A 53980-nucleotide genomic window follows, 5' to 3' on the forward strand; every position below is an offset into this window, starting at 1 on the left:
CATTAGTAACTCAGTAACTAATGCCAACCTCGTTCCTTACCGTAATACGGTACTGGCACAGATGCTGACTTACCTGCCAACATCGCCGGTAAAGAATCCGGACGGTTCTTATTTTGATAACCTTATCCAGACCAGCTACTATAACCCGGTTTCGATGCTCGAAAACGGTACAGAGAACCTGAAGAATAAAAACATCCTGGGAAATTTAACGGTTAATCTAAAATTGCCATTCGGCTTCTCTTACGATGTTTCAGCATCTTATCAGAACAGCCAAAACGTTTATGGTGCATTTTATAACAGCATTTATACTTCGAGGTATAACAACGTTCGGAATACCCCAGAGCCACCAGCAACACCAAGTTTTGTAAACTTAGTGGGTAAAGATGGTGTGGCGGTAAGAAATGCCTATCAGAACACCAATAAAATTTTAGAAACGTATTTAACCTGGAATAAAAAATTTGGCGACCACGATATTAATGCTGTAGTGGGTTATTCTTATCAGCAATCGCTAAATAACGATGGTTTTCAGGCAACTTCAACAAATTTCCCGATTAACCAGGTTAGTTATAACAATTTAAGTTTAGGAAACCCCTATGCAGTGCCTGATTTCAGGGTTGATTTTAATCCGGGGGTAACTTATCAGGAAATACTGATGATTTCTGATTTTGCAAGGGTTAATTACAACTATAAAAATAAATACCTCATCCAGGGATCGATCAGAAAAGATGGGTCGAATGTATTTGGAGCCAACGAAAAATGGGGCTATTTCCCGTCAGTAGGTGCAGCATGGAATATTGATCAGGAGAGTTTCTTTAAAAATACAGGCGTTCTTAAAACCCTTAAATTAAGGGGTAGTTACGGTATTGCAGGTAACTCGCTTGGATTTGCCCCACTTACCACTAAACTTATTTATGGGCAGGTAGGACAATTTTATTATAACGGTTCGCCAAGAGAAGGTGCTTATGGTGCCATCCAAAATGAAAACCCTGATTTGAGATGGGAGAAAACGGCTACAACCAATATTGGTTTGGATTTCGGGCTATTTAATGGCAGATTAAGCGGATCAGTAGACGTATACGATAAAAAAACAACTGATTTGATTTTGACATTTGGCGTTGATAATAACTTATTCCCGGCAGGTTCTTATACAGCAAATGTTGGTAGTTTGAGCAACAAAGGTATTGAAGTGGTTCTAAATGGTACGCCGGTTAGCACCCAAAACTTCAGCTGGAATACCACTTTTAACCTGGCACATAACCAAAATAAAATCATTACCCTATCGGACGATAGCAGATTCAATATAGAGGATCGCCTTACTGTTTCTCCAGATGGCGCCGGACAAAGTGGTGCAACATTGCAAATACTTAAACCGGGGCAGCCGATCGGAACATTTTTTACCTTTAAGTATGCAGGTAAAGATGCTAATGGTGTTTCACAGTATTATGATGCAGCCGGAAACATCAAAACACAGGGCTTGCTTAATAAAACCGATTATTACATTCTCGGAAATGCACAACCAAAAGCGATGTTAGGTTGGTCAAATAATTTAAGGTATAAGAACTTTGATCTAAGTGTATTCATGAGAGCGGTATTAGGTGTTAAAATTATGAACGTTACCCGTGCCGATTTATTCAGGCCGAGTACTGCCCAGTTCACCAATATCCCTGTAGAGGTTGAAAATGAATCGACAGCTGATTTCAACTCTTACAAATATTCGAGCAGATTCTTAGAGAACGGCAGTTACCTGCGTTTAGATAATGCCACACTAGGATATACGTTCAAAAAAGGACTTATTCCTGGTGTAAATTCTATTCGATTGTATACCACAGCAAATAACCTGTTTGTAATTACCGGTTATAAAGGAATAGACCCGGAAATTAACCAGGGTGGTACTGCTCCAGGGGTAGATACCAATAACTTTTACCCTAAAACCAGAACATTTTTATTCGGGTTAAACGTATCATTTAACTAAAATTAAAAAGATGAAAAATCTTATCAAATACATTGCAGGAACTGCGTTATCGCTAGGCGTATTAACTTCCTGCCATAAACTGGATTTAAAAGTGGAAACACAGCTAACTCCTGAAACATTTCCTCAAACAGATCAACACTATATACAGCTAACCGGTCAGGTATATGTACAGCTTCGTCAAAACTGGAGTACCGATTATTTCTTTATGCAGTCGTTAAGTACTGACGAATCCATTATGCCGGCAAGAGGCGGAAACTGGTACGATGGAGGGGTATTCGAAATGCACCATAAGCACTCGTGGAATAAAGACAACGGACATATCAGCAGTGGCTGGGGATGGCTTTCAGCAACCATCAGTAAAGCAAACCAAAGCTTGTTTTTACTGAAAGATGCTCCGGAATCTCCCGGAAAAACAGTGGCCGTAGCCGAAGTTAGGGCTACGAGGGCTTTAGCCTTTTTCATGATGATGGATTTATGGGGTAATATTCCGATTGTGACCACTTTTGGTCAAACTACACCGCCCGAAACCAAAACACGCCTGGAAGTTTTTAATTTTATTGAGGCAGAACTTAAAGAAGTATTGCCAAATTTAAGCAGTGCTGTAGGAACGGCCACATATGGCCGCCCAAATAAATATACTGCCTATGCTATCTTAGCCAAAATGTACTTAAATGCCGAAGTATATACCGGAACTCAACGCTACAACGATGCTGTGGCCATGTGCGATGCCATTATCGGTGCCTCAGGTTCTCCATACAGCTTGGAAAGCGATTACAGAAAAATGTTCTTCATTGACAACGGTCCTCAGATCAAAGAGTTTATTTTTGCCATCCCTTTCGATCCGGGCTTTAGCAATGGTACCATGATTTATTCGCGTTACTCATTACCGCGCTCTTTACAGAAAAAGTACAGCTTAAAATTTACACCAAGTGCACCAATGAGCACCTTGCCAGAGTATTATGCTAATTTTAATGATCCTAATGATAAAAGGAATGCACAGTGGATAAAAGGATTGCAGACGTATTACGATGGTTCGCCAGTAACCGTAGCGACTACCAAAAAAGGATATGATCAGTTTTACACCGGTTCTGATGGTTCAGCTGCACTCACTTATCAGGTAGATATTACTCCAAATGTTACGCTTAGAGATGCATCCAGACCTTTTGATGCAGGAAACGATGAAATAGCGTGGAATATGGGATACAGAAACAATAAGTTTTACTGCGACAGCACCTCATCAAGCAGAAACCAGAATAACGACGTACCGGTTTTCAGGTATTCGGATATTTTATTAATGAAAGCCGAAGCCATATTAAGGGGTGCAACGCCTACGCAAGGTCAAACGGCTTTATCATTGGTTAATCAGTTACGTGCCGTTCGTACCACTTCACCGGCATGGACTTCAGTTACCTTAGAAGATCTATATAAAGAACGCTGCAGGGAAATGGCCTGGGAGTGCTGGCACCGTAACGACATGATCCGTTTCGGCAAGTATGAGGGAACATGGGGCTTTAAAACAGATGCACAGACCTTCCACAGGTTAATGCCAATACCGGCATCGGCCATAATTTTAAATCCTAAACTGAAACAAAATCCCGGATACAATTAATATATATTTCTTAGAAGAGGTTGTATCATAATATAGAATTGTCATCCTGAGCTTGTTGAAGGATCTGCTCAAATACTGCAAGGCGTTTCGACAGGCTCAATGTGACAAACTTCTATAAAAAAAATTCATGATACTTCCTCTTCTTCGCATTGATGTTTAGATCATTTAAATATTTCAATCTTTCTCTATGATTAAAAAATTACTTTTATCTATTCTGCTGCTTCCTTCCGTTTTACATGCACAAACTTTAATAAAAAACTCACCTCAGGCTTCAGCAACAAAAAACCTGATTAAAGAAAGTAATGCTTTAAATTTCATCGCCATGGGGGATTGGGGCCGTAATGGCGCCGATCATCAAAGGCAAGTAGCCAGGCAGATGGGTATTACTGCATCCGATGTTAAGGCTAATTTTATCATTTCTACCGGCGATAACTTTTATCCCAGTGGCGTAATCAGCGCTCAAGATCCCTCTTTTAAATACTCTTTCGAAGATATCTATACCGATTTTTCGCTGCAATGGGACTGGTATGTGGTTCTGGGTAACCACGATTACAAATCTAACCCCGATGCACAGGTAGAATATTCCAAAATCAGCAGAAGATGGAAAATGCCTGCCCGTTACTATGCAAAAAAATTCCCCATCAATGGTGATCTCAATAACCAGGTGTTAATTGCTTTTATTGACACCAACCCGCTTATACCCGAATTTTACAGCAATGCCGAATATGGCCCGAATGTTAAAGGACAGGACACCACGGCGCAGAAACGCTGGCTGGTTAAAACACTGGCAGATGCCGATCCTGCAATTAAATGGAAAATTGTAGTAGGCCACCACCCTATTTATACTGGCGGCAGCCGGACTGAGGCCTATGATACCAAAGCTGTTCGCAATTCATTAAAATCAACTTTTGAAAAATACGGTGTAGATGTGTATCTTACCGGGCACGAACACAGTATGCAGTACATTAAACCTGCCGGAAAAACACATTATTTTATTTCCGGTTCAGCTTCTGAAAAAACACCTGTAAAACTTATCGCCGATGCCGAAATGGTGGCATCAGAATATGGTTTTATGTTATTCTCTGTTAACAACAACCAGTTACGCGTGCAAGCTATTAATGATCAGGGCGAGATTATTTATAATACGCTAATTAAAAAATAAGCGCCATGGATCAAGCCAGCAGCACAGTTACTCCAACAGCACAACCAGCAGCTAAACCTAAACGACTGCTTTCGCTCGATGCCTTGCGTGGTTTTGATATGTTTTGGATTGTGAGCGGCGAAGGTATTTTTCATGGTTTAGCCCATGGCATTAAAGAAGACCACGCCTTGGTGCAAAACACGTACGACTGGACCATTGCAACCAATCCCAGTCTTTCCTTATTTGAAAAGATATTGGTGGGCATCAGTAACCAATTGCACCATTCGCCCTGGAATGGCTTTACCTTTTATGACCTCATTTTCCCGCTTTTCATATTCATTTCAGGGGTATCTATGCCTTTCTCTTATCAGAAGTATTTTACAGATAGAGAGACCGGAAATGCACCAACAGGTAAGATTTATTATGCGCTGATTAAAAGAACCCTGATTTTAATTCTACTGGGTGCCGTGGTTAATGGCCTGCTGCAGTGGAAAGGTTATGAGCATATCCGTTTTGCCAGTGTACTGGGCCGTATTGGCCTGGCAACCTTTTTTGCCGCTTTAATTTACCTCAATAGCCCACTTAAAAAACAGGTCGTCTGGTTTGTATCTATCCTGGTTGGCTATTACCTATTAATGCGTTTTGTGCCCGTTCCGGGCTTTGGCAGTGGAGTTTTCACGCCAGAGGGCAATCTTTCTGCATATATAGACCGCTTGTTACTTCCCGGCAAGCTTCACCGTACAGTTTACGATCCGGAAGGTTTACTGAGCACTGTACCTGCCATTTGCTCCGCTATGCTGGGGATATTTACCGGTTCATTTATAAAGAATAAAGCAGTGTGTCCCGATCCCAAGAAGAAAGTGTTGTATTTAACGATGGCAGGCATCGTATTAATATTAACTGCGCTGGCAGGTAGCTTCCTTTTCCCCATCAACAAAATCATGTGGACGAGCACTTTCGTACTCTTTGCAGGCGGCTGGAGCATTATACTTTTTTCGCTTTTCTATTATTTTATTGATGTGTGTAATTATCAAAAATGGTGCATGCCCATGGTGTGGATAGGTACCAATTCGATATTAATCTACATTTTCGCTCACGGCCTGTTTAATTTCGAATCTACTTCCAACTTCCTCTTCGGCGGAATCATTAATACCATCCCTACTGCGTGGCAACAGGCTGGCGTATGGACGGGTGTACTCCTTATACAATTGTTTGGCTTAAAGTTCCTCTTTGATAAAAAGTGGTTCCTAAAAATTTAATATGAAAATAAAAATACCATTTGCGGTACTGTTTGTACTATCGTTCAATAACCTGTGGTCGCAGGCATACCTATCCTCTTCTGATCAACTCATTGCACGGATCTTACCTAAGCAACGCCAGGCATTTGTTACCAAAAGTATTGCCACTGTAAACGGTAAGGATGTATTTGAAATTGAAAGCAAAAACAATAAGATCGTACTTAGTGGCAGCAGTGGTGTTGCCCTGGCTTCGGCTTTTTATTATTATTTAACCGAATACGCCCACTGCCAGATTACCTGGAATGGCACCAATTTAAATTTACCCGCTACCTTACCTCAGGTAAAAACAAAAATAAGGAAAGAAACACCTTACGATTACCGCTACTATTTAAACTATTGTACTTTTAATTACAGCATGAGCTGGTGGGATTGGCCGCGCTGGGAAAAAGAGATAGACTGGATGGCACTTCACGGTATTAACATGCCCCTTGCCATTACCGGCGAAGAATATACCTGGTACCTTTTATACAAAGAAATGGGCTTTTCGGATGAAGAACTTAAAGGTTTTTTTACCGGACCTGCTTATTTCTCGTGGTTTTGGATGGGTAACATGGATGGCTGGGGTGGTCCGCTTCCGGTAAGCTGGATGAAAAGCCACTTCGAACTGCAAAAGAAAATTTTAGCCCGGCAAAGATCGCTTGGAATGAAACCGGTACTACCAGCCTTTACCGGACATGTACCCGCAGCATTTAAGAATAAATTTCCACAGGCGAAATTAAAAGCCACCAACTGGACCAATGGCTTTGCCGATACTTACATCCTTGATTCGGAAGATCCCATGTTTGCCCAGATCGGAAAGAAATTTCTGCAGAAACAAACCGAACTATTGGGTACCGATCATCTTTACTCGGCCGATACTTTTAACGAGAATGAGCCACCCTCTTCCGATCCAGAATTTTTAGGTAAACTGAGCGCGAGGGTTTATGATGGCATGGCACAGGCCGATCCTAAGGCCATCTGGGTGATGCAGGGATGGCTATTTTACAGTGACAGGAAATTTTGGAAAGAGCCACAAACAGAAGCCTTATTAAAGGCCGTACCGAACGACAAGATGATTTTACTCGACCTGGCAACTGAAATTGAGCCGGTTTGGAAACGCACACAAGGTTTTTATGGCAAGCCATGGATCTGGAACATGCTGCACAACTTTGGTGGCAATACCAACCTGTTTGGCCGGATGGATGTGGTGGCAACTGCACCAGCCGAAGCCCTTAACAATCCACAAAGTGGTAAAATGAAAGGTATAGGCCTCAGCATGGAAGGTATAGAACAAAATCCGGTACTTTACGAACTGATGATGGACAATGCCTGGCAAACTAAACCTATAGATCTGAAAACCTGGTTGCCTAAATTTGTACGTAACCGCTACGGAAAAAGTAATGTAAATGCCTTAAAAGGCTGGGAAATATTACGGAAAACCGTTTATAATGTGCCAGCCGATAAATACATCAGGGATGGTGCCGAATCGATTATTCAGGCACGCCCTACATTCGATTCGTTAACCCGCTGGGCCAAAACCACCTTAAATTACCGCGAAAAGGATTTGCTGCCGGGTTGGGATGAATTTGTAAAAGCCGCACCACTTTGCAAAAACAGCGATGGCTTTCAATACGATCTGGTTGATATTACCCGGCAGGTAATGGCCAATTATGCCCTGCCAATACAAAGAAACATTGTTGCAGCCTACCGCAAAAAAGACCTGGCTACATTTAAAAAAGAAAGCAGCAAATTTATACAGCTGATTGACGATATGGACCGGCTGTTGGCCAGCAGAAAAGATTTTATGCTCGGGCCTTGGGTTAGCGATGCCAGGCGATGGGGAGAAACCCCTGCCGAAAAAGCACTTTACGAAATGAATGCCAAAGACCTGATTACCCTTTGGGGCGATGCTAAAAGCCCATTGAACGAGTATGCCTGCAGGCAATGGAGCGGATTGTTAACTGATTTTTATAAACCAAGGTGGCAGCTCTTCTTTACCCGGGCCGAACAATCGTTAAAACAGCAAAGCGATTTTAATACCAGCCAATTTAACGAAGAAGTAAGCAACTGGGAGTGGAAATGGGTAAACCAGCGAAAAGACTATCCAACCAAAACCGTTGGGAACCCGGTAAATTTAGCACTGGAAATGTATCAGAAATACCGCAAAGCCATGGGGATAATACACCAGTAATTTCCCCGCCCTAAAAAGCTGATTAAAAGGCTCATATAATAGCTTTACCGATATGAAAATTGTGATCCTATTTACCATGCGAAGTCAGAATGCTGTTATGCGGCTAATATTTTTCATATCCGCTTTATTATTGCTTTTCATACTTAGCGGTAGGATGGCTTTTGCGCAGCAATCTCTTATCAGGTATGTGCAGCCATTTTCGGGCACTTCTGCAAGTACCACACTGGCCAGCCAGCATATAGAAGATAAAACAGAAAGGCTGGCCAATACCATACCTGCAGTTGCACCCCCTTTTAGCATGACCCAATGGACGCCCCAAACGCAGCTTTCAGAAAAAAAATGCCTTGCCCCTTATTACTACAATAACAAAAAATTTTATGGTTTCAGGGCCAGTCACTGGCTCAGCGGTTCGTGTACCCAAGATTACGGGAGCTTTACCATTATGCCAATTTCGGGTAGCCTTAAAACCCAAGCAGCCCAATATGCAGAAAATTACGTTCATCAAAATGAAGTTTCTACTCCATCCTACTACAAATTAAAATTACCTCAACATCAGCTCTTAACAGAAATTACAGCCAGCCTGAGGTGTGGCATCATGCGAATCACTGCGCTAAAAACAGATAGTGTTTATGTTTTAGTTAGTCCTAACAGCGATCAGAACAGGGGTTTTATTCAAATAGATCCGGTAAAAGGCGAAATTTCCGGCTACAACCCTGTTCATCGCATTTACCAGGGATGGGGAGAGCCTGCAGGCTTTAGTGGTTATTTTTTCATCCGTTTCAAAAAATCTTTTACATCGGCAGGGGTTTATAGCGAAGGACACATTTTCAATCAGCAAAACATCAGTAACAAAAAGGATATCGGTGCTTTTGCAGGCTTTAGACTGAAAAAGGGAGAACAGCTGGTGGTGTATTCCGGTACTTCGTTTACCAGTATCAATGCCGCAAAGGCTAACCTGGAAAGTGAAATTAAAAAAGATGATTTTAACACTGTTTTAGCACGTACCAATCAGGTATGGGAAAAATCCCTCTCGCAGATCCGTATTTCGGACACGAACGAAAAAGGGAAAAAAATCTTTTATACGGCCCTTTACCATGCCATGCAGCATCCAAGGTTATATAATGATGTGGATGGAAAATATCCGCGGTTTGGTGGGAAATATCAATACGAAACAATAAATAGGCGCCAATATTACGATGATTTTTCAATGTGGGATATTTACCGCGCACAATTGCCTTTAATCGAACTGTTACAGCCCAGATTAGCCAATAACCTGGTTAATTCGATGATATTAAAAGGTGAGCAAGGGGGCTGGATGCCTATCTTTCCATGCTGGAACAACTATACCGCAGCCATGATCGGTGATCATACAACGGCTTTTATCGCTTCTGCATATCATAAAGGTATACGCAATTATGATATTAACGAAGCTTACCGGCTAATGAGGAAAAATGCCTTTCAAATGCCCGATTCTGTCGATTACCTGAACGGAAAAGGCCGACGAGGAATTAACAGTTACCTGAAATATGGTTATATCCCCATGGATGATAGTATTCCTGATGCTTACCACAAAAAGGAACAGGTGAGCAGAACGCTCGAATATGCCTATGATGATTATGCGTTGGCAACAATTGCCAAAGATCTGGGCAAAGAAAACGATTACAGGGAATTATCAAACAGATCGCTTAATTACCGGCATATTTTTGATCCAAGTGTTGGAATGGTTAGGGGGCGATTTGCCAACGGCAACTGGTATGAGCCTTTCTATCCCGATCATCGCGAACCTTATATTACAGAAGGAACGCCGAGGCAGTATACTTTTTATGTTCCGCACGATATGCCCGGACTGATCAGCCTGATGGGTGGACCTAAAAACCTAGAAAACGAACTGGATTCGCTCTTTCATAAAAAAGAATACTGGCATGGAAATGAACCTGGCCACCAAATCCCATTTTTGTACAACTATACCCCTTCTTCATGGAAAACCCAGCTGCAGGTATCACGCATTATGACAGAAGAGTATGGCGAAGGCGCCGGTGGCCTGAGTGGCAATGATGATGCCGGGCAAATGTCGGCATGGTATGTGTTTGCGGCATTGGGCTTTTACCCTGTAGATCCTGTTTCAGGAAACTACCAGTTATCAAGTCCTTTATTTAAGCAGGCTATACTATCTTTCAATAATGGTAAAAAGTTAACCATAACAGCCATCAAAAAGAGTCAAAAATCGATTTACAGCTCAAAAATTATTTTAAATGGAAAGCCTTTCACAAAAAGAGAGATTACACATCAACTGTTGTTACAGGGTGGGAAATTAATTTTTTATCTCCAGGATCACCCGCCACGGCTTTAAATCCTGAAAATAATCGACATGTAAGGAGCATTTATTGATCGCACCGAACAGTCTTATAAAAAAGAAGGATATTTTGACCCAGCTAGTTCTTAAACAAAAGCAAAAACAGGAGTATTACACTTAGCAAAAGGATAAAAACAATCATTCTTTTTGGAAAAACAGTTTCATGTTCTTCATTACTGGTTTTATCCTGTGTTTTTAAAATTTGCCTTTCGACACCCATTGTTGAAATACTTTATAGGAGGTTTGACTGCCTCAGGGCCAAAAGGATTAAAAGAAAAAAAATATTTGTGCAATCTGCCTGATTTCCTCAACCATAAAACCACTACTCACCAGGTTACCGGTACTAAAAAATACGGTACTGGTGTGGTTTCGCAAAACGGTCATCCACAACACTTAACAAACAAACAACAACCTGCTAACCTTAAGTAAATATTGATGGGTTAACTTGTACTTAAGTTATGCTTATCCACAGCATAAAACAGGTAAAGAACAATGTTTCAATAAAACATTAAGCTATGAAACAGCAGGCCCGAACGATTCCAGGAAAACTGGTTGATTTTGATTATAACAGGTTTAAGTTACCCACTTTTGTTATGCAGTTTAAACCCTCTGTGTACCAAGACGGCGATTGCTTTTACGCGGTATTATCCTTTGAAGAGGAGCACGATGTTTCAGGCCTTGGTACCTCACCCGAAGATGCGTTAATAGACTGGAACGATAAAGTATGCGAAATGCTGGCCTTATCGGGTCCTTTACGTACTTCGTTAGGCGCCAAAAACAAATAAACGGCCTCAAAAAGCGGCAAACTGAACACTTTCCTAAATTTATTCTGATGAACCACAACATATCTACCGGCCTGGTATTTTACCCGGGCTATAACCAACCGAATTTTCTCGGCAATTGCCATTTTGAAATCAAAAGACCATGCGATTGTTCCATGATCCAGCTCCATCACTTTTATTTATTATTGAGAAAAGGGAATAAGGTTTCGCCGGTTGATCTGCACTTAAAGATTTTCAATGCAGCGTTTCTCGCTTTCTGCTATCATGGGAAAAAACTGGTTGGCATATCGGCTATAAAAAGGCCTAATGTTTCTTATTTGCATGATGTATATAAAAAGGCCGGTATTAACACCAACATGGATCAACCGTTTTTAGAGATCGGTTATTCATTTACCCGCGAATCACTTCGTAAAAAGGGAATCAGCAGTACATTAAAACGAATGTTACTCGAAAAAATCAGGTATCACCATGGTATTGTTTTTTCGACTACGGCGACTCCCAGCAGTCAGCGTTTTTTGTTGGCCAATGGCTTCCTGGCCAAAGGGAATCCTTATCAGGGCAACTTCGATCATCATATCGTTTATTTCGAACGTACTCAGTAATTCTAGGCCGGGTTTGGAAGTCTACCCTCCTTTTGTACGGAAATACATCAGGACCTGCTGAAATATCAGCCATGGTGATGAGGCTTCTTTCCTGCTTGCCATAACGATAATACAGGTTGCTGAAACTGAAAAAATTTCAGCCGTCGAACTGAAAAAATTTCATAAAAAATGAATTTTTTTCAGCGGAAACCGCTCACCGGCACGCCATAAAGGCCTTGGCATAATGCTTGATCCATGTAAGATGTAACCCTAAAAAGGTTAAAGTGTTAAATTAATTGATTTTATAGTCCATTTATGATTTAAAACATTAAAAGGAGAAAAAACTATGACATTGGTTAAATTCAATCCAGAAAAAAAGAACAGTTCATTATTGCCAGGCTTTAATGACATCTTTGAATCCGTATTAGGCGATACCTTTTTTACCGACCGTCGTTTAAGCAGCGTACCAGCAGTTAACATTTCCGAATCGAACGAAGAGTACCACATCGAACTGGCTGCACCTGGATTAAAGAAAGACGATTTTAAGGTATCTGTAGAGCGGGATATGCTAACCATTTCTACCGGGCAGCATACCGAAAACAATAGTGATGGTAAAACCTATAACAGAAGGGAATACAGCTACTCGGCATTTACCAGGGCCTTCACCCTTCCGGAGAGTGCCGACATTGAACGCATCCAGGCCGCTTATACAGATGGTATACTCCATCTTAACATCCCAAAAAAGGAAGAAGCCAAAGCGGTTTCCAGACAGATCGAAATACAATAATTCCCCAAGTGCCGCTCAATGCGGCACTTTTTATTATCGTATACTGAAATCCATTTAGAAAATTATAACAGTTTAGCTATGGAAACCCGTTTTACCATTAACATCAGCCTTGAGGGGCCAGGTGGAAAAATCACCTATGGCCAATTTTCTCTTGGCAAGAATAAAAAGGAAGCCAGTGAAATTTTTTCACTTTTAAAAGGCAGCGCAGAAAATGTTCCCGGATGTTCATTAAAAATAGATTTTATGGAAGAAATGATGGAACTGCCCATTCTTATTGGCACCTTAAATTGTAACCTGGATGAGCTAAAAGAAAATATTGCCATTATTTCAAAGGAAATATTCCGTATTGCCCATCTGGAAAACGGGAATATTAATGCTGAATAATAAAACAGGCTTTAGAAAAGGGAATCCTGTTCGATACCCTTTTACTAAATTACGCATTGGGTTAGCTTTTACGATTAGATCAGAGCCCTAATGGATTTAAATTTTACCCTCAAATTTTTTGATCGCGACAGTGCTTACTGGCGTAAAAAAGTTAACCAAGTTCCCATCAGGATCACGGAACAGCAGCGAACGATTTCCCCATGGCATCGTTTTCGGCTCTTGCACTAAAAAGTTGGTCAGGAAAGCAGATTGCTCCTGGTAAATGCGGTCTACATCATTTGTGATCCATTCAATTATTGTCGTGTGGTTTTCGGCAGCTCTGGCCACCTCTTGCCCTCCAAAAAACTGTAATGTTCTTGTACTTCCAATAGCCAATGTTGCATTTGCCATTTGAAGCTCCGCAAAGTCTTCTGTATAACGGATACCCTTGAGTTGAGTGATCTGCTCATAAAATTCCATTAATTTACTAACGTCATCGGTAATAATTCTGATTGAAACGAGATTCATAATTTGTCTTTTAATTTGTTTCAGCCAAATTTCAGGAAGCGCTGTGACAGCTATTTGTCAGGGGTATATTTTTTTTGTTTTTGCTCAAGATAAGAGGCAAGTATTATTTCATGCGGAGTAAATGTTTGTTCACTCATCGTCAACGACCGGATGCGATCGAGCCTGAACATTCTGAAATCGTTTCTTAAACGGCAAAAAGCAATCACCAACCAACTTTCTTCCAAACTGTAATAAAGTGCGAACGGCTCTATTTCCCTTTCTGTCAAATTTTCGTGATTACCACTTTCATACCTGATCTTTAAAATCTTATAACCCGTTAGTGCTGCCTGTATCTGTATCAGTGAATTACTTGATGGATTTGCATCAATGGCCGGGCTTATTGCGATACGCTTTGACAGGAGTGCCGCTTTTTCTTTTGTACCTGCACGTAGAACTGCCTTGATTTTATCAAGGGCTGCACGGTATTCTTCAATTAAAGAGGTATCTTTTGTTTTAGAAATGAGGTGCTCAATTGTGATCAAGGTATTTGCCTCACGTTCAGTAAACATGACTGGCGGCAGTTTATAACCATCCATCAGGCTGTATCCCTTTCCCTCTTCCGTATAAACAGGTACGCCGGCGAGCTCCAGGGTTTTTAAATCCCTGTAAATGGTGCGTACACTTACTGAAAATTTCACGGCCAGCTCACTTGCCGTTACCAATTTTTTTCCTTGTAAGCCTGTCAATATTGCTGTTAATCTCGATATTCGGGTAGCATCGTAAAATTTCATCTTTGAAGCCTATCATGCGAAATTAATAAAAGTGCTGCGAATTTATATTTACAGAAATTTACTTAACGGCAACCTGAGCCTTAATGAAGGATTTTGTCAGAATACTTTGGCCCATTTACTTGCTCCACCTTAGCTGTAAAGAATATTTTGTACCCATGAGTATAGGTGAGAGAAAGCTAATCAATTAACCTATACCAATTTAAAGCTGATCTCTCACCCAACACTAATGACACGATATAATTACCTAACAATCAGGTACATATTTTATAATTAAAAAAAATTAAATAACAAATTTAAGGGTAAAATGCCGTACATCTTGTCCTGAATTAGTTCGTTGTTTGAATTAAATATTAATTGTTCAATTAATTAAGCTAATATTATGCATGCTGATTATTTTCCCTGGAATAACGGCTTCAAAGCTTTATCTAAATTTTCGCTATAAAGGTTTCTACCTACAAATTTTCCATCGGGAGAAATTAAAAAGTTGGTGGGGATGGACATCACATCATAACTTTTTGCTGCAAAGCCTCCAAAACCTGCTTCATCTACCAAATGTGTCCACATCCCTATACCATCCTTTTCAATAGCATCGAGCCACGCCTTCCGGTCAGCTGCCTTATCCATTGAAACGCTCAATACGGTAAAACCCTTGTCTTTATAGCGTAGATATTGCGCTTTGACATTTGGATTTTCCTTTCTGCATGGTATACACCAGCTCGCCCAAAAGTCTAAAAAAACATATTTGCCCTTAAAGTCGGACAGACTTACTGCTTTACCGTTCACATCCTTCAGCGTAAAATTTATCATCGGCTGACCAACACCGGTGGTTTTAGCAACCTGCAATTCTTGTTTCAACGATTTAAGGGATGGATAAGCCTGATATTTTGCAGGCAGTGTAGCCAACAATTTTTCAATCAGTTCGGGTTGCATTTTTTTACGCGGTGTCCATACGGGTTCTGAGGCATACTGGTTTAGGGCAAGTACCGCCAACAAGTCCTGTGGCTTTTCTTTAATGGTTTTTAAGAATACCTCTTCGTCTCTGATCAAGTTGATCGAATCAGCATTTTTTTTCCAAATCTTCTCCTTTTCTTCAAGCGGAAGACTTGCAGGCACAGCGCGGTTCGAGTTGCTAAGTTTAGCAAGAAAAACATTAATTGCTGCAGAATAGTGCTGATAATCTGCATTTCCTTCTGTTCCTGAGCCTGTTACTGTAGTTTTCTTCAGATCTGTTGAACCGCTCATATTAACCTCACCTGGGTTTAAATAAAATGCATTGTAATTCATTGATCCACCCCGGCCCGGTTCATTTTTTTTAAGTTCTAATGCCATTACCAATACAAGTGGTTCTGCACTAGTCCGGCTGAAATTAAACTTTCCATTGGTTACTCTTGCACTGTCAAATTCCATTTTTCCCCCTCCCACTCGCTTAAAAGTTAAATTTAAGTTTCCATTTACCTTTTCATCAAATTCACCTTTCACCGTAATGATATTGGCAACTTTCTGCTGTGCATATAAATTTAATCCGCAATAAACCAGCATGAGCATAGTTGCAACTATTGTTCTTATCATCTTATTTCTATTCATTTTTTCTTTTAATTAACATTTATAATCTCTCACTAACTTTTTTAATCATCTCAACAATTTTTTGTGCAGGCATGACGATAACAGACGTGCGACTGTACCTTGCGATGTTAATCCCATAGAAGTTTCCATTCCGGTCGAACACCGGGCTACCGCATTGTTCTGGTCTAACCACCGCATCGTGAACGAATACGTTTGAAAAACCATCAAGCCGACCACTTTTTCCCCCATTAAACTGCTCAGCGACGTGTGATGAAACAGGACGCTGTATCGCAACAATATGGATTGTTTGCGGCATTTCTTCACGATCCAGTACGATTTCCAACGTATCGCCAACCGCCGATTGCTGCATTTGCGCATTGTAACTCTCCGCGCTGGAAATTGATGCTCTATTAATGCTCACAACCTGATCTCCCTGTTTAATTCCCGCATTCGCTGCCGGACCTCCAGGCACCAGCCGGGAAACAATGACTTTACCCTGTTGAAAGTTTGCGGCCATACCGATAAAACCAACTGAAAATTTCTTCGGCAGATCGATTAACCTACTACTTAGTACACTGATCTGCAGCTTTCCATCGATAGGCGAAATCAAAAACATGCCTAATTCTTCCTGTGCGATGGGAGTTGGGCTATTAAGCGTATTTACAGCAATGGGATGGCCAATGTTAACCGGTGAGGATAATAGCACAAGGTCGTTTGACATATCTCGCGCAACAACTGTGAGGGCTATTTTTTGGCCATTTTCGATCGTACTTACATTTTCTGCAACAATAGAGCTTTTGGATACCAACCAGGTTTTTCCTTTGTAATCGAATATGGTTGCACAGGCCGCTTGATTCATTGTACCGTTTACACTTTTCAAGATACACTGATGTTTGTTCAGTCCTTGCAAAAAGGAAAAAGCAGATGGCAGACGATCTAAAAAATCAAGGGCACTGATTGCTTTTTCCTTGGGATCTATCATTTTTTCTAATGAGCCATTTGGGACAACCGTGTAATTTTTGGCTATTTTTAAATCTTCCCAAAATTTACGGTAAGCATCAATGGGAACTTCATAATTTTTTGACTCTAGCGTATCACATCGGCTGTGCAAGCCCACGACACAACCAAAAAGGTCAAATAACGGTCCACCAGAATCGCCCGGTTCCATTTTACAGGAGGATTCTATAAATCCCCATTCGTTTAATACTGAATTAATTTTTCCAAAACGGACGGTAGGCAGCAACTGGTTTAAGGTTTCCGGATAAGCTATACTGATGCAGGGCTGGTTCACTTTCAAACTGTAAGACCAGCCTAATCCTGCAAATGGCCATGTTCCCTTTTCAGTAATTTTCATCATGCCCAAATCAGGCCGGCTTTGCATCTCCGGCAGGCCCATTTTGCCTAATGCTATTGCCAGTGTTTCTTTTCCATCGGGAAAGCGTACTTTGTAAGTCCTGCTGGGCTGAATGGCATGCGAGACGGTGAGAATGGTTCCGTCAGTATCTACCACCACTCCACTAAATTGTGAGCTGGTCTGAACTTTTTTCACCGTATCATAGCCCCAGATCCTCACACATGCCGGATAAACTTTTTGAATGGCCAGCCTGGTTTTTTGCTCTAATTTGGCCACATCATTCTTTTGCGCCTTAACAACTACCGGATAAATAACGGTTAAAAGCAAAATCGTTATGGTGAAGATCAAATGTCGTATAACTTTTTTCATGATTTGAAGTCTAATCAGTTTATTTAGATGTTGATATTTTTTGACTTGCATCTAATGCTTCCAAGACAAAACTTCTGACCTCGGCAGCTGTAATAGCGATGCTACTTGTCCTGCTGTATCTTGCCATATTAATGCCTACGAAATTTCCCTGCAGGTCGAATAAGGGTCCTCCACATTCTGCAGGCTTCAGTTTACCATCATGTACAAATGCATGTTTAAAACCATCACGTCTATCACTTTTACCATCTGTAAAGCGCTCGGCAGCATGAGTTGAAGTGCTGTTAGGTCGTCTTGTCAATTTGATTGCAATTTTATTTTCCGTGCCATCACGTTTCGTAATGAGATTAATGACGTCGTTTGGTTTAGTTTTTTGAATCTCCTTGATAAACTGCTCAGGACTTGAAACTGCTATACCATTGATACTCAAAACCTCATCGCCAATTTTCAGTCCAAAGTTGCTGGCAGGAGACTTTTCCTGAACCAATTTTACAACGTTGCGGCCATTTTCCATTTCTATGCGCGAACCTAAATACCCAGTACTGTAAAGACCTGGAAGATTGAACCTTAAAGTTCCTAAAACACTAATTTTCCCCTCATTCCGCGGATGAGGAGAAATCAAAACCTTTCCCAAATCTCCAAATGCCAATGTATCTTTTGAGCGTGTCGATAAATCAATGCCCACCTTTGTTACTTTATCCATTTCTAAAAGCAACAAATCTTTCTCCTGATCACGATAAATCACCTTCAAAGGCTGCGTTTTACCATCAACTATCATGGCAATTACGCTTCCGGGAAGTAAAGAATTTTTACTAACAATATAGGTGCTGTTCAAATTGTTTTTTAAATCTTTAAACTTAACTATGGTTCCAACCGCCCTACTGGTGTCCGGAACTGCAGCGAGTTGTACCGTAAGTTTTTTAAGCTTGAGTTCTGTATCCGCAAGATTTTTTTCTACACCAGAAATATCGCTAAAAGATACTCTGCGATGCGCCAACGGATCTACGGGAATCACCTCTTCTTGTGGCAGTTCCGTATAATCCTGCTGTTTCATAAATGCAGACCAATACTTCCTAAAAACATCTATAGGAACTTCATAGTTATTTTCAAGCTCAACTGTGATATTGCTATGCAGGCCAATCACGCGTCCATATAAATCGAAAACCGGACCTCCCGAGTCGCCAGGCTCCATTAAACATGTTGTTCTGATTGTTCTCCGTCTTGCATCCAAAGGATTGGCAACGTAACCAAACCTAATGACCGGCCTGGGTGGTGAAAAACTTCCTGGAAAAGCAATACTTAGGCAAGGTTCGTTAACTTTTAGCGACGATGACCAGCCCATTTCTGCGTATGGCCAACTTCCAGGTTTTGTTATTTTTAAAACTGCCGCATCGAACCGCTGAATTCTACCCATTCCGATCGCAATAGTTTCCTTGCCGTCAGGAAAAAGAATCTTATATATTTTTCCGGTTTTTCCAACGTGCGCAGCCGTTAATACAATTCCATCTTTACTTACAACCACCCCGCTAAAAAGCTGGCCGTTATTGCGTTTGGCCACCGTATCATAGTCGGCGATAAAAACACTTGCTGCATAGGATTTAGCAATGCATGCTTGTATTTTGCGCTGAAGCGCTTCGGGCTTAAGGTCCATTTGAGCATGCAATAAGGATGATGTGCCTGCCAATAACAGGCCCATCATAATCAGTTTAGTTCTCATTATCCTTAATTGCTTAACCTTTAGCCATATCGATCATTATCGACATCTCTTCCAAAAAAGCATCCTCCCCGGCACTGCCACCGCCAAGCGTGCTAAATCTTACATTTCCATTTTTGTCGATCACAAATTTCTGCGGAATACCGGGAACTTTATATCCCGCTGATGCCGGACTAATATTTGTTTTTGGATCTTTCATGTCCATCAGTACGTTAAATGTGTACTTCATGTCTTTCATGTATTGAGCGGCCAATTTAGGTGCATCAGGAGAGGTTTCCATCGTATGTATAAATAGAAAAACCACATCTTTATCGTCTTTATACTTGTTAACGGCTTTTTGCATCATTGGGAAAGAGGCCTTACAGGGCCCGCACCAGGTGGCCCAAAAATCTAAGATGACGATTTTCCCTTTATAGTCACTTAATTGGACAGTTTTTCCCATTAGATCTTTTGCCACAAAATTAAACGCCGGCTCAGATTTCATTTTTTTAGCCAGATCCGCTTTTATTTTTTCCTTTAGCTTCACATTTACAATCTGCATCAGTTCGTCATAACCGCTGTCATTTCCTTTAGCAGCAAGATAGGCCGCTTTGAACTTCGATTTCATTTCGGCCGTTGCCGCACCTTCACGCATGCGCTCTTCCATAAACGGATAGGCTTCTTTTAAACGGTTGAGTGCAACCAGGTAGTTTACATAAATGTTTTGGTAGGCTTTCTTTGACAGCTCTGATTTTTCGGGTAAGTTGATCAGTTCCTCGGCATAGTTAAATCCCTCTTTGTATTTCCCGCTTCCGTAAAGCAAGAGGCTGTAAATTCTAAGGTATTCATTATAATTTGCAGGTTTTGGTCCTCCTCTCCTCGCCACATCTGCCATTGTTTTTTTGATCAATTGCTCGCCAAGTGTGTACTCTTTTGCCTCGATCGCTTCGCGAGCCGCATAAGAAAAAGCATTCGTTTTATAGCTTGTGTCTTGGATCATATTTAAATACAGAAGTACCTTTGCCGGATTCTTCTTTCCCAAAAAAGTAACTGCAACATAATATCTGGAATAGTCTAAATGTAACTTTCCATTGGGCGGTGTGGGCCATCTTTTAATCAACTCGTTGTATTTCTTTTCACTTTCAACCGGATTTCGTTCATTATAGATCGCGTTGAACAATTGGTCAAAAGCCGCGGATCCATTGGGATACCTTTCCAAGATCAGCCTGGAGATTTCTTCGGCCTTTGCCCGGTTTCTTTTTGCGGTATAATAGCTGCCCAATAATGCCAGATCGGCTTCTTCTTTACTCGAATTGAGCATGGCCAACTTTTTATTGAGCACAAGTGAATCTTTTTCTTCCGTTAATGCGGCCAACTTGGGATTAACCGGACCTCTTTGGGCTACTGCTGCCATTACCGAAATACATAGCAACAATGCGATTATTATTTTTCTCATTTTCTTTAGGGTGTGAAGTGGTTTTTAGGCTGGAATACCTCTACCACGATTTACGGTATCTTAATCTTATGTGCGCTAAATTCAGTTTTAACTTGGTTTAAGAATCATGTCTTTGATTTTTCCAAAACCGGAAATAGTTCTTAATGGCGCAGCTGCTACTGCCCCGCTTAAAGGATTAACATCGAGCAGGTAAACCTTACCATTTTTTGCTGCCTCGTCCCAAGTTGCGACAAAGAGGATCTTATTATTTTTGCTTGTGGCAGTGGTATAGCCGCTTCCAACGGCCTTGAACAGTGATATTTTGGTAATGACTTCATTGCCCGGCGCGGTAAAACCTAAGCGGTTATCCTTTGCAACATTGTCATTATTGCTGAAGGTGAAACTGTAGATTTTTTTGTCTGTTGCATAGATTGCCATTGCACCGAGCGTTCCCGTCTCAAAAAATCTGGCGGAATTGATGTCGGGCATTGGGGTTAAATCGATCAAACACAGGCCAGGATCGGTTTCTGCACCGAAGTTTAGCCCGTAAAGCCAGGTTTTACTACCGTCAAGGTCTCTAAAGAAGGCATATTGGTGGAGAAAATTTCCGGTTTGTGTAGAGCCATCGCCTACAAATAATAAGTTTTTGTTGATGTAATTAAGGTTGATCCCGAACTTCGCATTGGTAACCGGTGCAGGAAACGTTGTCGCCTGACCTGTTTGCTGTTCCATCTTGAAAAACCGCTTATTGAGATCATCAAAAACACCTGAATTTTTTGCATAGATCCGAATGGGTATAGGCAGGGCTTTGAAACCTTTAGCATCCAAAGTCACCTTTCCAATGAAAACAGTGGTACTTCCCCAATAGATATCTCCATTATTAATCAGGTGTATTCCGATACTTCGATCGAGCAAGCCTTCTGGCTGTGGTGCGGGGGCACCGCCAACAAACAGCTGGCTGAAATCGGAAATCTTTTTATAATCGGGGGCATTTACCTTTACACCTGTTTTATCTGTGATAATCAAGGTTCCATTATTCGCTATCCGAAGCGGCACGCCATTTATTCCACTACCGTTTACTTGAGAATAGATGTCTTTCATCACCTCTTCTGTTGCAACGGTGCTTACAAATTCATTTGACCTGATGAGCGAAACATCTGTACTTCCGCCCGTTTGTTTTTCATAGGCCACTAGCCAACCGTAAGGCCTTGGAGCACTAACAATTACAGTAAACGTCATCTGTACCTTCAAGGTAGTTGTCAGGTCTGTTACCTGTAATTGTGCAGTATAACTTCCCGGGTTTCTATTAACAAATGTTTTAAGCTGCTTATTGGTACCAACGGTATCAACAATGGTTTTTCCTCCAACCGAAGCACCTCCGTATATTTTCCACAGGTATTGCAAATTTTTCGGGTCGCCATCGTATACAATTTTCGGGTCGATTACCAATTCCTGTACGCTTTGTTGTACGGTGAAGGAATTAACCCCGCCAACCGTATCCACTCCAAGCTTTGGAAGCGTTTCTAACGAAGTATTGCTATCGTCTTTTTTACAGGAATAGGCCATAAAGACCATTGCCATTGCAAATAAGATATATATCAGTTTTGTTTTCATGTCTCTAAGTTTTAACGTTATTTACAGCTGCCGCAGATTTCGATTACCTCACCAAACTCATTTCTTAAAGGAGCGCCAGGGTGTGCAGTATTGTATTCGTTTAATTTCGCTAAACTCGCACTGGCGATATAGTAGATTACATCGTAAAGGGCATAATCTTTAGTCGCGTCAATCAGGTTTAGGTCTTTGTATTCGGTACTGGAAAGTACAAGCCTGTGTTTAACTTTACTGTAATTACCTAAAGCAAACTGAAAACTTCCAGTCCAGGTAACGGGTTTCACCACATCGTCGGTCCAGATAAAGGTGAAAGACGATTTTCTCCCAACCTGAAAGTTTTCATTGGCGACTGCCTTCAGGGTAAGTTTAATGGATCTATCTGCAATTCGCGACGAACGTTTCAGCGTCACGGGGATATTTGCAGCAACTTTTCCAGCTTTAATAGTAAACGACGATGGAAGTGTGTATTCCGAAGCGTCAGCGGTTGTTTTGGCCGCGTCGACCTCCAGCTTGAAACTTCTATCTGTATCTACCACATTGCCACCAAGTTTTACCACCAGGGTTAAAGTTGCCGCTGTAGTACTGATCGGACTTACCGAAAAGCTGTAATTTAAAGAGTCGGCAACCGGCCGTTCTTCTGGCAATCCTTCGAGTGTAATGCGATCTACATCTTTGAAGTCTGTATCTTGTACATTTTTTTTACAGCCAAAAAAGAGGGCTATAGCTATTACAACGATAGCTGCTATTTTTATAATTCCTTTCATGATGATCATTTTGTTTAAAATCCAAAATCAAGTTCCTGTTGAGGAAGAGGCAATACATAACGAAGTGTTTGATTTGTTCCCGATACGCCAATAACAGCATTACTATTCTGCCGTTTATGGAAGAAAAATATCTGTCCTTCATTCGGAAATTCCTTTCGGTACTCTTTTTCTATTTCCGTTAAGATTTGTGCTGTAGAACTGGTCTGGCTCAGATCTGCGGTAATCCCCCTTGAGCGTCTGACGATGTTCAGGTAATCAACAGCCCTTGCGGGATTACTTGTACTGAGGCATTCGGCCGCGATGTAATACATCTCCGGAATTTTAATCAGGGGCATCCTGCGCGAAATCTGCGGTTGATGCAACTTGGTGTAATAATATTGTGCGGCTACCTGTTTGATCATGTACTGCGAGCGTATATCGGTGATAATCCCTTCATATTGTTGGTTAACACGTGTTGACGACATGTACTGTAAAGAACCGGTTCTCAAACTGCTATCAAGTACTGCCGTGATATTCTGTTGCAGGCGTTCAGCAGTTAAGCCGAAAATATGCTCTGTGGTAAAGACCCTATTTTTATTTGGATCTGCAGCCGTAAGCGCTGACAAGTTGATGAAAGGAAATCTGGAAGGCGCAACGGCGATGACAGCTTCTGCTTCTTTTAAGGCATTCACATTATCCTGAGCCCAAAGGTATGCCCTGGCTTTGGTTGCTTTGATTGCATAATAATTAAACCGTTCTTTTCTTGCATCGAAAGTAGAATTTACGGTCGTGGATGACACCCCTGTTTCAATCAATTCTCCCTTTAATAATTGTTCGGCCAGATTTAAATCGGCTATAATCTTAGTAATATCATCCTTTACTGTCGATCTGGGTGTTACGGTGCCGCTGTAAGTAGTTACGTATGGAATACCAAGGGTGTTAACGCCTCCATCTTTGTATGATTTGGTATGTAGCCTTAGCATATCAAAATGTAGGAAGGCACGTAGGCCCAGGGCCTCTCCCTTAATTAGTTCGTACTCCCCGGCCGCAAAAATGGATTTATCAACGTGGTCTATTTGTTCCAGAATATTATTGATGTTCGCAATTGCGTTATAGGTATTGCTGTAAATCGAGGTGATGATATTCATAACGGCCTGATCCTGATAGTTACCGCTGAAAGCCGTACGATAAGCGGTAGAGCCATTATTGGTGTAGGAGCTGCCAAGAACATCTATAAACCCAAAACTTAGCTCTTTACCATACATGTTTGTTGCCACCATTTTTATATAGACCCCAGTCAGCGCCTCCACAAAGCCTTGACGATTGGATAGGAAACGGCTACTTTCAATTTGTGTTTTCGGGGCTACATCGATCCACTTTTTACAGGAAAACAGCGTTAATCCAGCAAAAAACAAAACACTGATAAATAGTTTTTTATGTCTTTTCATGATGATCAATTTAGAAGTTAGCATTTAAGGTGAACTGAACTGTGCGCGCAAATGGATAGGCCGTTCCTCTTTCGATCCGAACGGTGGAGAGCTGAAATAATTCGGATGAAGAAATACTGGCGCGCAGTTGGCTAAACCCTAATTTCCTGATCGAAGCCAGATTATCAAGATCATAACCGATCTGTAAAGAGCCGAGGGTGAGGGTATTATTATCTTCCACAAATCGAGAGCTCACACGGGTGGTTGATCGATCGGCAATATCTTTAAAAAACGCATGGTCACCGGGCTTTTGCCAACGTGCAGTTAAGACACGCAGATCCACATTGTTGTAAATGTTGGCGTTTTCTACCCTGTCTACCAAGGTCGAATTGTAAACCTGTCCGCCAAACTGGTAGCGGAATATGGCATTTACCCTAAATCCATTATACGTTAAATTAAACCCAAAGTTCCCTTGCCATTTTGGAAGCGAATTACCTACCACCACCTGGTCGTTGATATCCCAATCATAGGTAGTTGATCCATCCAACTTACGGAATACTTCTCTTCCTGTAGCAGGATCTATTCCCAGGGAAGGAACCGCATAAATCGCATTCATGGATTGTCCCTGTACATAGAGTATTTTCGGTCGGCTGATTGCGGCCTTGTTTACTGCGATGATCGAATCCCTGCTGATCGCATTACCATAGATATCGATTACCTGAGCGAGGTTACTCAAATCGTTTTGGCGCTTGTTATATGCTTGTAAAGCATTGGAAATCTCTTTTAACGTATTCTTATTTTTGGCCGCAGAAGCAAAAATCGTCAACGAATTATACTTGTTATTTTTAATTGCCTTTTGGAATACATTGTAATTGAGGTTCAGCTCAATACCCTTATTTTCTACTTTTCCGAGGTTTGCTTTGAAGGTGCTAAATCCTGTTGACAGCGGAATGGTAATATCGGTCAGCGCTCCATCTGTGTTCGCAACATAATAGTCTACTCTTCCCGACACTTTTTTAAATATACCAAAGTCTAAACCGAAGTTATTGTCTTGTTTCCTTTGCCATTTTAAATCCGGATTGGCTAAACTGATTAACGATACGCCATTATTGCCAGAGTACGTGAGGTCACGGATGTAGGTATAAGTTCCCACGCTCATGTAGGGATTAAAGCCCTGTGTTCCGGTAAAACCCGTACTTGCTCTTAATCTAATCTGATCTACCCACTCGATTTTTTTAAGGAACGACTCATGATGTAAATTCCAACTTACACCTGCAGACCACAAATTTGCCCACCGGTTTTGAGAACCGTATAAGGACGATTGACTTAAACGGTACGTAAGATCAACATTGTACCGCTGATCAAAGGAATAATTGGTTGCAGCGAAAAAACCCATGTCCCTCACCGTACTTTCGGTACCTAACAACCGTGAATTTAGTTGATATTGCAGACCCAATGATGGCAAATCTAAATTCTGATTTGCAAATCCTTCTGTGACATAAGTATTGCTCAAACCAGTAATTTGAGATACCGTAGCTCCACCATTTAAGGTGATACTGTGTTTGTTAAATACATTTCCATAACTTAAATTCAATTGTCCATCGTAAGCATCAGACTTGCCATTGCCTTTGGTGTAAGAGCCCCTGCGTGTAACGGCTACGGGTGTCGAAAAAGCAAGGAAAGAAGTGTGTTCGGCTGGCAGAAATTTATCTGCCTCATCAATCTGCTTCGTGTAACTGAATCTTCCAACGGCTCTAAAACCTCTTGCAATCAACCAGTCTAAACTGGTATTATTGGTAAATGTATTGGTAGTAGTAAGATCAAAAGTATTTAAGGTAGAATTGTATGCGGGGTTTAACACCGTGGCGTTTTGATAACTTAAGCCATTTAAATTGATATAGGCTTTACGTTGCGTAACCACATTTTTCAGGATGTTTCCATTGCCGTCTTCGTAAAGCAAATAAGGGTTCATATCCACGTAGTCGCTGAAAGTTCCCCACGGACTGTTTGCTCCTTTCCTGTTTTGGACGGTAAAATCGTTCATTACATTGAATTTTCTGGATAAGCTTCTATAGTTGAGGTTAACGTTCCCGGAGAAGGTATTCGATGATGATCCTTTCATTACCCCATTGGTATTATTTATGGTCGCGGTTACCCCATAGGTAAAGGATTGATCCCCACCCTCAACTCTGATTGAGTGTCTTTGGACAACACCATTCTGCAAAGGCTTGGCCATCCAATCGGTATTTACACCACTTATTACATTGGCCAGCAGCAGATTGTAATCATTTGTTAATCCGTATTGCACGGCTGCATCGGGGCTGGTGTAAATCCCTGCAAGCCTTTCAACCTCCAGCTTTTGAGCGGCATTGGCCATATTATAGCTACTTAAATCTGGCATATCGTAACCAATATTTGCATTATAATTGATCCTGATTTTACCAGGAATTGGCCTGGTGGTTTGGATAACCACCACCCCATTGGCAGCTTTTGCACCATAAACAGCCTTTGCTGCAGCATCTTTTAAAATATCGATGCGCTCTACCCGGTAGGGATCCAGATCGATAACACGTTGCAAGGTAGTTTCAAAACCATCTAAGATGAAGAGGGGCAAATTAGGGTTTGTTGCGAAATTCCCATTAAGATCGGGGATTCCGCTTTGTCCCCTCAGGTTAATGTCGGGCAGGGCGTTCGGATTAGATCCTACCACACTGTTGTCGATAATGGAAAATGACGGATCTATATTTCTCAAACTCTGGATCACGTTAACTGTTCCAGCTTCCAGTAATTTTTCTTTGGTTACGGTGGTTTGCGAGCCTGTTGCGGTTTCAGCCTTTCTAGTGAAAATCCCATTCACCACCACCCCCTTCATTTCACTTACACTTTCTTCTAGAATAATGTTTACAGGTATTTTGGTTGAGGTTATTTTTACCTGTCTCTGTGCATAACCAAGATAGGTGAAGGTAAGTACGGAACCAGGCCGTCCATATACACGGAAAGTCCCATCTGTTAAGGTTTGTGCCGAACTTTTTCCCCCACTAACACTCACAGTTACCCCAGGGAGCGGTTTTTTATAGGCTGCATCCAGCACTTTCCCTGTAATTAAACTGTCTTGCCCATGGGAGGAGACGGAAGTTGTTGCTTTGCTTAAGTAGATAATTTTGTCGCTGATGTTATAGGTTAAACCTAATCCCTTGATCGTTGCGTTAAGTGCTTCATCAATCGATGCATCGCGCAACTTAAGGGTTACTTTGATGCCGGTAAGCAATTCGCCATTGTAAAGAAAATCGTAGCCGCTCTGCTGCCGTATTTTGCGAAATACCTGGCCAATTGGAGCATCTTTTTCATCAAGGTTAATTTTTTGTCCATATGTAGTTGCTGCAAAAGATTGCAATATGGCGCAAAGGCTTAAAACTAAAAGGAGCTTCATTCTGAGAAGGAGTTTATAGGCATAGCCTGGCGGCTTACCCGTTTGTTTGGTTTTTTTTTTATACATTAGTTTGTGGTTGGTTTTTAGATCGGCCTTTCTCCTTCCATGGTTAAAGCCGAATCAAGGTTAATTGATTTAAAACTATTGACGGCCATTTATTCCGGGGGTGTTAGCAGCACTCCTGGTTTTTAGCCCAATGTTTCGGTTAGTGTAATTGTTTCTGGTGTTCCTCCTTTCTATTCAAAATTTACTCTATGGATGTTATTATTCAACAATGACTTTCTTATCGGAAATACTGAATTTATTGCCGCTGGTTTTTTCGAGCACTTTCAGGATAGTTGACAGCTTTTTATCTCTAGACACTTCCCCCTCCAGACGGATATTTTTAGGCTTTGCCCCATACTCGATCTTCACATCGTACCAACGTGAAATTGTTCTCATCGCCTCTTCAATATTTTGTCCGCTGAAGAAAAAATCACCGTTTTTCCAAGCAACAACACTATTTATGTCTGCTGAGGCCATGCTGAGTTTTTGATCGCTGAGCACTGCTTGTTGGCCTGGCGATAAGATTTTTCCGGCACCAAAATCCGGTGTTACCACCACACTTCCCTCTAGCAAAGTGGTTTTGACTTCAGCTTCATCACCGTAACTTTTGATATTGAAATGTGTTCCCAATACTTCTACCTTTTGGTTCGAGGTTTTCACGATAAAAGGCTTTGACCGGTCTTTCGAAACTTCAAAATACGCTTCTCCTTCTAACTGTACTTCGCGTTTTGTGCCCCTAAAACGATAAGGAAAGGAAAGTTTCGTATCGGCATTTAACCACACTGCTGTTCCGTCCGGAAGCGTAAATTTATAGGTGCCACCGCGGGGGGTTGAAGCGATAAGTGTGGTATTTGACAAGCTTTCTTCCTGTTCCGTCAGAACAGCACTGTGATCATCGTATGTCAACTCCTTCCCAACCACTATTCCACTCTTTTTATTGCTAAGATCTATGGTTTTACCATTGCTCAAGATGAGCTTAGCCCTATTCTCGCCCGGCCCCACGTCGTGCTGCGCAATCGGCGATTTGGTATTTTTCGTGTAAACAGCAGGATCGGAAGTATTGAAGAAATAAATGAAAGCTGCAAATAGAACAGATGCAGCCGCCATTACGGCAATACGGCGCCAACGCACAATTTTTGCTGGAAGGATGGCTGGGTTTTTCTTTTGAAGATGATCAAAAATGCGCTTTTTACTGGCGTAATACTCATCATCAGATGGTTCTATATTATCAGATAATGCCTGTTTATTATAGGCTCGTATGAGCATACCATATTCTTCAGTAGTACATTCACCTGAAAGGTATTTATCTAATAATTCGGCAGCTTGCTGTTTGTTCATGCGTATTTATTCTGGGTAGATGTATACGTATGAACCGCGAAATACAGAATAGTGTAATGCAGAAGTATTAATTTTTCAAAAAAATAGAATAAAGCTGTTTTTAAATGAGCTGCGCATAATTTTTAAGGCATTACTCATCTGTTTTCTAACGGTGTGTTCGGTTACGTTCAGTTTTTCGGAGATTTCCTTATAGGATAATTCATCTATTCTACTGAGTTCGAATATCTGTCGCATTTTTGATGGAAGTTTGGAAAGCCCATCTTCAATACGTTTTGCCAACTCCTTTTCTTCGATGTAGATATCGATGGTTTGCACGGTACTTTCAGAAAGTGCCATAATTGTAGACAGGTAGTTTTCTACCACTTTGTTATGCCTGAATTGTTTTAAAATACGAAATCGAATGCTGGAATACAGAAAGGCTTTTAGGGAATGCCGCAATTCCAGCTCATTACACTTTTCCAGTAACATCTGGAATGTATCTTGCACAACGTCTTCAGCCTGTACACGATCACGGAGCATTTGGTAAGCATGTCGATACAACAAGCCAAAGTAGCGTTCATAAATTTCATTGAAGACCTTAACTTCTCCTCCTTTCAATGCTTCAAAAAGCTCTTGATCCGTATGTACGCGACTATTGTTCATTCTGCTTTCATCACGAAACTATAAAATATTTGCGATTAACGTGTATTTCGTAACGTATATTTTAATCTGGCTTTAAGAGCTTTACCCACACCTGTTAACCGCTTAGAGCTGAAGCAGCCCCCTCACTCCTGTATTTTTGCACCATTACGAATGTTTTAAAATATGCCGTAGCCGAAAAATTCGAAGATTTCTTGCAGGACGCCATTAAATAGAAACTCTATTTGAACAAAATAGACCAATACGATGAAATGACCCTGCCCGACTATATCAACCTCCACATTGCCCGTAATAAAGGACCTGCTATAGAAGCCAGATATCAAAATTACCACGACATGCTGCGCAGGGCAGGCGCCAAATACAAAAGGGAGCTATAAATTAATCCCTGAGGTACTTCTTTAAGACTGAGTTGATGTGTGGTGAAAATTTGGCAGACGACCAAGCAAAATATTATTGTACAGCGAAGTCTATTACCTACTTATCTACAAAGTAGTAGTAGAAAAGAGAAAAAACTGTAAAAATTTATTGGTGTAAGCAGTCTGGAGGTCGATTCTGAGCAAAAAAAAGACAAGACAGTAAAAAACTGTCTTGTCTGATAAAGTCGGGGTGGCAGGATTCGAACCTACGACCTCCACATCCCAAATGTGGCGCGATACCGGGCTACGCTACACCCCGAACTTGGTACCGGTCTTTTTTTTAATCCTGTTATAAAGTGGATTGAACTTTTAGTCGGGATGGCAGGATTCGAACCTACGACCTCCACATCCCAAATGTGGCGCGATACCGGGCTACGCTACATCCCGAACTTTGGTATCACCTTTTTAACCTTATTTCTAAGGGATGGCAAAGATATGGATTTTATTGGGTTTTTCCATCTATTTACCAACTTTTTTTTATTTCAGCGGTGAGGGCGGGATTCGAACCCGCGGTACCGTTACCAGTACGACAGTTTAGCAAACTGTTCCTTTCGGCCTCTCAGGCACCTCACCTTTTATCCTCTTTTTTCCGCCCTACCAGCGTTGTTTTGAGGTCTGCAAATATAGTAAAACAAGTTATCCAACAAAAAAAAATTACAAATTTTGTTGATAATCTATGCGCACATGATAGATACTCATCAGCATCGTCTTGAATATCAATTTGATAGTTTCAATATCTTTTAAGGTTAAATCACAGTCATCAAGCTGATTTTGCTCCAATTTGTAGTTGATTATGCGCTCAACCAGGTCATTTATGCTCTGTGCATCGGGATTTTTCAGACTTCTTGAGGCCGCTTCCACCGAATCTGCCAACATTAACACACCGGTTTCTTTGCTGAAAGGGATCGGTCCGGGATAGCGGAAAATATTTTCATCGACGAATTTTTCAGGCGAATTTTTCAAAAACGACTGGTAAAAATAATCAACCCGCGTGTTTCCATGGTGAGTCCTGATAAAATCAATAATCGCTTCCGGAATCTGGTTCTTTCTTAAAATCTCAATTCCTTTATGCACATGCTGAATGATGATCTGTGCGCTCTGCTCATAAGGTAACTTATCGTGCGGGCTAACAGCTGTATTCTGATTCTCGATAAAATACTGCGGGTTATCTACCTTACCAATATCGTGGTACAAGGCCCCTGCCCTTACCAACACCGAATTACCGCCTATTTTAAATATGGCAGCTTCTGCCAGGTTAGCCACCTGTAAGGAGTGCTGAAACGTTCCGGGTGCTTTAAAGGCAAGTTCCCTTAACAACCTGTTGTTGGTATTGGTGAGCTCAATTAAAGCTACATCTGATGTGATACCAAAAATACGTTCGAACAGGTAAATTAACGGGTAAGCTAAAAGAGATAAGAGTACACTAAAAATAAAAGGGATAAAACTCATCCATTCTATTTCGCGGAAAGATCCTTCACGTAACAGGGCAATACCAACAAATGAAACAAAATAAGCCAAAAGGATAAGCAATGCCGAAACCAGGAACCGCTCGCGCTTAACAAAGTTTTTTATACTGAAGATGGCAACCATGCCCGCAGTAACCTGGTAAAATACAAACTCGAAACTATTGGCTACAAAGAAACCGGCAATTAAAATCACCAGCATGTGGAGATAAAGTGCCAAACGCGTATCAAACAGGATCCTGATGATAATGGGTACCACACAAAACGGAATGTAGTATAAACTCGGGATTTCCATTTTTATGGCCCAGGTTAATGCAAGTAACATCCCTGTGGTTACAATCAGGATTAACGACAGCTGGCGGTTATCGGCAAAAATATCCTTCCGGAAGAGGAAAAGGAACGACATTAAAATGGTGATTATAAATCCAACCAGTACTACCTGCCCCAGGTAAACCAGTGCCCTGCTGCCAATGGTTTTGGTCTGCGCATCATAGGTGGCTTTATAAGATTCTAATTTCTGATAAATTTCCTCATCAATAACATCATTCTTTGCTACAATAAGTTCTCCCTTTTGCACCATGCCTTTTGTGGTAGAAATATTGTTCACGGTATTATCCTGTATGGTTTGGGTTAACCGCTCATCAAATACAATGTTCGGGGTAATATGATCAATGGCCAGATTGGCTACCAGATCGCCCATCACCTGGTTAGGAGCTTTAAAATTATCCTTAAAAAAGATCAGGGCCGATTCTGCAGTAAAAACATCCTGTGTATTTTTTTCCTGGGCTACATTATTTTCAAGTAAAGAAAAATCATAGTTTTTCCCTCCTGCCTGATGTTTCACATTTAAACTGATAATCCCTTTCTCGTAAATACGCTCCAGCAATTTATAGGATGCACTTTTATATATATCCCTATCTTTTGGGTTAAGTTGCTTAGATTTCCATTTCACATCAAATTCGTTGGCAAATTCCTCCAAGGCATTTGTTGTAATGCCCCGGTCAAATTGGTAAACGGGCAAGATATCTTTTAATGCATTCTTCTTATCGGCATTAACCTGCGGATTGGTTTTTAAAATAGCAAAACTGAAGGGCGAAATGAGGTCCTTGTTTTTCCATACCGTATTTTTTTCAAACTCATACCTAAACCGGGGTTGTTTGGGCAGAAACAGCGTAATGATAAAAACGGTAAATATCATCATCACGTATTTTAAGTTTGATGAATACTTCCGGTAAAGGATCTTATGGGAATTTCTCTTGATCTTAGCCAAAACGATATAATTATTGTATTGTCAAAAATAACATTTTTATCGAATATAAATTTTGTGGGTTTTGTTTGCAGTTATCAGATTTTATAGTTTACTTTATGATATCAAATTAATATCAATTATGTATCAAGAAAAAATTATCAGCCCGCCATCGGGTTATTTAACATTTGCACTATGCCTGGCATTGCTGGGTGCTTCTATTTTCTGTTTTGTTTCAGAAAGCTTTCTCTGGGGAGGAATTTTACTGGCAATAGATATATTCCTGGTATTTCCGGGTTTTTTAATCATCAATCCGAACCAATCGATGGTCCTCACGCTGTTCGGAAAATACATTGGTACAGTAAAGGCCGATGGATTTTTCTGGGTAAACCCCTTAACAGGAAAAAGAAGGGTATCGTTAAAAGCAAACAATTTAAACGGACAGCAGCTAAAGGTTAACGACAAACTGGGCAACCCGATTGAAATTGCGGCAGTGGTAGTTTGGAAAGTAAATGAAACTGCTAAGGCCACATTTTCGGTTGAGAATTATATGCAATACGTAAACATACAGAGTGAAGCCGCCGTTAGGCACCTGGCCAACATTTTCCCCTACGACCATGCCGAGGGCGAAGAAACAACCATTACCTTAAAGGATGGTGCAGAGAAAGTGAGCGAGCTGTTAGAAAATGAACTGAATGAGCGTTTATCGCGCGCCGGCATCGAAGTTTTAGAGGCCAGGATTTCGCATCTGGCTTATGCGCCAGAAATTGCCAGTGCCATGTTACAGCGCCAGCAGGCAACAGCAGTTATTGCAGCCCGTAAATTAATTGTTGAAGGCGCCGTAGGTATGGTGGAGATGGCCTTGGAAAAACTATCGCAAAAAGGAATTGTGGAGCTGGATGAAGAACGTAAGGCAGCGATGGTAAGCAATTTACTGGTTGTACTTTGCGGCGACAAACATGTACAACCCGTGGTCAATACCGGTACTTTATATAATTAAGCACAAATGGAATTTGAGGAGAAACAGCATTTAAAATTATGGTGGCTATACCTTATTATCGGTGTGGATGCCGTAATCGTGCTTAGCATTGTACTTTTTGACAAAGGAGGTATGAGCTTTACAGCTTTAAAAGCCGTTTATTTCGCACCCTTTTGGGCTGTACTCCTACCTTTTGCTATTATTTACCTCATCCAGCAAAATGTTTTAACATTACGCATTAACGAGGAAGGTATCTTTTATCGTTACTTTCCTTTCAAAGCTAAATTAAAACACCTTAAGTGGGATGAAATAGAGAAAACCTATATTACCAAATATGATGCTTTTGGTGATTATGGTGGTTACGGTGTTAAAAGCAGGCTTTGGTTTAAATTTAATGATAAGGCATATATTTTAAACGATAAAAACAAGGGTTTACAGCTGGAATTAAAAAACGGCAAAAAACTTTTGTTTAGTTCTAACAGAATAGATGAAATGGAAATGTTTCTTATCAATCTGAAGACCAGATACACTATACAGGCAATACAATAAAGATGGCGGAGAAAGATAAAAAAGCTTTTGTATTAAGAATTAGTCCTGCTTTACTAAAAGAAGTAGAAACCTGGGCTGCAGATGAATTCAGGAGCACCAACGGGCAGATCGAATTTTTACTTACGCAGGCTGTAAAATCAAGAAAAAAGGGAAAAGCTAAAGAGGAATAAAATTGCAAACTGCCAACGGTTAAATGATTTGGGCGTTACCCAAGCTGCGCAAGGGTCGGGCTTTGCAGGGCTGCGCTTCGCTCCGGTACCGGTGAAGAACCGGCACTGAACCCTTACAATCCCTAACGCGAATCTATCGAGCTAACCCTATCAGGTTTTCAAAACCTGATAGGGTTTTAATAACGGCCTAAGCCCCCGGCCCAGGTTAATTAAACCTGATGGCAGCGGCAGCCCCGAAGCATGAGGGCTACAGCGAACAGCAGGACGGAACAACCCCAAGCACTACAGGTCCTGCTTTCCAAAACTTATTGTTATCAGCGTGCTAAAATCATTTTTTATACGTTATTTTTAAACCTTGTAAGGTTTAACTAACTTAGCGGCCTAACCAAAAATCATAAAAATTTAGTTTACATGAAAGAAGTTGTAATCGTATCGGCTGTTAGAACGCCTATTGGCAGTTTTGGTGGTACTTTAGCCCAGTTTTCTGCTACCCAGCTTGGTGGTTTTGCCATTAAAGCGGCTGTAGAAAAAGCGGGTTTAAGGCCCGAACAGATTCAGGAAGTATATATGGGCAATGTTTTATCGGCTAATTTAGGTCAGGCACCGGCTACACAAGCCGCAAAATTTGCAGGTTTACCCGATTTACCGGCTACTACTGTTAATAAAGTATGCGCATCGGGTACCAAAGCCATTATGCTTGCAGCCCAAAGCATTGCCGGTGGTGATAACGATATTATTGTAGCCGGCGGCATGGAAAGCATGAGCAATGTGCCTTACTACCTCGATAAAGCCAGGAATGGCTATCGCTTAGGCCATGGGCAAGTGACTGACGGACTGGTAAAAGATGGTTTATGGGACGTTTACAACGATTACCACATGGGATCGGCGGCAGAGCTTTGCGCCACAGAATGTAAAATTACACGAGAGGCGCAGGATGATTTTGCTATCAACTCGTACAAAAGAGCACAGGCAGCACAAACTGCCGGAAAATTTGCAGGCGAGATTGTTGCCATAGAAGTAAAAGACCGCAAGGGCGACGTGACGTTAATTGATACCGACGACGAGCCTGCAGCAGTAAAATTTGATAAAATACCCGCACTGAAACCTGTTTTTAAAAAGGATGGAACGGTTACAGCTGCAAACGCCTCTACCCTGAACGATGGTGCTGCTGCACTGGTTTTAATGAGTGCCGATAAAGCCAAAGAACTGGGTATAAAACCCCTGGCTAAAATATTAAGCTATGCTGATGCACAGCAGGCACCGGAATGGTTTACCACAGCCCCTTCAAAAGCAATTCCGCTGGCTTTACACAAAGCCAGTATTGATATTAAAGCAGTAGATTTCTTCGAGATTAACGAGGCTTTTTCTGTGGTTTCTATTGCCAATAACCAATTGCTCGGTTTAAACGATAACCAGGTAAACGTAAATGGTGGTGCAGTATCGTTGGGCCACCCGCTGGGTGCTTCGGGTGCCCGAATTGTGGTTACCCTCCTTTCGGTACTGGCCCAAAACAATGGCAAAATCGGTGTGGCAGGCATTTGTAATGGTGGTGGTGGTGCCAGTGCACTGGTTATAGAAAAGATAGCATAACTAAAGGGATAGCTTAAAAAATCCGATCGGGCATGATAATGAAGAACCTTAATTTGCTTTTCCTGCTATTTATTCTTTTGCCGGGCTTTAATGTACAAGCGCAACAAACGCCGAATAAACTCGATGTTTTTCAGGATTCGCTGATCAAAATCTCTACAGCTACAGGAACTGCATTAAGCGATAATGAGAAGCTCGAAATTAACGGTAAATTTGTTAAACTATTAGTTGAAGCCTTAAAAACACCTCATTCTTTTGCCTATCCTTTCGATTCGTTAAAAAATGTTTCGGTAATCAAATCGCCAGATAAGGCCTTCAGAACCTTAACCTGGTATGTGCAGCTCGCAAATGGCAGCTACCGTTACTATGGTGCCATCCAGATGAATACCCAAAATGGCCCGTTAAAACTTTATCCATTAATCGACCAAACCGAGAACATGAACGATCCGAATGCCATTACCGGCAATCAGAAATGGTTTGGTGCGCGCTATTACGAAATTATACCCGTAACCAGCGGAAACCGCCTGCCGTATTATGTATTGTTGGGCTGGAAAGGAAATACGCAGGCTACCACCAAAAAAGTAATCGAGATCCTTTCTTTTGATAAGGATAATGCCGTTTTTGGAGCACCTGTTTTTGACGGAAAAGAACTGAAAGGAAAAAACAGGCTCATATTTGAATATGCCAAATCGAATGCCATGATGCTTAAAACCGATGTAAAAGCTGGGATGATTGTATTCGACCACCTGGCTTCTTTTGATCCGGAAGTAAAAGATAAGTTCGAATTTTACGGATCGGACGGCACTTTTGATGGTTTCAAAATTATTGGTGGTAAATTAAAATTACAGGAAGAGCTCACACTAAACAACGACCCAAATTCGAACGATGAGCTTTACGCAGATCCGAAGAAAAATGTTAAACCCATCCGGAAGTTTTAATTTTTAACAAAACTTAACAGCTTCATTACCTGATACCTCATTTAAAAATTTGTGAGTTTGGTATCCACTGACTATATTGCGCCTGCTAAACTAACTTAAACAACACACAAATTCTGAATTCATAAACTAAAACCAACAATTGTTTTATGCAAAAATCTAATGAAACCATTAGTATTGACCATGATAAAGAGCTAGATCTCCATTTAGAAAGTCAAGGTGTATCCAAAGAAAAATTATTTAGCCACCCGGTAGGCCTTTTTGTGCTCTTTTTTACCGAAATGTGGGAAAGATTTAGCTATTACGGAATGCGGGCCATATTGGTCTTGTTCCTGGTTAGCGATTTAAGTAAAAATGGCTGGGGATGGCCACGGCCTGAAGCCCTGCAGCTTTACGCTATCTACACTGGTTTAGTGTATTTTACACCAATATTGGGTGGTTTAATTGCCGATAGATTTACAGGTTACCGGAAAGCTGTTATCATCGGCGCTTTTATTATGACCCTTGGCCATGCTGCTATGGCACTTGAAGGTTTTAGCAACAACTTTTTCTACCTCGGCTTACTGTTACTGATTGTGGGTAATGGATTTTTTAAGCCAAATATCTCTTCAATTGTAGGTAAACTTTACCCTCCCATCAGCGATAAAAAAGACAGTGCATATGCCATTTTCTACATGGGTATTAATTCGGGTGCCTTTATCGGTATGTTAATGTGCGGTTACATCGGCGAAAAAGTAGGCTGGCACTACGGTTTTGGTCTAGCAGGTGTTTTTATGCTTTTCGGTATGCTGCAATTCTATTTTGGCCAAAAAATATTTGGGGTAATTGGTGCATCTGTAGATAAAACCAAAGCGGTTGAAAAAGCTGACCCAACGGTAGAAGAAATTCCAGCAAAAGTAAGAAGCCAGCGTTTATGGGTTATTGCCATCTTATCGATTTTCACCATTTTCTTCTGGATGGTATTTGAACAGGCAGGTGGTTCGATGACCATTTTTGCCAAAGATTATACATTAAGAAATTTAACTGGCGGTGCAGCAACTACTTTTAAATGGGTAGATAGTATCCTTACCATATTCCCCCTGGTAGCTGTAACTTTCGTGCTCTTCTCTTTAGCGAAGAAAATCTTTAAAAAATACCCGGCAACGATTTTATTTACTTTATTGAGCTTTGCCATTATTTGGGTACTGGCTATCTGGAAAGTAGACCGTGAGCTGGCTTCTGTAAGCACTGAAGTACCTGCATCGTGGTTCAGCGTACTTAACTCCTTCTTCATTGTATCTTTAGCGCCTATCGTTTCAAAAATCTGGGAAACCAGGTTTAATCCCAGCGGCCCTGTAAAATTCGGATTTGGTCTGATATTCGTTGGCATTGGTTTCGCAGGTTTGGCCTATGGTGGTTCGGCGATTCCACAAGGTGCTACTTCGGCAGAAGTAAGCCTGTTCTGGCTTGTTTTTGCTTACTTCTTCCATACCGTGGGTGAGCTATGCATTTCTCCGGTAGGTTTATCTTATGTAAGCAAGCTGGCACCAGCTAATTTGGTTGGTTTAATGTTTGGTGTGTTTTTCACCTGTACTGCCATCGGAAATTACCTTGCTGGTGCTACCGGATCGCTGATTGATAAAATCAGTTCCGCTTATTCTATCTCAACATTTTTCTTAATATTTACCATTATCCCAATTGTGGCAGGTTTAATTATGTTTGCATTAAGCCCGTTATTACGCAAATGGATGCATGGTGTTCATTAACAGCAAAAAAATAAATTTAAATAAAGCCCGGTTCCTGATCGGGCTTTTAATTTTTAACCGATTTCATGGAAAAAACAGTTTCAATAGAAGATATCCAGAACTTTGAGGGCAAATACCCTAAACAGCTTTGGCACCTGTCGTTGGTAGAAATGTGGGAACGTTTTTGTTTTTACGGTATGCGGGGTGTACTGGCCTTTTTTATGGTCGATCAGCTTGGTCTTAGCGATCAGCAGTCGAACTTACAATATGGTGCTATCCAGGCATTTGTATATGCATTTACTTTTATCGGTGGAATTTTTGCCGACAGGATTTTGGGCTTTCGTAAATCACTTTTCTGGGGTGGTTCGTTAATGATTATCGGTAACCTGATCCTGGCTTTCTCCCCACATGATTTATTTTATATTGGCATTACGCTTTCCATTATTGGCACAGGTTTTTTTAAACCCAATATCTCATCGATGGTTGGCGAACTTTACCATGAGAAAGATAACCGGCGGGATGCCGGCTATGGCTTATTTTATGCAGGCATTAACGTAGGCGGCCTGTTGGGTGGAGCCATGTGTATTTACTTAGGTAAATATTACAGCTGGCACCTGTGCTTTTTATCGGCTGCCCTGGTTATGATGTTTGGTTTAGGCACCTTTATTTTTACCAAAAAATATTTAGGGCCAATTGGTATTTCACCTTTGCTGCACCTTAAAAAAGCCAGGCAGAAAGTAGCCGAAATTTCGGTATATACAGGTTCTATCCTATGCATCCCCCTCATTTACATCATGGTAAAAAACACTGATTTTACCGATTATTTTATGTATACCATCGGAATAATTGCCTTGATTTACTTTCTATATGAGACTTTTAAAATAAATGATAAAAAGGCACAGTATAAACTGCTTGCAGCATTTGTGTTTATCTTCTGTTATTTCATTTTTATGGCCATTTCTGAGCAAAGCGGTGGTTCACTATCGTTATTTGCCAAAGATAACCTCGACCATAAAATCCTGTTTTTTAATATCGACCCCAATGTGGTAAACAATAGCGTAAACTCTTTCTTTGTTATTGTTTTTAGTCCGATAGTGGGCATTTTATGGCTAGGTTTATATAAACGCAAAATTGAGCCCAATACTGTTGTTAAATTCGGTATTGGCTTCCTCCTGCTGGCCCTGAGTTTTTATGTATTTTATGCCACCCGTTTCTTTGCAAATGCACAAGGGATCAGCTCATTAAATGTATTTACGCTGGCTTATCTGTTGTTAACCCTGGGCGAACTTTGTTTAGGCCCCATTGGAATGTCGATCATTACCAAACTTTCGCCTAAAAAAATGTTCGGAATGATGATGGGACTCTGGTTTTTATCAAGTGCCTTTGGCCAGCTGGCCGCAGGTAAACTGGGTGCAGAAATGTCGAGTATTGATAACGCTTCCTTAACGACCAAATTAATAGCTTATACAGAGGGGTACAAGGCATTGGCCTTATATTCTTTAATTGCGGGATTGGCGTTGATTATTTTCTCGCAACTGGTTAAAAGATTAATGCAGGAGGTAAGGTAAATTTCTTTGTCGTTCGGAGGCTCAGAGGGGCAATGCTTTTAGGCATGTATTTCATGCGTTTTAAAAAGAGGGATAATTATGATGTGTTGGAAATGAAAGGGTTCATGCTCCTGGCAGCCCGCTCTCCCGCTCTTTGCTTCAAGCCCTTGCCTCCATGCTTCGGTCCGCAGGCTTTAAACGCCCATCGGGTTTAGAAACAAAGGATTTGCTGAAAAGCTAAAAATAAATACTGTTAGTCGGGATTTACAATCCCGACTTAAGAACTTAGGATTTGTGATCCTCCTAAACAGCATAAACAGATTACAAATCTGTAAAGCAATGATCCGGATTATAAATCCGGACCAACAGAAGCTTAATCTGTGGTGATCCATAAAAATCATCGGGAAATAATTAGTGCTATTCGAAAAGTTAGCTCACGAGATAGGCGATGAAACAAGTTCAGTATAACGAATTATCTCGAATTAATGAAAATTCATAAAGGTTTCATATTAAATATTTACTTTCGCAAATTAAAAGCAAAGTGCATAATATAAACAGGCACAGCATAACGCATACAAATCACAAAAGCTTAACCAGAACAAACGTGTCAGATAGTCTAGTCATCATTCCCACTTATAACGAGAAGGAAAACATCGAAAAAATCATTAGAAAGGTTTTTTCTTTAACACAACCTTTTCATGTGTTAATTATTGATGACGGTTCTCCTGATGGAACTGCTGAAATTGTAAAATCGTTGCAAGACGAATACGAAGGCCATTTGTTTATTGAAGAACGTTCGGGCAAACAAGGCTTGGGTACGGCATATATTTATGGTTTTAACTGGGCATTACAAAAAAATTACGATTACATTTTTGAAATGGATGCCGATTTTTCGCACAATCCGGACGACTTGGCCCGCCTGCGTGAAGCTTGTGTAAATGGTGCTGATGTAGCAATAGGCTCCAGGTATGTTAAAGGCGTAAATGTGGTGAACTGGCCTATGGGCAGAGTTTTAATGTCGTACTTTGCTTCGATGTATGTTCGTTTTATTACCCGGATTAACATCCAGGATGCTACTGCAGGTTTTAAATGCTACCGCAAAATCGTGTTGGAAACCATTCCGCTAAACAAAATCAAATTTGTAGGTTATGCCTTTCAGATTGAAATGAAATTTACCGCAATAAAATTCGGATTTAAAGTGGTTGAGGTACCCATTATCTTTACCGACCGCACTGAAGGCACTTCAAAAATGAGTACCCGTATTTTCAGGGAAGCTTTTTTGGGTGTAATCCAGATGAAAGTGAACAGCTGGTTCAGGAATTATAGCCGATAGTTTAGAGTTGACAATTGATAGATGGCTATACCTGCATTATCCAACCATGAACCATCAACCAAGCTTTCCTCACTCAGGTTTTACCTTGTGATTCACGAATCATAGTGCCAAAGTCCTGCCCTTTATCCATTGCTTTAACCGTCATAACAAGCCTTTTGGTTCGGGTGGGTTCTGTTTTGGCCTGATTGATCCAGTTGATGTAGTAGTTTTGGTGTGATTTGGGCTGTTTTAAGAAATTCTGCATCAGGTGCTCTTCTTCTGATAAACAGATTTCGAGATCTTCGGGCATTTCAATTTTAAAGTCTTTATCTTCCGTCAGAGACAACTCGATGGCTGCACCGGCTTCTTTTCTGAGTTTTTTGCGTAAAGTGCCGTTTAAAGCAATAATAAAATCGCCTTCCCCCATGGGTATGGTAGCCAGTCCCGAAACCTCGATTTCATCTATTTTACCTTTAACCCTGAAGCTTTTTTTACAACCGGCTTTAATTTCGTTAGCTAAAACTCCTGGGATAAATACATAGCTCCAGCCGGTTTTTTCTCCCATGGTTTCGAAACGTTCTATTTCTGCTTTAAAGTGGATCATGGTTTAAATATAGAAATTATGTTGCTGAAAAGGCTGATAAACGATAGAATCGTCAGGCTGATTATACACGGAAACACACCAGCTTACACAAAATATTATTCGGTTCAAAAAAAAGCCAGATCATGAGCCGATTAGCAAAATTATTCGGGCTCATGATTTTAAAAATATTAGTTAAACAGTAAATATTGAGTATCAATTAAAGGATTTTCTAAAAATTTAAAGGTTTTAATTACTTCAAACTGCCTTTTAGTTTCGTTAAACTTCCGTATGGCAACTGTATCGCAGTTAAACTTTAAACTAACCTGATCATATAAATTTTCGGCCAGTTCAATTTGAGCTGAACTTAACTCACGGCCAATCGAAATATGGGCATTGCTGCCATTTATGGTCTGGCTTGTTCTAAGTTGTTTTCTAAGCCTCTTTAAAAGATCAGTTAAATAAGCTTTGGATAAATCGTTTGGGAGCAAAACAATTGCACGACTAAATTTCGACAAACTTAACTGATCAAAAACTACTTCCTGCTGTTTCTGAGTGTAGCAAAATTCTTCGATCTGTTCGATATAAAAATTAAGCTCGTACTGATCTGCCATAAACACAACGACCGTAATGTGCGCTTTTGAATTCCTGCTGGCAAACCATCCAATTTTAGCGGCAAACTTATCTTTCATCACTGCTATTTCATCAATAACTTTGGCTTGAGGGTAAATAACTACCGAGTACCAATCCCTGTTAAGTTTTAAATTCATATCGTTAATTTTTCAATTGATCGCTACTGGGTTTAACTGAATATCAAGTTTGGCAAATTTCAGCACCTCAATACTCTGAAAACCAAAATCTTCAACTACCTTACCCAAAATAAGGTAACAGCCCTTACCTTTAAAAGGGTAAATGGGCGTTGTATTGGGAAAATGTGTGGTATCAAAAAAATCACCGTTGGCATCTAAAAATGTACCGAACCACATTTTGGTATTTTTAATGGTATGCACTGTTTTTTCGCACACGTAATTCCCTACCATCCTGATGGTTTTACCCAGATGCCTATGCAGATCGGCCGCCATTACATCGCCACGATAACTGGTTTTCAGAAAATCGAACATTTTATGATTCAGCGGGTAACCCAGCAGTTCTAATTCGGTATAGGCATTCTCCAGCTCCGAATCTGCCAGCTCGGGCAACTGGTAAGTTTTATAGCTCAGTTTAAAAAGCTCAGCTGCATTTACTTTCTTTTGTTTAAAGCCCAGGTAATTATGCACATCCCAAAGCAGGGTTTTACGGTCTTTGCCGGTAAAACGCAGGCAGCCCAGACGAATTAAAATAATGGCCTGTTCTAACGAAATATGGGTCCGTTTTACGAAATCTTCCAGGTCGAGGTAAGGTCCGTTGACCCTGCGCTCGGCGGGAATAATCTTGATATTTTTTTCTTCCAACCCCTGAATGCCGATAAAACCCAGGTAAACCTCCTCGCCCTGTATATTCACCACTTCATCGCTGTGGTTTACACATGGTAAATACACCTTTGCCCCGGTTTTCTGCAATTCGTTAACGTACACCCACCTGCTGTAAAAACCACCGTAATTGTTAAGTACGGCAACCATAAACTCCATGGGGTAATAAGTTTTGAGGTACAGGCTCTGGTAGCTTTCTACAGCAAAAGAAGCGGAGTGTGCTTTCGAAAAGCTGTAACCTGCAAAAGAGGAAATCTGCCGCCATACCTCGGTAATCAGTTCTTCAGCATGCCCTTGTTTACGTGCTGAAGCAAAAAATTTATTTACCAGCTCATCGAAAGCGAGTTTAGACCGGTACTTACCGCTCATGGCCTTGCGCAGGACGTCGGCATCTGCCAGATCAAGGCCCGCAAAATAATGGCATACTTTAATCACATCTTCCTGGTAAACCATTACACCGTAGGTTTCGGCCAGTTGCTGCTTCATTACATCACAGAGGTACACCACCTTATCGGGTGCATGGTAACGCTCGATGTACGATTTCATCATGCCCGAACTGGCCACCCCCGGACGGATAATAGAACTGGCGGCCACCAGGGTGAGGTAATTATCGCATTTTAGTTTTTTAAGCAGTTGCCGCATGGCAGGCGATTCGATATAAAAACAACCTATAGGTTGCCCCTCTTTTAAGATCCTGTTCAATTTGGCATCATTCTTAAAAGTTGGAAAATCGTGTATATCAATCGGTTTCCCTTTGTTTTTTTGAATCAGCTGCACGGCTTCCCGAATATGGCCAATGCCCCGCTGACTCAGAATATCGAATTTTTCATACCCAATGGCTTCGGCTTCGTACATGTCCCACTGTACCGTGGGAAAACCTTTAGGCGGCATATCCAATGCGGTATAATACGTGATGGGCTCTTCCGAAATCAAAATTCCACCGGCATGAATGGAACGCTGGTTGGGCATATTTTTCATGTAATGGTGCACAGTTAGCAGCTTTTGGTAGGTTTTATCCTTCAGGTTTTCTTTTTCTTTGGTCGGGTCGGTAAAACTGTCGATTTCCGCTTTGGGCAAGCCCATTACTTTACCAATTTCGCGGATAATGGCACGGTCTTTAAAAGTGCTCATGGTACCCAGAAAAGCCACATGCCCTTTGGGATAACGTTCAAAAATATAACGCTGGATCGTTTCGCGCTCGTCCCATGAAAAATCGATATCAAAATCAGGCGGACTGGTCCGTTTCTCGTGCAAAAACCTTTCAAAGTATAAATCGAGATCGATAGGATCTACATCTGTAATACGCAAACAATAGGCCACCATACTATTTGCTCCCGATCCGCGGCCCACGTGGTAAAAACCACAGGTGTTTATGGCGTAGTTTACAATATCGTAAGTGATGAGGAAATAGGCACAGAAATTTTTGAGTTCAATAATACGCAGTTCTTTCTCCAGTCGGAGAACGGCCTCCGGGTTATTTTCGCCATAGCGGTATTTAAGGCCGGTTTCGGCCAGTTCGCGCAGCATTTTCTTATCGCCATCCAACGTACCGGTATAATAAAACTTGTTTTTAGATGAAGGCACCGGGCTATTTTCGAAATATATACTCAAATTGCAACTGTCTAATAATTGCTGCGTGTTTTGAATAATGAATGGATACCGCTCAAACTGCCGGGTAAGTTCGGCTTCAGGAATCAGGAATTCATCGGGATCGCATTTCTGCTCACCGGGTACTTTACTGAGTAAGGTATTCAGTTCTATGGCCCTAAAATATTCGTGCAGGCGGTACGTAATTTTATCACTTACAGTAACGGGATGCCAGACCAGCAGTTTATCTTTCTGCTTTAAAAGCGGATGTTGATATAAAAAGTTAAGCTGCTTGGCACGGATACCTACATATTCGTTTGCTTTTAACGCTTGGCTGAAAGTTTTTTGAAAAGGATAAATGATATACACATGTTCCATTTCGGGTGGGTTTTCGGGCAGCGGAATGTTGTATATGTTATGGTAACTTAAAAACTCATTGAGTTCGCGCATGCCTTCCCTGTTTTTAGCAATGCCTACATACAATAGCCTGTAACCGATCCTGAATTCGATACCTGCAGCCGGTTTGATCTGATATGGAATATTGCCTTTGTGTACCTCATCAGCTTCTTTGGCTATTCCCTGTTTATAGCACTCACGGATAAACTCTACCGCCCCGGTCGAATTGTTGATATCGGTAAGTACCATTTGACGGATGCCCAGGTGCCGTGCAGTAGCAATTAGTTCACTAATACTTTGTGTACCATATTTTAAGCTATATGAAGAATGGACATTCAAAAACATCAGTCGTAAGATTTAGTTCCAACAGTTCCCTTTTCACTCATAAAACTTCTGATCTTTGAGTGTTTTCTTATTTCCTGTTCTTCTTCAGCAGCATTTTCGATCAGCATTTTCTTTTTCCGCGGATCGTATTTAATTATTTTCCCTTTTTCATCGCGGGGTGGCTGGGTTACAATGCAGGCCTTTACCACCGCCTCAGCTCCATAGCTATTGCGAACCTTATCCATGGCCTGGTACAGGCTATATTCTTCTTCGGCAATGTGGTATAAGCCCATCTGCTCATAACCGCTTACCAAATGCGACAGTTTTACCCCTACCAAACGCAGTAACATCCTTTTGGTATAAACCTTTTCGAAAAGGCTATGGGCTTTGCTGATCAGGAAAGAATCGAGCGAGGTGTAAGGAATCCGTTCCTGCTGGGTAACGGTTTCGAAATTGGTGTAGCGCACGGTTACAGTAATACAGGCCGTTAGTTTTTTCTGGTTGCGCAGCTGAAAAGTTAAACCGGTTACCATGCCGGTAATGATCGATTTGAGTTTAGCCATATCCATGGTATCGCTTTCGAAAGTAGCCTGTGTGCCGATCGACTTTCTTTCGCGGTAAGGTACCACAGGTGCCAGATCGATCCCGTTTGCCTTTTGCCATAAACTCAGTCCGTGTTGTCCCAGTATTTTAAACATCAGCTGTTGCGGGATTTGTGTAAGGGTAAGGATTTGCCTCACCCCCATTTCGCTCAGTTTTTTATAGGTGGCATGACCAATACCCGGAATTTTATGGATTGCCAGGGGATCGAGAAATGGCCGCAGTTCCGGATAAGTAACCTGCCGCTCGCCGGCCGGCTTTGATTCATTGGTTGCAATTTTGGCCACCGTTTTATTGATGGATAAACCAAAAGAAATGGGCAGGCGCATTTCTTTAATAATGGTTTTCCTGAGTTCGGAAGCAAATTTCATGCAGCCAAAAAAACGGTCCATACCGGTCATATCGATATAATGTTCGTCAATACTGGCTTTTTCGAAAAGTGGTACTTTATCGGCGATGATTTCAGTAATCTCGTGCGAAGCCTGTGAGTATTCTTCCATATCGCCCCTTAAGAAAATGGCCTGCGGACAAAGCAGCTTTGCTGTTCGGCCGGGCATTGCCGAATGGATACCATATTTCCGGGCTTCATAGCTGCACGAAGCCACTACACCCCTATCGCCACCACCACCAATAATGACGGGTTTGCCCAATAGTTTGGGATTTTTCCTGATTTCTACCGACACAAAAAATGCATCTTGATCCATATGAATAATCTGCCTTTCTTTTTCCATTGCTGTTTTAATGGGATTGACAATCAAAAATACTAATATTTTTAGTTTAATTAAATTTAAAACTTCATTTATTTTAAACAAAATACTAACAATTTTAGTTTTTTTTATTTTTATTAAGAAATTAACCTCAAATCAATATTCACCATATTGGGCATGAAACATATTATAAAACCAGCTGTTAAAGCAAGCCAGGATCCCGCAGGCTTTTAGGGCTGAAAAGAGCTATGGAAGAAAGGATAGTTTGTGAGGACACAGGCGCGGCGGTAAGGTTTATTCGTGACTTTTCGCTTCGCAGGTCAGGGTAACGAGGGCGTATCATAAAAAATGCCTCTGGTTTATACCGGAGGCATTAAAAATATTAGGATTTCTTTATAGTTATGTTATTGCTTTACAATTTTAAACTCGGTTCTTCGGTTGAGCTGGTGCTCTTCTTCAGTACAGTTTACTCCGTTGGTACATTGGTTTAATACCTTGGTTTCGCCATATCCTTTTGCCGTGATGCGATTTTTATCAACACCCCTCGAAATGATATATTCTACAGCAGATTCGGCTCTTTTTTGCGATAATTTCAGGTTGTAACTATCCTTACCCCGGCTATCGGTATGCGAACCTAATTCAATCCAGATGGTTGGATTATCGATCATGATTTTAACCAATTTATCCAGTTCCGCTGCCGCATCCGGGCGGATGTTCCATTTATCGAAATCGTAATAGATATTTTCGAGCTTAATTGCTTTATCGATCACAATAGCTTCCAATTGCAGATTTTGTGTCAGTACGGCTGAAGTGGTTAAACCAATGGTTGTAAGACTTTTCACATCAGATCTGTAGTTTGTTTTCTCTGCTGATACATGGTATTCAGATTCTTTGGCTAAATTGAAGGCATAATTACCATTCTCATCGGTTTCGGTTTTTAAGGCCATACCGTTTACCTTTGCCAGTGTTACTAACGCACCTGCAATGGGCTGGCTGCTGCCTTTATCAACTACCCTGCCTTCTAATTTGAAAGCGAGGATCATGTTCTGATCGATGGTATAAATATCATCGCTGCCTAAACCACCTTCGCGGTTGGAGGAAAGGTACACGATACCTCCTTTTTCGTTTAAACTAAAGCCAAAATCATCGTGCGGAGAGTTAAAAGGATAACCCATATTTTCGATCTGGCCTATTTTGCCCTTTTCTTTTAAAGCGCGGTAAACATCTAACCCACCCATTCCAACTCTACCATCGCTGGAAAAGTAAAAGTTATCCTTTTCATCAAAAACCGGACTGCGTTCATTGCCTTCGGTATTTACTTCTTTCAGGTTAATCGGCTTGCCCCATGCACCGCCATCTGTTTTAAGACAAACATAAATATCAGTTCCGCCCAGTCCCCCTGGCATATTCGAAGCAAAATAAAGGCTACTTCCATCGGCACTGATAAAAGGATCGCCTACAGAGTACTGGTTCACATTGTTATAAGTAAATGAAACGGGTTCGCCCCAAACGCCGTTGGCACCTTTTGTACTGCTAAAAATCTCCACATTAACCGTTGTTGGTTGTTTTTTTAAACGCTCCAGTTCATCGGTGATGCGGGTAAGTGTAAAATACATCGTTTTTCCATCGGCGGTAAAACTTGCCGAACCCATATGATACCTGGTACCTGTTTTTACAGGAAACAACTGAAGGCTATCGTTTGGTGAAGGTTTAATGTATAGCTTCAGGTATCCGTTACCTGTCCAGCCGTATACTTTTTTATCGGGTTCTTTTGTTCCGTCGAATTTTAAAAATGGTTTACTTTCCCGGGTGTTTAAATCAATATCTGATCTATCGGAAGTCAATACAACTCCTCCCTGATAATTAACTGCACCCCAATCAGACTGCGCACTATTTAACGCTTTTTGGTTGATCAGTTCGATTTTCTTCGGATTTCTGATCCATTTCAATGCCGAATCGCAAGAGGCAAGCCAAACCGCACGCTGCTTTTCTGTTACATTTTTATTTTTATCAATGTAATCCAGGTACTGTACTTTTGCTTCGCTATACTTTGAATTATGTTGCAAGGCTTTGGCATAAGCTAAAATATTTTCGGGACCACTACCAGGCATTTTGGCTGCAATAGCACACCAGCTTTCGGCCTGTTTATAGTTGTAAACCAAGTTATAGGCACTGGCCAAACGTTCGGCGGTATGCAGCGTTGCTTTCTTTTTATAGGCCTGCTCGTATAAATCTATTGCTTTGCTGTAATTAAACAGCTCATATTGTTTATCGGCATCTTTTAATACATACTGAGCGCTTGCCGAAAAACTGAACAGGAATAAACAATATGCAGAAAGTGAGGTGCCTATTAGAAGTTTCTTCATTATGCTGTTTGGATAGTTAGTCAAAAATACTGAATATAGTTAGTTTAAAACACCCTCGGTGTGGCCAGCCTGATATTCTGTCTGATGAAAGAATATGCAATAGAGATCTCATGCGTGCCACTGCTATAACCCTGTAACGGACCGATGGAGAAATCGTAACCATAACCGATCCTGATTTTTTCGGATGGGAAAATCTGTATCGCGGCTACCGCGGAATTTCGAGGGGTAAGATCGCGCTGCAAATAACTTTTATCATACAATTTTACTCCTGTACGGTATGAACCACCGATCCAGATAAAATCTTTGATCATTAAAAAGGCATTTAGATCCAAACTTGTAGGACCACCACGGTCATCTTTCAATAAAAAAGAAGGCTTAAGCTGGAAATCTTCAGAAAGTGGGAACAGAGCACCTGCTGTTAAATAATAATGGGGTTTAGGCTGAGGGATAAAAGCATAGCGGTCGATATTGATGTAAGTAGCGATCAGGTTATCGGCCGAAAACCCCGCATAATATTTATCGTTGGCAAAGTACACCCCTGCCCTGGCATCGGGTACAATGGTGCTCTGCATACCTACGGGCTGATTGGGTTCGGGGTTATTGGGGTTTAACAGCGAACCGTCTATACCCAGCTGTACCATCCCCACCCCAAGGCCCAAAGCAAGGCGCGAGCTGCCATCGTCGTTCATCCTGATGCGGTAAGCATAATTGCCGTAAATACTCAGGTTGGTCTGCGCACCAAGCTTATCGCTGGCCACCTGAAGCGCCAAACCTACATTACCGCTGTTGGCAATGGCATCAACCGCCAGCGACATGCTTCTGGGTGCACCCGTAATACCTGTCCACTGGCTACGGTAAAAACTGTGCACATTTAACACTTCTTTATAGCCTGCATAGGCAGGATTGATGTAAATGCCATTAAACATGTACTGGCTATACTGGGCATCCTGTTGGGCTGATGCCATATGAGAAAGCAAAATCAAACAGCCCGCTATTAATCCTATTAATTTATTCATCATCTTAATATCTTAATGTACAGCCTGGGTAAACCAGACTGTACAAAGCCTCATACCTTATTTTTTAAATGCTCTGATTAATGTAATGTAACCTTTAAACACTTCGTACTGATCACTTCCTGCCTTTTTAACACGCAGTAAATAGTAGTAAGTACCTTCGTTTAAGCCCTCGCCTGTCCAGTTATTCTGGTAACCTTTGGCACGGAATACCTCGTTGCCCCAACGGTTAACAATGGTTAGTTCGTTGGTTTGGTATTGATTAATGCCCAAAATTTCGAAGGTATCATTTATGCCGTCACCGTTTGGCGTAAACAGGTTAGGTATAGTAAGACCAGTGAAATTAGCGGTTAAGGTTACTGCAGCTACATTCGTATAATAACCGAAAGCATCCCTTACGCGATAGCTAAAGGTATCATTGCCGGTATAGCCCGGATCCGGTGTATAGGTGATGGTACCATCAATATTTACCGTTACTTTACCATGTTTAGGCTGAATCATAATTTCTACCGTTAACTGATCGAGAGTAGAATTTCCCGGATCATCGTTAGCCAGTACATTAATGGTAACCGGTTTATTGACTACGGTACCTCCTTCATCATCAATTGCTCTTGGCGATTTAGGCACCGTAATAACCGTAGCGGAATTATTGCCTTCTGATGTTCCGGAAATATCAGAAACATTAGTACCATCAGCTGTTCTGGCATTTACGCTTGCGGTATTGGTTACTGTACCCAGATCTTTATCTGCCTGGGTTAAAGTATATACTTCAACATCAGTGGTAGTTGCACCAGGGGCAAGTCCGCCGGCAACAGTAATCATCTTATTGTTTAAGCCCAGCTTAGCATCTGTTAAAGTAATGCTATTTAAGGTAACCGAACCTGTGTTTTTAATGGTAAAGGTATAAGTAACCTTGTTACCGCTAAATGTGGCCGTTTTAACCAGCGCTATCGCGCCTGTATTCGGAATTACGGTAATGGTTGGTGTATCGTTATTTTCGGCCGTTCCGGATACATCTTTCACCGTAACATTAGCCGGTGTTTGAGCGGTAACACCAGCCGTGTTGGTCACTTTGCCTGCATCCTTATCGGCCTGGGTTAATTGATACACGTAACTATCGGTTACAGTTGCACCCGGTGCCAGTGTTCCAGGAATTACCCTGTTTAAGCCCAGTTTGGCATCTGTTAAAGTAATGATATGCAGGGTAACATTTCCGGTATTTTTTACACTGAAGTTGTAAGTAATGCTATTACCATCACTGCTTAAGGTACCCGTTTTAACCAAAGTAATGGTTGATGCCGGAGCAATTACCGTTACTGTAGCATCATCAAGAGCCGGTGTATTCGGATCATCTGATTTAGGTTTATTTAAAGTACCACCATTTGGTGTTTGGGCAGTAGCCGAAGCCTGGTTGGTAAACGAACCTGTATTTACTTCAGTTAAAGTTACAGTATGTTTCGCTGTAACCGTTACGCTTGCACCTGGCAACAGACTTGCAATACCGGCCGGTAAGATCGACCCCGGATCGGCACCTGCATCGGTAATGGCAACATTTGTTAATGTTACATTACCCGTGTTGGTTACCACAATGTTGTAATTAATTACATCACCTGCTTTGCTCACTGTGTTGGTGGCCACTTTGGTTAAGCTCATTGCTGGTGCCGGCACCAAAGTTACCGTTACCGGAATGGTTACCGTTGTGGTACCCCCCTTGCCATCACTTACAGTTACAGTAAATGTATCGTTACCCACATAACCAGGAGTTGGGGTAAAAGTATAGGTACCATCGGCATTTACTACTACTGTACCATGTACAGGAGGCGTAGTTACCGTAAAGGTAAGTGGATCTCCATCTGCATCGCTTGCCGTAATGTTTCCATTTACCGCTGTATTTTGTGGTGTGGTAATGGCTGTTGCGGTGGCAACAGGCGCATCATTCACAGGGTTAATGGTTACCGGAACAGTTACGGTTACCGTGCCTCCTTTACCATCGCTAACGGTTACCGTAAAGGCATCTGTACCGTTATAATTTGCAGCTGGTGTGTATGTATAAGTACCATCAGGGTTAACCACTACTGTACCATGTGCAGGAGGTGTAGTTACCGTAAAGGTAAGCGGATCGCCATCTGCATCACTTGCCGTAATGTTTCCATTAACCGGAATATCTTCATTGGTGGTAACCGCCGGTGAAGTGGCAACAGGAGCAACATTCGTCGGGTTAACGGTTACGTTAATGGTTACCGTAGTCGTACCACCTTTACCATCGCTAACGGTTACCGTGAACACATCCGTACCACTGTAGTTGTTTGCCGGAGTGTAGGTATAAGTTCCATCAGGATTAACCACTACTGTACCATGTGCAGGAGGCGTGGTTACCGTAAAGGTAAGCGGATCGCCGTCTGCATCACTTGCCGTAATGTTTCCGTTAACAGGGGTATTTTTATTGGTAGTGATGGCCGGTGAAGTGGCAACAGGTGCAACATTCGTCGGGTTAACAGTTACGTTAATCGTTACCGTAGTCGTACCACCTTTACCATCGCTAACGGTTACCGTGAACACATCCGTACCACTGTAGTTGTTTGCCGGAGTGTAGGTATAAGTTCCATCAGGGTTAACCACTGCTGTACCATGTGCAGGAGGCGTAGTTACCGTGAAGGTAAGCGGATCGCCGTCTGCATCACTTGCCGTAATGTTTCCGTTAACAGGGGTATTTTTATTGGTGATGATGGCCGGTGAAGTGGCAACAGGAGCAACATTCGTCGGGTTAACGGTTACGTTAATGGTTATCGTAGTCGTACCACCTTTACCATCGCTAACGGTTACCGTGAACACATCCGTACCACTGTAGTTGTTTGCCGGAGTGTAGATATAGGTTCCATCAGGATTAACCACCACTGTACCATGTGCAGGAGGCGTGGTTACCGTGAAGGTAAGTGGATCGCCGTCTGCATCACTTGCCGTAATGTTTCCGTTAACAGGGGTATTTTTATTGGTAGTGATGGCCGGTGAAGT

The 53980-nt window shown here is 41.4% G+C and carries 39 protein-coding genes, 3 tRNA genes and 1 pseudogene (1 of these 43 running past the window's edge); 20 read left to right on the plus strand and 23 right to left on the minus strand.

The window, feature by feature from the left end:
• From GGQ60_RS06415 to GGQ60_RS06465, 11 genes are all read left to right on the plus strand, one after another.
• Positions 1–1972, plus strand: the 3' portion of a protein-coding gene (locus GGQ60_RS06415) for a SusC/RagA family TonB-linked outer membrane protein (RefSeq protein WP_183761051.1). The gene continues 1073 nt to the left of window position 1, outside the view; 1972 of the gene's 3045 nt are visible here — the last part of the coding sequence; the start codon falls outside the window, past its left edge; the stop codon is at positions 1970–1972.
• Between the two features lie 10 nt (positions 1973–1982).
• Positions 1983–3581 (plus strand): RagB/SusD family nutrient uptake outer membrane protein, encoded by a 1599-nt coding sequence (locus tag GGQ60_RS06420; protein ID WP_183761054.1) that lies wholly within the window; start codon positions 1983–1985, stop codon positions 3579–3581.
• Positions 3582–3768: 187 nt separating this feature from the next.
• Positions 3769–4743, plus strand: a complete 975-nt coding sequence (locus GGQ60_RS06425; protein WP_183761057.1) for a purple acid phosphatase family protein — start codon at positions 3769–3771, stop codon at positions 4741–4743.
• 5 nt (positions 4744–4748) lie between these two features.
• On the plus strand, positions 4749–5981 hold the full coding sequence (locus GGQ60_RS06430) for an acyltransferase family protein (RefSeq protein ID WP_183761060.1): 1233 nt from the start codon (positions 4749–4751) through the stop codon (positions 5979–5981).
• A 1-nt stretch (position 5982) separates the two neighbouring features.
• Positions 5983–8190 (plus strand): alpha-N-acetylglucosaminidase, encoded by a 2208-nt coding sequence (locus GGQ60_RS06435; protein ID WP_183761062.1) that lies wholly within the window; start codon positions 5983–5985, stop codon positions 8188–8190.
• Positions 8191–8287: 97 nt separating this feature from the next.
• A complete protein-coding gene (locus GGQ60_RS06440) occupies positions 8288–10540 on the plus strand; it encodes a GH92 family glycosyl hydrolase (RefSeq protein WP_183761332.1) in 2253 nt (750 codons plus the stop codon).
• Positions 10541–10690: 150 nt separating this feature from the next.
• Positions 10691–10972, plus strand: coding sequence for a hypothetical protein (locus GGQ60_RS06445; protein ID WP_183761065.1), 282 nt, complete (start codon positions 10691–10693; stop codon positions 10970–10972).
• 86 nt (positions 10973–11058) lie between these two features.
• Complete coding sequence (locus GGQ60_RS06450) at positions 11059–11328, plus strand: hypothetical protein (protein WP_183761068.1); 270 nt, start codon at positions 11059–11061, stop codon at positions 11326–11328.
• A gap of 47 nt (positions 11329–11375) precedes the next feature.
• On the plus strand, positions 11376–11927 hold the full coding sequence (locus GGQ60_RS06455; protein WP_183761071.1) for a hypothetical protein: 552 nt from the start codon (positions 11376–11378) through the stop codon (positions 11925–11927).
• 325 nt (positions 11928–12252) lie between these two features.
• Positions 12253–12693, plus strand: a complete 441-nt coding sequence (locus GGQ60_RS06460) for an Hsp20/alpha crystallin family protein (RefSeq protein ID WP_183761074.1) — start codon at positions 12253–12255, stop codon at positions 12691–12693.
• 78 nt (positions 12694–12771) lie between these two features.
• Positions 12772–13077, plus strand: a complete 306-nt coding sequence (locus GGQ60_RS06465; RefSeq protein WP_183761077.1) for a hypothetical protein — start codon at positions 12772–12774, stop codon at positions 13075–13077.
• A 96-nt stretch (positions 13078–13173) separates the two neighbouring features.
• Here the strand turns inward: GGQ60_RS06465 and GGQ60_RS06470 are convergent, their stop codons facing one another.
• The 12 genes and pseudogenes from GGQ60_RS06470 to GGQ60_RS06525 all read right to left on the minus strand — a co-directional run bounded on the left by GGQ60_RS06470 (position 13174) and on the right by GGQ60_RS06525 (position 30001).
• Positions 13174–13584, minus strand: a complete 411-nt coding sequence (locus GGQ60_RS06470; RefSeq protein ID WP_183761080.1) for a VOC family protein — start codon at positions 13582–13584, stop codon at positions 13174–13176.
• A gap of 50 nt (positions 13585–13634) precedes the next feature.
• Positions 13635–14354: a helix-turn-helix transcriptional regulator gene (locus GGQ60_RS06475; RefSeq protein ID WP_183761083.1), complete on the minus strand. Its 720-nt coding sequence runs from the start codon at positions 14352–14354 to the stop codon at positions 13635–13637.
• Positions 14355–14744: 390 nt separating this feature from the next.
• The gene (locus GGQ60_RS06480) at positions 14745–15923 is read right to left on the minus strand and encodes a TlpA disulfide reductase family protein (RefSeq protein WP_183761085.1); all 1179 of its coding nucleotides are present in this window, start codon (positions 15921–15923) and stop codon (positions 14745–14747) included.
• A 34-nt stretch (positions 15924–15957) separates the two neighbouring features.
• Entirely contained in the window at positions 15958–17640 is a 1683-nt protein-coding gene (locus tag GGQ60_RS06485) for a trypsin-like peptidase domain-containing protein (protein ID WP_183761088.1), read from the minus strand.
• A gap of 19 nt (positions 17641–17659) precedes the next feature.
• Positions 17660–19354, minus strand: a complete 1695-nt coding sequence (locus GGQ60_RS06490) for a trypsin-like peptidase domain-containing protein (protein WP_183761091.1) — start codon at positions 19352–19354, stop codon at positions 17660–17662.
• 13 nt (positions 19355–19367) lie between these two features.
• Positions 19368–19796 (minus strand): annotated as a pseudogene (locus GGQ60_RS23155) (TlpA disulfide reductase family protein); the annotation flags it as partial.
• 1077 nt (positions 19797–20873) lie between these two features.
• Entirely contained in the window at positions 20874–22379 is a 1506-nt protein-coding gene (locus GGQ60_RS06500) for a PKD-like family lipoprotein (protein ID WP_183761093.1), read from the minus strand.
• A 17-nt stretch (positions 22380–22396) separates the two neighbouring features.
• Positions 22397–23140, minus strand: coding sequence for a DUF4843 domain-containing protein (locus GGQ60_RS06505; RefSeq protein ID WP_183761096.1), 744 nt, complete (start codon positions 23138–23140; stop codon positions 22397–22399).
• Positions 23141–23154: 14 nt separating this feature from the next.
• A complete protein-coding gene (locus GGQ60_RS06510; RefSeq protein ID WP_183761099.1) occupies positions 23155–24567 on the minus strand; it encodes a RagB/SusD family nutrient uptake outer membrane protein in 1413 nt (470 codons plus the stop codon).
• Between the two features lie 10 nt (positions 24568–24577).
• On the minus strand, positions 24578–28042 hold the full coding sequence (locus tag GGQ60_RS06515) for a SusC/RagA family TonB-linked outer membrane protein (RefSeq protein ID WP_221235889.1): 3465 nt from the start codon (positions 28040–28042) through the stop codon (positions 24578–24580).
• 198 nt (positions 28043–28240) lie between these two features.
• Positions 28241–29359, minus strand: coding sequence for a FecR family protein (locus tag GGQ60_RS06520; protein WP_183761106.1), 1119 nt, complete (start codon positions 29357–29359; stop codon positions 28241–28243).
• 75 nt (positions 29360–29434) lie between these two features.
• Positions 29435–30001: an RNA polymerase sigma factor gene (locus tag GGQ60_RS06525; protein WP_183761109.1), complete on the minus strand. Its 567-nt coding sequence runs from the start codon at positions 29999–30001 to the stop codon at positions 29435–29437.
• 221 nt (positions 30002–30222) lie between these two features.
• On the opposite strand from GGQ60_RS06525, the gene GGQ60_RS06530 reads away from it, so the two are divergent.
• Positions 30223–30375 carry a hypothetical protein gene (locus GGQ60_RS06530; protein WP_183761113.1) on the plus strand — a complete coding sequence of 51 codons (153 nt, stop codon included), beginning with the start codon at positions 30223–30225 and terminating at the stop codon, positions 30373–30375.
• 224 nt (positions 30376–30599) lie between these two features.
• Here GGQ60_RS06530 and GGQ60_RS06535 read toward each other — a convergent pair.
• The 4 genes from GGQ60_RS06535 to GGQ60_RS06550 all read right to left on the minus strand — a co-directional run bounded on the left by GGQ60_RS06535 (position 30600) and on the right by GGQ60_RS06550 (position 33075).
• Positions 30600–30673 (minus strand) — tRNA-Pro (locus GGQ60_RS06535).
• Positions 30674–30727: 54 nt separating this feature from the next.
• Positions 30728–30801: transfer RNA gene (locus tag GGQ60_RS06540), tRNA-Pro, on the minus strand.
• A gap of 99 nt (positions 30802–30900) precedes the next feature.
• Positions 30901–30987: transfer RNA gene (locus GGQ60_RS06545), tRNA-Ser, on the minus strand.
• A gap of 81 nt (positions 30988–31068) precedes the next feature.
• Positions 31069–33075, minus strand: a complete 2007-nt coding sequence (locus GGQ60_RS06550; RefSeq protein WP_183761338.1) for an HD family phosphohydrolase — start codon at positions 33073–33075, stop codon at positions 31069–31071.
• 190 nt (positions 33076–33265) lie between these two features.
• Between GGQ60_RS06550 and GGQ60_RS06555 the strand changes: the two genes are divergently transcribed.
• The 8 genes from GGQ60_RS06555 (at position 33266) to GGQ60_RS06590 (ending at position 41947) form a co-directional block, all read left to right on the plus strand.
• Complete coding sequence (locus GGQ60_RS06555; protein ID WP_183761116.1) at positions 33266–34123, plus strand: SPFH domain-containing protein; 858 nt, start codon at positions 33266–33268, stop codon at positions 34121–34123.
• 6 nt (positions 34124–34129) lie between these two features.
• Complete coding sequence (locus tag GGQ60_RS06560; RefSeq protein WP_183761119.1) at positions 34130–34651, plus strand: hypothetical protein; 522 nt, start codon at positions 34130–34132, stop codon at positions 34649–34651.
• A 2-nt stretch (positions 34652–34653) separates the two neighbouring features.
• Positions 34654–34821 (plus strand): type II toxin-antitoxin system antitoxin, encoded by a 168-nt coding sequence (locus tag GGQ60_RS06565; RefSeq protein ID WP_082018483.1) that lies wholly within the window; start codon positions 34654–34656, stop codon positions 34819–34821.
• Between the two features lie 411 nt (positions 34822–35232).
• Entirely contained in the window at positions 35233–36411 is a 1179-nt protein-coding gene (locus GGQ60_RS06570) for an acetyl-CoA C-acyltransferase (RefSeq protein ID WP_183761122.1), read from the plus strand.
• 38 nt (positions 36412–36449) lie between these two features.
• Complete coding sequence (locus GGQ60_RS06575) at positions 36450–37346, plus strand: hypothetical protein (RefSeq protein WP_260300581.1); 897 nt, start codon at positions 36450–36452, stop codon at positions 37344–37346.
• A 146-nt stretch (positions 37347–37492) separates the two neighbouring features.
• Positions 37493–39088: a peptide MFS transporter gene (locus GGQ60_RS06580; protein WP_183761126.1), complete on the plus strand. Its 1596-nt coding sequence runs from the start codon at positions 37493–37495 to the stop codon at positions 39086–39088.
• A gap of 65 nt (positions 39089–39153) precedes the next feature.
• Complete coding sequence (locus GGQ60_RS06585) at positions 39154–40635, plus strand: peptide MFS transporter (protein ID WP_183761127.1); 1482 nt, start codon at positions 39154–39156, stop codon at positions 40633–40635.
• A gap of 583 nt (positions 40636–41218) precedes the next feature.
• Entirely contained in the window at positions 41219–41947 is a 729-nt protein-coding gene (locus GGQ60_RS06590; protein WP_183761129.1) for a polyprenol monophosphomannose synthase, read from the plus strand.
• 73 nt (positions 41948–42020) lie between these two features.
• Here GGQ60_RS06590 and GGQ60_RS06595 read toward each other — a convergent pair whose 3' ends face one another.
• The 7 genes from GGQ60_RS06595 to GGQ60_RS06625 form a co-directional block, all read right to left on the minus strand.
• The gene (locus GGQ60_RS06595; RefSeq protein ID WP_183761131.1) at positions 42021–42530 is read right to left on the minus strand and encodes a YdeI/OmpD-associated family protein; all 510 of its coding nucleotides are present in this window, start codon (positions 42528–42530) and stop codon (positions 42021–42023) included.
• A gap of 167 nt (positions 42531–42697) precedes the next feature.
• Positions 42698–43276, minus strand: a complete 579-nt coding sequence (locus GGQ60_RS06600) for a 2'-5' RNA ligase family protein (RefSeq protein WP_183761134.1) — start codon at positions 43274–43276, stop codon at positions 42698–42700.
• 12 nt (positions 43277–43288) lie between these two features.
• A complete protein-coding gene (locus GGQ60_RS06605) occupies positions 43289–46303 on the minus strand; it encodes a DNA polymerase III subunit alpha (RefSeq protein ID WP_183761136.1) in 3015 nt (1004 codons plus the stop codon).
• The gene (dinB, locus tag GGQ60_RS06610; protein ID WP_183761146.1) at positions 46303–47613 is read right to left on the minus strand and encodes a DNA polymerase IV; all 1311 of its coding nucleotides are present in this window, start codon (positions 47611–47613) and stop codon (positions 46303–46305) included. The genes GGQ60_RS06605 and dinB overlap by 1 nt, the downstream gene beginning before the upstream one ends.
• A gap of 380 nt (positions 47614–47993) precedes the next feature.
• Positions 47994–49955 carry an OmpA family protein gene (locus tag GGQ60_RS06615; RefSeq protein WP_183761148.1) on the minus strand — a complete coding sequence of 654 codons (1962 nt, stop codon included), beginning with the start codon at positions 49953–49955 and terminating at the stop codon, positions 47994–47996.
• Between the two features lie 44 nt (positions 49956–49999).
• On the minus strand, positions 50000–50974 hold the full coding sequence (locus GGQ60_RS06620; RefSeq protein ID WP_229685102.1) for a PorP/SprF family type IX secretion system membrane protein: 975 nt from the start codon (positions 50972–50974) through the stop codon (positions 50000–50002).
• 54 nt (positions 50975–51028) lie between these two features.
• Positions 51029–53980: Ig-like domain-containing protein (locus GGQ60_RS06625; RefSeq protein WP_183761150.1), on the minus strand; the 2952-nt coding region annotated here is incomplete at its 5' end.

This window comes from Pedobacter zeae (assembly GCF_014196715.1).
Lineage (GTDB): Bacteria > Bacteroidota > Bacteroidia > Sphingobacteriales > Sphingobacteriaceae > Pedobacter > Pedobacter zeae.

Coding starts and splice junctions, on each gene's coding strand:
- GGQ60_RS06525 (WP_183761109.1), bottom strand. CDS start 30,001: ATGAACAATAGTCGCGTACATACGGATCAAGAGCTTTTTGAAGCATTG.
- GGQ60_RS06460 (WP_183761074.1), top strand. CDS start 12,253: ATGACATTGGTTAAATTCAATCCAGAAAAAAAGAACAGTTCATTATTG.
- GGQ60_RS06505 (WP_183761096.1), bottom strand. CDS start 23,140: ATGAAAGGAATTATAAAAATAGCAGCTATCGTTGTAATAGCTATAGCC.
- GGQ60_RS06585 (WP_183761127.1), top strand. CDS start 39,154: ATGGAAAAAACAGTTTCAATAGAAGATATCCAGAACTTTGAGGGCAAA.
- GGQ60_RS06420 (WP_183761054.1), top strand. CDS start 1,983: ATGAAAAATCTTATCAAATACATTGCAGGAACTGCGTTATCGCTAGGC.
- GGQ60_RS06575 (WP_260300581.1), top strand. CDS start 36,450: ATGAAGAACCTTAATTTGCTTTTCCTGCTATTTATTCTTTTGCCGGGC.
- GGQ60_RS06440 (WP_183761332.1), top strand. CDS start 8,288: ATGCGGCTAATATTTTTCATATCCGCTTTATTATTGCTTTTCATACTT.
- GGQ60_RS06615 (WP_183761148.1), bottom strand. CDS start 49,955: ATGAAGAAACTTCTAATAGGCACCTCACTTTCTGCATATTGTTTATTC.
- GGQ60_RS06435 (WP_183761062.1), top strand. CDS start 5,983: ATGAAAATAAAAATACCATTTGCGGTACTGTTTGTACTATCGTTCAAT.
- GGQ60_RS06425 (WP_183761057.1), top strand. CDS start 3,769: ATGATTAAAAAATTACTTTTATCTATTCTGCTGCTTCCTTCCGTTTTA.
- GGQ60_RS06555 (WP_183761116.1), top strand. CDS start 33,266: ATGTATCAAGAAAAAATTATCAGCCCGCCATCGGGTTATTTAACATTT.
- GGQ60_RS06450 (WP_183761068.1), top strand. CDS start 11,059: ATGAAACAGCAGGCCCGAACGATTCCAGGAAAACTGGTTGATTTTGAT.
- GGQ60_RS06580 (WP_183761126.1), top strand. CDS start 37,493: ATGCAAAAATCTAATGAAACCATTAGTATTGACCATGATAAAGAGCTA.
- GGQ60_RS06600 (WP_183761134.1), bottom strand. CDS start 43,276: ATGAATTTAAAACTTAACAGGGATTGGTACTCGGTAGTTATTTACCCT.
- GGQ60_RS06520 (WP_183761106.1), bottom strand. CDS start 29,359: ATGAACAAACAGCAAGCTGCCGAATTATTAGATAAATACCTTTCAGGT.
- GGQ60_RS06565 (WP_082018483.1), top strand. CDS start 34,654: ATGGCGGAGAAAGATAAAAAAGCTTTTGTATTAAGAATTAGTCCTGCT.
- GGQ60_RS06500 (WP_183761093.1), bottom strand. CDS start 22,379: ATGAAAACAAAACTGATATATATCTTATTTGCAATGGCAATGGTCTTT.
- GGQ60_RS06605 (WP_183761136.1), bottom strand. CDS start 46,303: ATGTTTTTGAATGTCCATTCTTCATATAGCTTAAAATATGGTACACAA.
- GGQ60_RS06595 (WP_183761131.1), bottom strand. CDS start 42,530: ATGATCCACTTTAAAGCAGAAATAGAACGTTTCGAAACCATGGGAGAA.
- GGQ60_RS06515 (WP_221235889.1), bottom strand. CDS start 28,042: ATGTATAAAAAAAAAACCAAACAAACGGGTAAGCCGCCAGGCTATGCC.
- GGQ60_RS06620 (WP_229685102.1), bottom strand. CDS start 50,974: ATGATGAATAAATTAATAGGATTAATAGCGGGCTGTTTGATTTTGCTT.
- GGQ60_RS06465 (WP_183761077.1), top strand. CDS start 12,772: ATGGAAACCCGTTTTACCATTAACATCAGCCTTGAGGGGCCAGGTGGA.
- GGQ60_RS06480 (WP_183761085.1), bottom strand. CDS start 15,923: ATGATAAGAACAATAGTTGCAACTATGCTCATGCTGGTTTATTGCGGA.
- GGQ60_RS06455 (WP_183761071.1), top strand. CDS start 11,376: ATGAACCACAACATATCTACCGGCCTGGTATTTTACCCGGGCTATAAC.
- GGQ60_RS06510 (WP_183761099.1), bottom strand. CDS start 24,567: ATGAAAAGACATAAAAAACTATTTATCAGTGTTTTGTTTTTTGCTGGA.
- GGQ60_RS06550 (WP_183761338.1), bottom strand. CDS start 33,075: ATGATATTTACCGTTTTTATCATTACGCTGTTTCTGCCCAAACAACCC.
- GGQ60_RS06475 (WP_183761083.1), bottom strand. CDS start 14,354: ATGAAATTTTACGATGCTACCCGAATATCGAGATTAACAGCAATATTG.
- GGQ60_RS06470 (WP_183761080.1), bottom strand. CDS start 13,584: ATGAATCTCGTTTCAATCAGAATTATTACCGATGACGTTAGTAAATTA.
- GGQ60_RS06490 (WP_183761091.1), bottom strand. CDS start 19,354: ATGAGAACTAAACTGATTATGATGGGCCTGTTATTGGCAGGCACATCA.
- GGQ60_RS06485 (WP_183761088.1), bottom strand. CDS start 17,640: ATGAAAAAAGTTATACGACATTTGATCTTCACCATAACGATTTTGCTT.
- GGQ60_RS06430 (WP_183761060.1), top strand. CDS start 4,749: ATGGATCAAGCCAGCAGCACAGTTACTCCAACAGCACAACCAGCAGCT.
- dinB (WP_183761146.1), bottom strand. CDS start 47,613: ATGGAAAAAGAAAGGCAGATTATTCATATGGATCAAGATGCATTTTTT.
- GGQ60_RS06570 (WP_183761122.1), top strand. CDS start 35,233: ATGAAAGAAGTTGTAATCGTATCGGCTGTTAGAACGCCTATTGGCAGT.
- GGQ60_RS06560 (WP_183761119.1), top strand. CDS start 34,130: ATGGAATTTGAGGAGAAACAGCATTTAAAATTATGGTGGCTATACCTT.